General features: G+C 65.2%; 54 protein-coding genes (1 of these 54 cut by a window edge). 29 read left to right on the top strand and 25 right to left on the bottom strand.

Translation table 11 applies throughout. The features are described 5' to 3' along the window. On the top strand, nt 1-112 hold the final stretch of the coding sequence (locus tag E8F06_RS25565; protein ID WP_280372096.1) for a PAS domain-containing hybrid sensor histidine kinase/response regulator. It extends 3,368 nt beyond the left edge of the window; 112 of the gene's 3,480 nt are visible here — the last part of the coding sequence; the start codon falls outside the window, past its left edge; it ends in the stop codon at nt 110-112. A 335-nt stretch (nt 113-447) separates the two neighbouring features. Here E8F06_RS25565 and E8F06_RS25560 read toward each other — a convergent pair whose 3' ends face one another. Beyond that, nucleotides 448-900, bottom strand: a complete 453-nt coding sequence (locus E8F06_RS25560) for a hypothetical protein (protein ID WP_280372095.1) — start codon at nt 898-900, stop codon at nt 448-450. A 124-nt stretch (nt 901-1,024) separates the two neighbouring features. Between E8F06_RS25560 and E8F06_RS25555 the strand changes: the two genes are divergently transcribed. After that, the gene (locus E8F06_RS25555) at nt 1,025-1,615 is read left to right on the top strand and encodes a Crp/Fnr family transcriptional regulator (protein ID WP_280372094.1); all 591 of its coding nucleotides are present in this window, start codon (nt 1,025-1,027) and stop codon (nt 1,613-1,615) included. Here the strand turns inward: E8F06_RS25555 and E8F06_RS25550 are convergent. Then, nucleotides 1,593-3,323: an AMP-binding protein gene (locus E8F06_RS25550; RefSeq protein ID WP_280372093.1), complete on the bottom strand. Its 1,731-nt coding sequence runs from the start codon at nt 3,321-3,323 to the stop codon at nt 1,593-1,595. The genes E8F06_RS25555 and E8F06_RS25550 overlap by 23 nt on opposite strands. 213 nt (nt 3,324-3,536) lie before the next feature. Here E8F06_RS25550 and E8F06_RS25545 point away from each other — a divergent pair, with 213 nt between their 5' ends. Next, on the top strand, nt 3,537-4,022 hold the full coding sequence (locus E8F06_RS25545; RefSeq protein WP_280372092.1) for a heme-binding protein: 486 nt from the start codon (nt 3,537-3,539) through the stop codon (nt 4,020-4,022). Between the two features lie 7 nt (nt 4,023-4,029). On the opposite strand, the gene zapE is transcribed toward E8F06_RS25545, so the two are convergent. Together zapE and lysA are read right to left on the bottom strand one after the other, a co-directional pair. Next, complete coding sequence (zapE, locus tag E8F06_RS25540; protein ID WP_280372091.1) at nt 4,030-5,136, bottom strand: cell division protein ZapE; 1,107 nt, start codon at nt 5,134-5,136, stop codon at nt 4,030-4,032. A 182-nt stretch (nt 5,137-5,318) separates the two neighbouring features. Further along, nucleotides 5,319-6,557 (bottom strand): diaminopimelate decarboxylase, encoded by a 1,239-nt coding sequence (gene lysA / locus E8F06_RS25535; RefSeq protein ID WP_280372090.1) that lies wholly within the window; start codon nt 6,555-6,557, stop codon nt 5,319-5,321. Between the two features lie 120 nt (nt 6,558-6,677). Here lysA and E8F06_RS25530 point away from each other — a divergent pair, with 120 nt between their 5' ends. After that, a complete protein-coding gene (locus E8F06_RS25530) occupies nt 6,678-7,607 on the top strand; it encodes a LysR family transcriptional regulator (RefSeq protein ID WP_280372089.1) in 930 nt (309 codons plus the stop codon). A 138-nt stretch (nt 7,608-7,745) separates the two neighbouring features. On the opposite strand, the gene pbpG is transcribed toward E8F06_RS25530, so the two are convergent. The 3 genes from pbpG to E8F06_RS25515 form a co-directional block, all read right to left on the bottom strand. After that, complete coding sequence (pbpG, locus tag E8F06_RS25525; protein WP_280372088.1) at nt 7,746-8,690, bottom strand: D-alanyl-D-alanine endopeptidase; 945 nt, start codon at nt 8,688-8,690, stop codon at nt 7,746-7,748. A gap of 178 nt (nt 8,691-8,868) precedes the next feature. Beyond that, entirely contained in the window at nt 8,869-9,255 is a 387-nt protein-coding gene (locus tag E8F06_RS25520; RefSeq protein WP_280372087.1) for a DUF488 family protein, read from the bottom strand. 12 nt (nt 9,256-9,267) lie between these two features. Continuing rightward, entirely contained in the window at nt 9,268-9,708 is a 441-nt protein-coding gene (locus tag E8F06_RS25515; protein WP_280372086.1) for a thioesterase family protein, read from the bottom strand. Between the two features lie 97 nt (nt 9,709-9,805). Between E8F06_RS25515 and E8F06_RS25510 the strand changes: the two genes are divergently transcribed. Further along, a complete protein-coding gene (locus tag E8F06_RS25510) occupies nt 9,806-10,765 on the top strand; it encodes a helix-turn-helix domain-containing protein (RefSeq protein ID WP_280372085.1) in 960 nt (319 codons plus the stop codon). Nucleotides 10,766-10,783: 18 nt separating this feature from the next. Here the strand turns inward: E8F06_RS25510 and E8F06_RS25505 are convergent, their stop codons facing one another. Then, on the bottom strand, nt 10,784-11,263 hold the full coding sequence (locus E8F06_RS25505) for a nuclear transport factor 2 family protein (protein ID WP_280372084.1): 480 nt from the start codon (nt 11,261-11,263) through the stop codon (nt 10,784-10,786). A 181-nt stretch (nt 11,264-11,444) separates the two neighbouring features. On the opposite strand from E8F06_RS25505, the gene E8F06_RS25500 reads away from it, so the two are divergent. The 5 genes from E8F06_RS25500 to E8F06_RS25480 are packed head-to-tail and all read left to right on the top strand — an operon-like array spanning nt 11,445 to nt 15,054. Beyond that, entirely contained in the window at nt 11,445-11,870 is a 426-nt protein-coding gene (locus E8F06_RS25500; protein ID WP_280372083.1) for a nuclear transport factor 2 family protein, read from the top strand. Then, nucleotides 11,867-12,724 carry an SDR family oxidoreductase gene (locus E8F06_RS25495; RefSeq protein WP_280372082.1) on the top strand — a complete coding sequence of 286 codons (858 nt, stop codon included), beginning with the start codon at nt 11,867-11,869 and terminating at the stop codon, nt 12,722-12,724. Before E8F06_RS25500 ends, E8F06_RS25495 begins: the two co-directional genes overlap by 4 nt. Continuing rightward, nucleotides 12,721-13,485 carry an SDR family oxidoreductase gene (locus E8F06_RS25490; protein WP_280372081.1) on the top strand — a complete coding sequence of 255 codons (765 nt, stop codon included), beginning with the start codon at nt 12,721-12,723 and terminating at the stop codon, nt 13,483-13,485. The genes E8F06_RS25495 and E8F06_RS25490 overlap by 4 nt, the downstream gene beginning before the upstream one ends. Nucleotides 13,486-13,510: 25 nt before the next feature. Next, nucleotides 13,511-14,266, top strand: coding sequence for an SDR family oxidoreductase (locus E8F06_RS25485; RefSeq protein ID WP_280372080.1), 756 nt, complete (start codon nt 13,511-13,513; stop codon nt 14,264-14,266). 11 nt (nt 14,267-14,277) lie between these two features. Beyond that, on the top strand, nt 14,278-15,054 hold the full coding sequence (locus tag E8F06_RS25480; RefSeq protein ID WP_280372079.1) for a glucose 1-dehydrogenase: 777 nt from the start codon (nt 14,278-14,280) through the stop codon (nt 15,052-15,054). A 155-nt stretch (nt 15,055-15,209) separates the two neighbouring features. Here the strand turns inward: E8F06_RS25480 and E8F06_RS25475 are convergent, their stop codons facing one another. From E8F06_RS25475 to E8F06_RS25460, 4 genes are all read right to left on the bottom strand, one after another. After that, on the bottom strand, nt 15,210-16,115 hold the full coding sequence (locus E8F06_RS25475; protein ID WP_280372119.1) for an NAD(P)-dependent oxidoreductase: 906 nt from the start codon (nt 16,113-16,115) through the stop codon (nt 15,210-15,212). Between the two features lie 75 nt (nt 16,116-16,190). After that, nucleotides 16,191-17,069 (bottom strand): SDR family NAD(P)-dependent oxidoreductase, encoded by an 879-nt coding sequence (locus tag E8F06_RS25470; RefSeq protein WP_280372078.1) that lies wholly within the window; start codon nt 17,067-17,069, stop codon nt 16,191-16,193. A 37-nt stretch (nt 17,070-17,106) separates the two neighbouring features. Beyond that, complete coding sequence (locus E8F06_RS25465) at nt 17,107-17,943, bottom strand: SDR family NAD(P)-dependent oxidoreductase (RefSeq protein WP_280372077.1); 837 nt, start codon at nt 17,941-17,943, stop codon at nt 17,107-17,109. Between the two features lie 70 nt (nt 17,944-18,013). Next, a complete protein-coding gene (locus tag E8F06_RS25460; protein WP_280372076.1) occupies nt 18,014-19,765 on the bottom strand; it encodes an FAD-binding protein in 1,752 nt (583 codons plus the stop codon). A 283-nt stretch (nt 19,766-20,048) separates the two neighbouring features. On the opposite strand from E8F06_RS25460, the gene E8F06_RS25455 reads away from it, so the two are divergent. The 3 genes from E8F06_RS25455 (at nt 20,049) to E8F06_RS25445 (ending at nt 24,192) form a co-directional block, all read left to right on the top strand. Then, a complete protein-coding gene (locus E8F06_RS25455) occupies nt 20,049-21,686 on the top strand; it encodes a DUF1302 domain-containing protein (protein ID WP_280372075.1) in 1,638 nt (545 codons plus the stop codon). 23 nt (nt 21,687-21,709) lie between these two features. Beyond that, nucleotides 21,710-23,086: a DUF1329 domain-containing protein gene (locus tag E8F06_RS25450; protein WP_280372074.1), complete on the top strand. Its 1,377-nt coding sequence runs from the start codon at nt 21,710-21,712 to the stop codon at nt 23,084-23,086. A 113-nt stretch (nt 23,087-23,199) separates the two neighbouring features. Continuing rightward, a complete protein-coding gene (locus E8F06_RS25445; RefSeq protein ID WP_280372073.1) occupies nt 23,200-24,192 on the top strand; it encodes a 5'/3'-nucleotidase SurE in 993 nt (330 codons plus the stop codon). Nucleotides 24,193-24,608: 416 nt separating this feature from the next. On the opposite strand, the gene E8F06_RS25440 is transcribed toward E8F06_RS25445, so the two are convergent. From E8F06_RS25440 to E8F06_RS25405, 8 genes are all read right to left on the bottom strand, one after another. Then, nucleotides 24,609-25,379 carry an SDR family NAD(P)-dependent oxidoreductase gene (locus E8F06_RS25440; RefSeq protein ID WP_280372072.1) on the bottom strand — a complete coding sequence of 257 codons (771 nt, stop codon included), beginning with the start codon at nt 25,377-25,379 and terminating at the stop codon, nt 24,609-24,611. Nucleotides 25,380-25,531: 152 nt separating this feature from the next. Beyond that, a complete protein-coding gene (locus tag E8F06_RS25435) occupies nt 25,532-26,743 on the bottom strand; it encodes an NADH:flavin oxidoreductase (protein ID WP_280372071.1) in 1,212 nt (403 codons plus the stop codon). After that, the gene (ribB, locus tag E8F06_RS25430) at nt 26,740-27,831 is read right to left on the bottom strand and encodes a 3,4-dihydroxy-2-butanone-4-phosphate synthase (RefSeq protein WP_280372070.1); all 1,092 of its coding nucleotides are present in this window, start codon (nt 27,829-27,831) and stop codon (nt 26,740-26,742) included. Before ribB ends, E8F06_RS25435 begins: the two co-directional genes overlap by 4 nt. 10 nt (nt 27,832-27,841) lie before the next feature. Continuing rightward, complete coding sequence (locus tag E8F06_RS25425; protein ID WP_280372069.1) at nt 27,842-28,768, bottom strand: alpha/beta hydrolase; 927 nt, start codon at nt 28,766-28,768, stop codon at nt 27,842-27,844. An 11-nt stretch (nt 28,769-28,779) separates the two neighbouring features. After that, nucleotides 28,780-29,595 carry an SDR family NAD(P)-dependent oxidoreductase gene (locus E8F06_RS25420; protein ID WP_280372068.1) on the bottom strand — a complete coding sequence of 272 codons (816 nt, stop codon included), beginning with the start codon at nt 29,593-29,595 and terminating at the stop codon, nt 28,780-28,782. An 88-nt stretch (nt 29,596-29,683) separates the two neighbouring features. Then, nucleotides 29,684-30,658 carry an NADP-dependent oxidoreductase gene (locus E8F06_RS25415; protein ID WP_280372067.1) on the bottom strand — a complete coding sequence of 325 codons (975 nt, stop codon included), beginning with the start codon at nt 30,656-30,658 and terminating at the stop codon, nt 29,684-29,686. A 13-nt stretch (nt 30,659-30,671) separates the two neighbouring features. Continuing rightward, nucleotides 30,672-31,310 carry a Dabb family protein gene (locus E8F06_RS25410; protein ID WP_280372066.1) on the bottom strand — a complete coding sequence of 213 codons (639 nt, stop codon included), beginning with the start codon at nt 31,308-31,310 and terminating at the stop codon, nt 30,672-30,674. Beyond that, complete coding sequence (locus E8F06_RS25405; protein WP_280372065.1) at nt 31,300-31,632, bottom strand: hypothetical protein; 333 nt, start codon at nt 31,630-31,632, stop codon at nt 31,300-31,302. Before E8F06_RS25405 ends, E8F06_RS25410 begins: the two co-directional genes overlap by 11 nt. Nucleotides 31,633-31,812: 180 nt before the next feature. Between E8F06_RS25405 and E8F06_RS25400 the strand changes: the two genes are divergently transcribed. The 8 genes from E8F06_RS25400 (at nt 31,813) to E8F06_RS25365 (ending at nt 40,609) form a co-directional block, all read left to right on the top strand. Next, nucleotides 31,813-32,859 carry a Rieske 2Fe-2S domain-containing protein gene (locus tag E8F06_RS25400; protein WP_280372064.1) on the top strand — a complete coding sequence of 349 codons (1,047 nt, stop codon included), beginning with the start codon at nt 31,813-31,815 and terminating at the stop codon, nt 32,857-32,859. A gap of 113 nt (nt 32,860-32,972) precedes the next feature. Further along, nucleotides 32,973-34,103 (top strand): helix-turn-helix transcriptional regulator, encoded by a 1,131-nt coding sequence (locus E8F06_RS25395; RefSeq protein ID WP_280372063.1) that lies wholly within the window; start codon nt 32,973-32,975, stop codon nt 34,101-34,103. Between the two features lie 416 nt (nt 34,104-34,519). After that, nucleotides 34,520-35,065 carry an ADP compounds hydrolase NudE gene (gene nudE / locus E8F06_RS25390; protein ID WP_280372062.1) on the top strand — a complete coding sequence of 182 codons (546 nt, stop codon included), beginning with the start codon at nt 34,520-34,522 and terminating at the stop codon, nt 35,063-35,065. An 82-nt stretch (nt 35,066-35,147) separates the two neighbouring features. Continuing rightward, entirely contained in the window at nt 35,148-35,321 is a 174-nt protein-coding gene (locus E8F06_RS25385) for a hypothetical protein (protein ID WP_178119272.1), read from the top strand. A gap of 239 nt (nt 35,322-35,560) precedes the next feature. Continuing rightward, on the top strand, nt 35,561-36,976 hold the full coding sequence (ccoG, locus tag E8F06_RS25380) for a cytochrome c oxidase accessory protein CcoG (RefSeq protein ID WP_280372061.1): 1,416 nt from the start codon (nt 35,561-35,563) through the stop codon (nt 36,974-36,976). 81 nt (nt 36,977-37,057) lie between these two features. After that, nucleotides 37,058-38,479, top strand: a complete 1,422-nt coding sequence (gene mapR / locus E8F06_RS25375) for a GntR family transcriptional regulator MpaR (RefSeq protein WP_280372118.1) — start codon at nt 37,058-37,060, stop codon at nt 38,477-38,479. A gap of 303 nt (nt 38,480-38,782) precedes the next feature. Next, complete coding sequence (locus E8F06_RS25370) at nt 38,783-38,980, top strand: hypothetical protein (RefSeq protein WP_151132120.1); 198 nt, start codon at nt 38,783-38,785, stop codon at nt 38,978-38,980. A gap of 156 nt (nt 38,981-39,136) precedes the next feature. Continuing rightward, a complete protein-coding gene (locus tag E8F06_RS25365; RefSeq protein ID WP_280372060.1) occupies nt 39,137-40,609 on the top strand; it encodes an inorganic phosphate transporter in 1,473 nt (490 codons plus the stop codon). A 296-nt stretch (nt 40,610-40,905) separates the two neighbouring features. On the opposite strand, the gene E8F06_RS25360 is transcribed toward E8F06_RS25365, so the two are convergent. Continuing rightward, nucleotides 40,906-42,399, bottom strand: coding sequence for a helicase HerA-like domain-containing protein (locus E8F06_RS25360; protein ID WP_280372059.1), 1,494 nt, complete (start codon nt 42,397-42,399; stop codon nt 40,906-40,908). A gap of 126 nt (nt 42,400-42,525) precedes the next feature. On the opposite strand from E8F06_RS25360, the gene E8F06_RS25355 reads away from it, so the two are divergent. Next, nucleotides 42,526-44,403, top strand: coding sequence for a methyl-accepting chemotaxis protein (locus E8F06_RS25355; RefSeq protein WP_280372058.1), 1,878 nt, complete (start codon nt 42,526-42,528; stop codon nt 44,401-44,403). Nucleotides 44,404-44,478: 75 nt separating this feature from the next. On the opposite strand, the gene E8F06_RS25350 is transcribed toward E8F06_RS25355, so the two are convergent. From E8F06_RS25350 to purU, 3 genes are read right to left on the bottom strand one after another with little or no spacing between them, the layout of a single operon-like run. Next, nucleotides 44,479-44,652 carry a hypothetical protein gene (locus tag E8F06_RS25350; RefSeq protein ID WP_226283628.1) on the bottom strand — a complete coding sequence of 58 codons (174 nt, stop codon included), beginning with the start codon at nt 44,650-44,652 and terminating at the stop codon, nt 44,479-44,481. 10 nt (nt 44,653-44,662) lie between these two features. After that, on the bottom strand, nt 44,663-45,088 hold the full coding sequence (locus tag E8F06_RS25345) for a CBS domain-containing protein (RefSeq protein WP_190827407.1): 426 nt from the start codon (nt 45,086-45,088) through the stop codon (nt 44,663-44,665). 49 nt (nt 45,089-45,137) lie between these two features. Continuing rightward, the gene (purU, locus tag E8F06_RS25340; RefSeq protein WP_280372057.1) at nt 45,138-45,989 is read right to left on the bottom strand and encodes a formyltetrahydrofolate deformylase; all 852 of its coding nucleotides are present in this window, start codon (nt 45,987-45,989) and stop codon (nt 45,138-45,140) included. Between the two features lie 327 nt (nt 45,990-46,316). Between purU and mvaT the strand changes: the two genes are divergently transcribed. Continuing rightward, nucleotides 46,317-46,697: a histone-like nucleoid-structuring protein MvaT gene (gene mvaT / locus E8F06_RS25335; RefSeq protein ID WP_280372056.1), complete on the top strand. Its 381-nt coding sequence runs from the start codon at nt 46,317-46,319 to the stop codon at nt 46,695-46,697. Nucleotides 46,698-46,777: 80 nt separating this feature from the next. Here mvaT and sbcB read toward each other — a convergent pair whose 3' ends face one another. Beyond that, on the bottom strand, nt 46,778-48,211 hold the full coding sequence (gene sbcB / locus E8F06_RS25330; protein ID WP_280372055.1) for an exodeoxyribonuclease I: 1,434 nt from the start codon (nt 48,209-48,211) through the stop codon (nt 46,778-46,780). Between the two features lie 319 nt (nt 48,212-48,530). Here sbcB and E8F06_RS25325 point away from each other — a divergent pair, with 319 nt between their 5' ends. Genes E8F06_RS25325 through E8F06_RS25300 form a run of 6 tightly spaced genes read left to right on the top strand, consistent with a single transcriptional unit; the run spans nt 48,531 to nt 55,412 of the window. After that, nucleotides 48,531-49,265, top strand: coding sequence for an RDD family protein (locus E8F06_RS25325; RefSeq protein WP_280372054.1), 735 nt, complete (start codon nt 48,531-48,533; stop codon nt 49,263-49,265). Further along, nucleotides 49,262-50,242, top strand: a complete 981-nt coding sequence (locus tag E8F06_RS25320; protein WP_280372053.1) for a stage II sporulation protein M — start codon at nt 49,262-49,264, stop codon at nt 50,240-50,242. Before E8F06_RS25325 ends, E8F06_RS25320 begins: the two co-directional genes overlap by 4 nt. Then, a complete protein-coding gene (locus E8F06_RS25315) occupies nt 50,229-51,812 on the top strand; it encodes a DUF4129 domain-containing protein (RefSeq protein ID WP_280372052.1) in 1,584 nt (527 codons plus the stop codon). The genes E8F06_RS25320 and E8F06_RS25315 overlap by 14 nt, the downstream gene beginning before the upstream one ends. Further along, nucleotides 51,809-53,059, top strand: a complete 1,251-nt coding sequence (locus tag E8F06_RS25310; protein WP_280372051.1) for a DUF4350 domain-containing protein — start codon at nt 51,809-51,811, stop codon at nt 53,057-53,059. Before E8F06_RS25315 ends, E8F06_RS25310 begins: the two co-directional genes overlap by 4 nt. Further along, complete coding sequence (locus E8F06_RS25305; protein ID WP_280372050.1) at nt 53,056-54,084, top strand: MoxR family ATPase; 1,029 nt, start codon at nt 53,056-53,058, stop codon at nt 54,082-54,084. Before E8F06_RS25310 ends, E8F06_RS25305 begins: the two co-directional genes overlap by 4 nt. Next, nucleotides 54,081-55,412 (top strand): DUF58 domain-containing protein, encoded by a 1,332-nt coding sequence (locus E8F06_RS25300; RefSeq protein ID WP_280372049.1) that lies wholly within the window; start codon nt 54,081-54,083, stop codon nt 55,410-55,412. The genes E8F06_RS25305 and E8F06_RS25300 overlap by 4 nt, the downstream gene beginning before the upstream one ends. Nucleotides 55,413-55,766: the final 354 nt, after the last annotated feature.

Raw genomic sequence — 55,766 nt, 5'->3', positions numbered from 1 at the left:
CCGCGCCGAACTGGTAGCCGAAGTCCACGCCGCCGGCCTGGACTACCTGGCCAAGCCGGTGAAGCCGGCCGCGCTGCGGGCGCTGATCAGCCGGCATGTGAACCTGCGCTGAAAGACCCTTGCAAGATGCGCTGTCGTAGGTTGGGCCGGGCGGCGTTCCGCGAGCGCAGCGAAGCCCAACGTAGCGTGGCATCAGGTTTGCCCCGTTGGGCTTCGCGTAGCTCAGCCACAACCTACAGGGGGAGCACGCTTCACCGGTCCACCATTCGTGGTTCACCCAGAATCCACGCTACTCGCCAGGCGCTTTTCCGTAGGTTGGGCCGGGCGGCGTTCCGCGAGCGCAGCGAAGCCCAACATGGCGCCGCATCAAGTCCGCACCGTTGGGCTTCGCGTAGCTCAGCCACAACCTACAGGGTGGACGTCGCTGTTTACGTCCACCAGCGGAACTCAGTCCTCTTCGTCTTCCCGCACCAGCACGCAATGCAGGCCGTCGTCGTCTTCGTTGCAGTCGTAGAGATAGAACATCTGCACTTCGCCGGAGGCGGTGACCACCGCAACGAAGTCGCCTGCATCGGCGAGGAAGAAGTCGCGGGTTTCCGGGTCGGCCTGGCACTCGATCAGCGCCGTGACGAAGGCGGAAGGCTCGATATCGCCGAAGTAGTCGTCGCGTTCCTGTGCACTCCACTCAGCCGGCGCCTCGAAGTGGCCGGTGAAGAGGATGCGCGCATCGCCCAGGTCTTCCTCTTCGGCGTCCAGGTCATTCTCGTCGGGGCGATAGAGGCTGCAGTCCAGGGCATCGGCGTGGCCGAGTACGGTCTGGCGGGCGGCCAGGCGCTTCTGCGGATCGAGACCGGCAGCCAGGCAGATCTGCTCCCAGCTGTCTTGCGGGCGTGGGGACACGGGTGAATTCCTTCTAGGTGGAGATTGATAAAGGAGTCTAGTGTCAGCCACACCGGCGCGGCGGGCAATTCTCCAGTGCCCCGGGCTGTGCTTAGATGAACCCGACAGCCCCAGGCCGAGCCCCATGATCCCCGCCGACATCCAGGCCCAGTTGCAAGACATCTTCCATGCCCACGGCATGACCGATCCCACATTGCAGGAGCACCTGATGCAGGTGCTCAAGCTGCGCGACTACGATCGCGACCAGTTGATCATCCGCGCCGGCGAACGTCCCACGCATTTCTACGTGATCCTCTCCGGCGTGGCGCGCTACTACTACCTGTCCCCGGAAGGCCGCCAGTGGAACAAGACCTTCTTTCGCGAAGGTCAGTTGATCGGCTCCCTCAGCGCCTACCTCAAACAGCAGCCCTGCACCTACAACATCGCCGCCGTGGAAAGGTGCCGGCTGGCGAGCCTGCCCCTGGCGATACAGGACCAGGACGGCGAACGCTTTCCGCAACTGTTGCAGATGCAGAACCTGGTTGTTCGACAGATCATGCTGCGCAACGAGGACCGTGAGGCGCTGCTGCTCACCCGCAACAGCGAGCAACGCTACCAGTGGTTGCTGGAGAACGAGCCGTGGCTGATGGATCGGGTGCCCCAGTACCATCTGGCCAGCTACCTCGGGATGGACCCGGTGTCCTTCTCGCGGGTCAAGCGCAAGCGGGCGGACTGAGCACTTCGCGCACCTGCAGCCCCAGCGCCTCGGCCCGCTCCGCGCAGAACTCACGCAATTCGGCCGGCACATTCGCCAGGCTTATCCACAGGCCGCCATCCGAGCCCTGGGTTATCTCGCAATCCAGCGTCGGGCAGGCGCTGCCAATCCGCTCGCGGTAAGCGCTGGCCGCCGCCAACTCCCGCAGCGTTTGCTTGAAGATCTTCCCCACCACCGTCACCGGCAGGGCATCCACCAGGAACACCCGCTTCGGGCAGGCCGGACGCTCGGCAATGTGCTCGAACGCGTACTGCTGCAACTCGTCGGCGCTGGCCGTCTGGCCCTGGCGCAACTGCACGAAGGCCACCGGCAGCTCGCCGGCGTACTCGTCGGGCATGCCCACGGCGGCTGCCATGGAGACTGCCGGGTGACTCTCCAGGCAGTTCTCGATCAGCGCCGGGTCGACGTTGTGGCCGCTGCGGATGATCAGGTCCTTGGCGCGGCCGGTGATGAACAGGTTGCCGTTTTCGTCCAGATGTCCCAGATCGCCGCTGCGCAGCCAGCCATCTTCCAGTGGCGACCGCTCCTGGCCCAGGTAGCCGGGAAACACCGTGGCCCCCCGCACACAGACTTCCCCACCATCGATCCGCACCTCAATCGGCTCTGCCACATGCCCGGCGCTGCCCGGAATGGCCGGGCGGGCCAGGTTGGGCAAGGCGATAACCCCGGTACATTCGGTCATGCCATAGGCCTGGTACAGCTCCAGGCCGGTCAGCGCCTTCACCTTTTCGCACAGGGCCGCCGGCACCGGCGCACCGCCGGACAGCATGAAGCGCAGGCTGCTTATGTCGTGCCCGTCGATCGGCACTTCCAGCATCGCCGCCACTGAAGTGGGAATGCCGCCGCTCAGGGTGACGCCGTAATGCTCGACCAGACGCCAGTGCTGGCGGATCACCTCCGGATTGCGGAAGCCACCCAACGTCGGCAGCAGCATTCGCAGCCCGCTGGCCAGGCCGCCCAGGCTGTTCACCAGGGCACCGGCCACATGGAAGATCGGCAGGCCGTTCATTGCCACGTCCTCGGGCCCGGCGGCCATGCGCGCCCGATAGGCGCAGGCGGCGGCCACCTGGTTGCCGTGGGTCTGCCGCGCCAACTTGGGCAAGCCGGTGGTGCCTCCCGTATGGAAGTAGGCAGCGATGTCCTCCGACTGCGGCAGCAGCTCCGGTTGCAGTACCTCGCCGCTGTAATCCTGCTGCAGGCGGTCGTAGAACAGCTCGCCGCCCGGTACCAGCACCGACAGGCACCTGGGCCGCTTCGACAGGCGCTGCGCGGCCCCCACCGCCTTCTGCCACAGGTCGGACCCCGGCACCGGCCCGAGGGCGACCACGAGGTCGGTGCCGGCCTTCTCCATCAGGCTGGCGAGGGCTTCTTCATTCAGCAATGGGTTGATCGGGTTGGCGATGCCGACGCTGGCCGCCGCCCAGAGTAGGCACTGGCTCTGCGGAATGTTCGGCAGCAACAAGGTGATGACCGGCCTGCGCCCACCCGCCAGGTCCAGCAGCAGGCGCGCGCTGCGATTGAGCTGGACGAAGAACGCTGCGTAGCTCAGGTCCTGATCGCCGATGTCCGCCCCCAACTCGTGGATGTAGGTCAGCGCCGTGCGATCCGCAAAGGCGGTCGCAGAAGCCTGCAAGAGTTCATAGACGGTGGTGGGAATCGGGCGGGACATGGCGGCCTCCTGGACCTGCGCGTTGTTGTCCGCCGATTCTTGGGGGCCGCTCCGACGGCGGCATTAACAAATGTTAAGCAGGCTGGCTAGGCTTCAAAGTACGGCCAGCGCCTCCTTGGCGACATCGTTCCGCCGTCCCTGTCCCCTGACCGAAGGCACCCGCCTCGATCCCATCGGCCGTTCCGGTCCGATGATTGCGACAGGAGATTCCCCATGAAACCACTCCAGCTCCTTGCCCTGAGCAGCCTTGCCGTCTGCCTCTGCGCCCGGGCCGAGATCCCCAGCGAAAAATACCTGCCCCTGAGCGTCTCCACCGAGATCGCCAGCGCGACGGTCAAGGCCTGCACCGCCAAGGGCTACAACGTCACCGCCGCGGTAGTGGATCGCGCCGGTGGTGTGCGTGTGGTGATGCGCGCCGACAAGGCCGGACCTCACACCCTCGATTCCGCCCGGCGCAAGGCCTACACCTCCGCCTCCACCAAGCGCAGCACCAGCGAGATTCTGGAAAACGTGCAGAAGAACCCCGCCTCCCAGCACCTGCCGATGATCGACGGTTTCCTGATACTGGGCGGCGGCGTGCCGATAAAGGTAGGGGATGAGGTGATCGGCGCGGTGGGCGTGGGTGGCGCGCCCGGGGGCCACCTGGACGAACAATGCGCGAACGCCGGACTGGAGGCGGTCAAGGACCAGCTCAAGTAGCGCGGCGTCAGAAGCGTTCGAGCTGCATCTCGCGCAAGCGGCTCAGGGTGCGGCGGAAGGGAAACTCCAGATAGCCCTCGGTATAGAGGCATTCCATGGCTACGGCCGCTTCCAGGTAGAGCGGTACCCGGCGGTCGTAGCACTCGTCCACCAGGGCGATGAAACGGCGCACACCATCGTCATGCACCGACAGCTGCGGAAGCTCTCGGTCACCGGCGGCCACACGCTCGGCGCCATCCTCGGTGCCACGGGCGATGCGACCTTCGCGGCGAGCGGCGCTGAGGTTGGGGACATCGCCCAGCAGGATCGCTGGAAAGCGGTCGCACAGGGCGATGAAATCCAGCGCTGCCAGCGGCTGCTCGCAGAGGTCGGCGTAGCGGAACCAGGCGGCTGCCGCGCATTGACGCACCACCGGCACCGGACGATGGCCCAGTTCCACGGGTTCGTTCGAAACGCCCTGCCCCGTCGCCAAGCGCTCGAATACCTCGGCCAGGGCGCTGGGCTGTCCGGGTTCGGCCACCCAATAACGCTGGTGGGCCGCGCCGGGATGCAGACGATGGTCCTGCCCACCGTCCACCGCCACCACCTCCATGTGCTGTTCGATGGCCTCGATGGCGGGCAGGAAGCGCTCGCGGTTGAAGCCATCGGCATAGAGCTGCCGGGGCGGCTGGTTGGACGTCGCGACCATGGCGACACCTTCGTCGAACATCGCCCGCAGCAGGCGGCCGAGCAGCATGGCGTCGCCAATGTCGTTGACGAACAGCTCGTCGAAGCAGAGCACCCGCACCTCTTCCGCCAGTTCACGGGCGAGCGCCCGCAGCGGGTCCGGCGTGCCGGTGAGCTGGAACAGCCGCTGGTGCACCCAGCGCATGAAGTGATGGAAATGCAGGCGCCGGGCCGGGACCTTGAGGCTCTGGTGGAAACGGTCCATCAGCCAGGTCTTGCCACGCCCCACCGGGCCCCAGAGATAGACGCCGGTCACTTCGCCAGCGCGGTGCAGCGCCTCATGACAGGCCTGCAGGTAATCCACGGCATGGCGCTGGGCCGGGTCCGGCTGGAACCCACCCTGCTCCAGGGCATGGCGGTAGGCGGCGAGGGGGGATTCGAAGGTCATGGCGCCGCATTGTGCGGGTTGGATCAAGGGAAGCAAGGGGACATGCCTGCCGATCCCGCTGATTGTGGGGGCGATTTCAATCGCTGAGCGGACCGCAGGTCCGCCGTGCCGACTTCCAAGGGGCCACGATGTGGCCCTTAGCGAATGAATTCGCCCCCACAGGTTTTCAGCAAGACTGATCCTTAGAACTGCTCCAACGCCAGCAGGTCCGCCAGGGGCTGGCGACGGCGGATCAGACGGACATCATCGCCATCCACCAGCACTTCCGGCAGCAGCGGACGGCTGTTGTAGTTGGAGGACATCGACGCGCCATAGGCACCGGTGTCGTGGATCAGCAGCAGGTCGCCAACCTGGGCCGCCGGCAGGGCACGCGGTGCCACCAGGCCGCCGTCGTGCTGGGTGAACACGTCACCGGACTCGCACAGCGGGCCGGCCACCACGGTCGGGCGCTGCGGGGCGGCGGACGGGTTGCCGGAGGCGTCCAGCAGGCTCATGCCGTGGAAGCTGCCGTACATGGACGGACGCATCAGGTCGTTGAAGCCGGCATCCACCAGGATGAAGTGGTTGTTACCCACATCCTTCGCCGCGCGCACTTCGCTCAGAAGGCAGCCGGATTCGGCCACCAGGAAGCGGCCCGGCTCCAGTTCCAGGCGCACCGGATGCTTCACGATGCCTTCGATATCGCGACGGGCCTGGTTCCACAGCTCGGCATAGCGCGGGATGTCCACCACCGGGTCGCCATCGCGATAGGGGATCGACAAGCCGCCACCAGCGGAAATCGCTTCCAGGTCGCAGCCCAGGTCGCGCACCGCGCCGACCATGGCGCCACAGACTTCTTCCAGGTGGCTGTAGTCGACGCCCGAACCGATGTGCATGTGCAGCCCCACCAGCACCAGGCCGTATTCGCGGATCACCGCCACCGCATCGTGCAACTGGCTGTGCCAGATGCCGTGTTTGCTGTTCTCGCCGCCGGTGTTGGTCTTCTGGCTGTGGCCGTGGCCGAAGCCGGGGTTGATGCGCAGCCAGACGCGGTGGCCGGGGCTGGCCTGGCCGAGCTGGGTGAGCATGTCGATGGAGCCGACGTTCACCTCGATACCCAGTTCCACGGCGCGCTGGAGGGTGGCGCGGTCGAGCAGGTCGCAGGTCAGTACCACGCCTGCCGGTTCGCCCTTGGGCGAGTAGCCGGCCAGTAGCGCGCGTTCGATTTCGCCGAGGGACACCGCGTCCACCTGCACACCCTCTTCGCGCATCAGCCGCAGGATGCTCAGGTTGGAGCACGCCTTCTGGGCGAAGCGGATCACGTCGAAGCCCTTGAGCTGGGCGATGCGCTCGCGGATCACCGCGGCGTCGTAGCACCACAGCGGGGTGCCGTGTTCACGGGCGAGAGTGGCGAGGGTAGCGGCGGGGATATTCGGGCGCATGGCGGCCTCCGGAATTCAGGATGACGTCATGATGGCGAGACGGGACGATTCAATAAAATACCAATTTATGATCACGCCATTCATTATTGATATGTACTGACACCTGTTTCCGAGCGCCCCATGGACCTTTCCATTCGCCATATCGAAATCTTCCGCGCGGTGATGACCGCTGGCAGCGTCACCGGCGCCGCGCGCCTGCTGTTCACCTCGCAGCCCACCGTGAGCCGCGAGTTGGCGCGCTTCGAGCACCTGCTGGGATTCCGCCTGTTCGATCGCGAGGGCGGCCGCCTGGCCCCCACCGCCCAGGGTTTGGCGTTGTTCGACGAGGTGCAGCGTTCCTACGCCGGACTGGAACGCATCGTCGGCGCGGCCCAGGCCATCCGCCGCTTCGACCAGGGCCAGTTGGCCATCACCGGCCTTCCGGTCTTTGCCCAGACCCTGCTGCCGAGGTTCTGCCAGGCCTTTCTCGAACGCCATCCGGGCGTGCGCCTGTCCATCAGCGCTCAGGAGTCGCCCCTGCTGGAGGAATCCCTGAGCGGCCAGCGGCATGACCTGGGCCTGTCGGAAACCGACCTGCTGCCCCGCGGCACACGAGGCTCGACCCTATTCGCCGCCGATATGGTCTGCGTGCTGCCGGATGGCCACGAACTGTTGAGCAGATCCGAGCTGGAACTGGCGGACTTCCATGGTCGCCCGTTCATCAGCCTGTCTGGCCTGGATATCTACCGGCAGAGCCTGGACGCCCACTTCCAGGCCGCCGGGGTGGAGCGCCGGATGGTGGTGGAAACCAGCACTGCCGCCTCGGTCTGCGCCATGGTCCGCCAGGGGCTGGGCCTGGCCATCGTCAACCCGCTGAGCGCCCTGGACGAGGTCGGGCGCGGGGTACAGATACGCCGGCTACAGACGTCCGTGCCATTCCGCGTGCAGCTGATCCGCCCGGAATACCGACCCTCGTCGGCACTGGTGGATGAAGCGGAGGAAGTATTGAAGGAGGTAGCAGAAGGGTTGCTGGGAAGGCTGGAATCCCGGCTGCGCGGACTCGTTCCGTAGGGTGCGCCGCGCGCAGCCGGATCGCCCGTAGGAGCTGGCTTGCCAGCGAATGGTGCCTTTTCGCTAGCAAGCTAGCTCCTACAAGGCTCTGGCAAGCCAATTCATTCGCCAAGCAGGCGACAGGCCTGCCCCATTTCCTCACTGCGCGCTGTTCTGCACCGTCGCCTGGCGAATCTGGTTGTCCTTGTACTGGCGGTAGTTCTTCGCCGCCGCCGGTACCGGGCCGCTCTTGCCGGTTTCCAGCCAGCGGCGCATGCGCGTGGCGTCGGCCACGTGGGTGTATTTGCCAAAGGCATCCAGCAGCACCATGGCGACCGGGCGGCCGTTCATGTGGGTCAGCATCACCAGGCAGTGTCCCGCCTCGTCGGTGAAGCCGGTCTTGGTCACCTGGATGCTCCAGCCGGGCTTGCGTACCAGGCTGTTGGTGTTGCGGAAGCCCAGGCTGTAGCGCGGCTTGACGAAGGTGATGGTCTTCTCCGGCGTGGTGCTGAGCTGGCTCAGCATCGGGTACTTGCGTGCTTCCTTGAGCAGCAGCACCAGGTCGTGGGCGCTGGACACGTTGTGCAGCGACAGGCCGGTGGGTTCGACATAGCGGGTGCTGGTCATGCCCAGTGCGCGGGCCTTGGTGTTCATCGCCTTGATGAAGGCCGAATAACCGCCGGGATAGGACTCGGCCAGGGTGGTGGCGGCGCGGTTCTCCGACGACATGAGGGTCATCAGCATCATGTCGTGGCGATTGACCTGGCTGCCCACGCGTACCCGCGAATACACGCCTTTCATGTCCGGGTTGTCACGGATGGTCACGGAGATGACCTCGTCCATGGGCTGCTTGGCGTCCAGCACCACCATGGCGGTCATCAGCTTGGTCACCGAGGCGATCGGGGCAACCAGGTCAGGATTTCGGGAGTAGAGGACCTTGTCGGTGTTCAGGTCCAGCAACATCACGCTGCCGGAGGCCAGGTGCAGTTGAGCCGGGTCGCGAACCGGCAGCGGCGCTTCCTGGGCTTGGGCCGGAGAGCCTGCAAAAACGAACAGGCAGGTACCGAGAACGAACAGCTTGGCGATCGAACTGCGAATTTTCACGATGCGTCCAGTAAAGAAAGAAAAAATGAAGGAAGGAAAAGAAGAGTAAGACCCATACCTCAGAAGTATAGGAATGAAGGCGCCTTAATACTCAGCGCCTTCCGTCGACGAGGCGCGATTTTGCGCCATTGGTCGTAGGACTGCCAGAGGGAGGTGGTGGGCGTTTCCGCCGCGGGGATCAGCGAATCGACGCGCCGCGCTCGGCCAGCAACTGACGCAGCAGAGATCGATGGCAGCGTGCCTCGTTCTCGCAATAGCAGCCGACCGCGAAGTGGCTGCCGTGGGACAGAGCGGCCAGCAGGTCCAGCACCCTGGCGCCCTCCCCGCCTTCCATTTCGGCGCGGTAGCGCTTGGCGAAGCGCGCCCAGTCGGCGTCGCTTTCGGCGGCCTTGCCCTCGGCCATCAGGTCCGCGCTGGGCGCCAGCAGGGGTAGCCAGGTGTCGTAGTAGTCGCGGCTGGCGAATTCGGCCTTGGGTACGCCCCGTGGCGGCCGGCGCACGGTGCCGATGCGCAACCCTTCATCGGCGGCTCGCGGCGTGCCCAGTTGGACGATGCTGATGCTCATCTCCCCTCCTCCTCAGCGGCTGCTGCCCGGCAGCACACGGAAATCCTCGCTTTCCTCCAGGGCCTGGAGCGCTTCCAGCAGGGCCGGTGGCGGCACCACCAGCTTGCGCTGCTCCAGGTCGAACCAGCCGGCGGTGGAGGTAACCCGCGCCGCCAACGTGGTGCCCCGGTAGAACTCGTTACGCAGCATCATCCGGCTGCCGTCTTCGGACAGGCCGGCCAGGCGCATGCTGATGTCCATCGCGTCCAGCAGGTGGAATTCCCGGAAGTATTCGATCTCGTCCTTCATCACCACCGGCCCGAGGCGCAGGCGGTGGAACTCGGACATGGGGAAGCCACGGTCGGCGAAGTACATCATGCGCACGTCGGCGGACTTGTCGAGGTAAGCGGTGTTGCGCATATGGGAGTTGAAGTCCATGTCGCCCCAACCGGCAATGAGTGTCTTCTGATACATGACGAGTCTCCGCAGCAAGGGGGTGTGGGGCTCACTTTATGGCCCATTACCCCTTTGCCATACTGGCGCGATTGACAACTTTGGTAGCGATCTCGCCATGAAGCTCACCGTCCTCGCCCTTGAGGGTGTGTTCGACACCGGCCTGGCCACCGTGCTCGACGCCCTTGCCACTGCCAACGAACTTTCCACCCTGCATGGACTGCCCTGCCCGCAGTTCGAGGTGGTCCTGGCCGGGGTAAGGCCGGAAGTGAACAGCTCCCTGGGTTTCGGCGTTCCGGTGCGACCGCTGGCGGATTGCCCGACGCCGGAGTGGGTGATCGTCCCGGCCATGGGCTACAAGATGCCCGACCCATTGCAGCAAGCCCTGGCCCGCCCTGACGTAGCCGATGCGGTTGTCGCCCTGCGTCACTGGGCGGAAGGTGGCGCGCGAATCGCCGCAGCCTGCATCGGCACTTTCGTGCTGGCGGAAACCGGCTTGCTGGACGGGCACGAAGCCACCACCACCTGGTGGCTGACACCGCTGTTCCGGCAACGTTATCCACAGGTGCAGCTCGACGCCGGCCGGATGATCGTCAGCTCCGGGCAATTGGTGACCGCCGGCGCCGCCCTCAGCCACCTGGACCTGACCCTCTGGCTCATCCGCCAGACCAGCCCGGAGCTGGCCGCCCTGGTGGCGCGCTACCTGATCGTCGACTCGCGGCCGTCGCAATCGGCCTATGCCCTCTCCGACCACCTGGCCCATGCCGACCCGCTGGTGCAACGCTTCGACCGCTGGGTACGCGAGCGCCTGGCCGAGGGGTTCAACCTCGATGCAGCAGCCGGAGAACTGGCCACCAGCAAGCGCACCCTCGCCCGGCGCATCCACGAAGTGCTGGGCAAAACACCGCTCGCCTACGTGCAGGACCTGCGCATCGAACGCGCCGTGCACCTGCTGAAAACCAGCGAGCACAGCGTCGACCAGGTGGCCGGGCTGGTGGGCTACGCCGACGGCGTGACCCTGCGCACCCTGCTGCGCAAGCGCCTCGGCAAGGGTATCCGCGAGCTGCGCGCCGGCTGAGCGGCGGGCGCTATTCGTTCACTCGGGCAGTCCGAACCAGCAGGAAATGACCTTGAACTGCTCCGGGATGGGCGCCGTGACCGTTTCGAATACGCGCCGGTATCCAGTGGAGAGAATCTGCCAGGCCCCGTCGCGCTTGACGTATTCGTCCTGGTAGAACGCCGTGCCGTGCACCATCCAGCCGTTCTCCGTGTCGATCACATGATCCTCAAGGTACCAGCTGCCCCGGGCCCGATCAGGCGCGACCAACTCGATCTCCGGGTGGTGCCCCTGATGCTTGGACAGCAGGGTCGGCCGGTCCATCAGCCCACGCAGGCCCTCTACAAAGCCGGCACGACCGGAAAAGGCGTACTTGCCGCTGTCCAGCGCGGTGGTCACGTCCTCGGCCACACAGGTTTCGAACAAGGCCCAGTCATGGCAGTCGATCGCCCTGAAATAGCGGTACTTCAGCTGCTTGATCTGCTCGATTTCCAGAAGTGTTTCAACGGCGTCGGCCATCTCTGCTGCTCCATGTAAGGGGAACGCCCAACCTAGCCGGCGCTACCCGGCCAATCATCGTCCGAGGGGACTAGCGCCCTGCGCGATGACCAATAGTCCGATCGGCCGATGCCCCTCTGCCCCGGCGATGCGAGTTTCCCGGCACCTGCAACCGCGCAGGACAAACAAGGAGGCTCCTGGCATGTCCGAGGCATCGCACAAGCAAGCGCTCTATGAACTCGTCTGTCGTTACGCACAGGCGGTGGATAAACGGGATTGGACGGCACTGGCCCGCCTGTTCGCACCCGACGCAGTACTCAAAGGGCCCGGCTTCAGCTTCGACGGCGTAGACGCCATCGTCGCGGGAATGAACGGTCTGGGTCGCTACAGCGTCACCCAGCACCATGTCCACAACCACCTGGCGGAGGTGGACGACCTCGAGGCGAGTGCCGAAACCTACTGCATCGCCAACCACATCTACGAAGCCGAGGGCGTCACCCGCAAGCTGGATTGGGGCATCCGTTACCGTGATCGCTTCGCCTGCCTTGACGGTCTCTGGCGCATCACCTGTCGCGAGCTGTTGCTGGACTGGTCCCAGGACCAGCCCTTGCAAGGAGCCAATCAGTGATCGGGGCCCTGAGCGGCAAGACTGCGCTGATCACCGGCGGCACCGGCGCCCTGGCCAGGGTTTGTGCCCTCGCGCTGATCAGGGACGGTGCCAGCGTTGTGCTGCTGGGCCGACGAGCCGAGGCGCTGGAGGCAGCCCGCAACGACCTGCTCGGGCAGGTGCCCGGCGCCCAGGTCGAGTGCTGCGTCGGCGACGCCTGTGAGGAAGCCGACTTGCTGCGGGCGCTGGACCAGGCCTACGACCTTCACCAGCGCCTGGACATCCTGATCCCCACAGTGGGCGGTGGTGGTTTTCGCCCCCTGCTGCACCATGACGCCAAGAGCTTCACCGCCGAACTTGACGCAAACCTGATGAGCGCCTTCCTCGCCATCCGACATGGCGCCCCGCTGATGGCGCGCAACGGCGGCGGCTCCATCGTGTGCATCTCGTCCACGGCCGCGCAGATGACCTTCCGCTGGCTGTCGTCCTACTGCACCGCCAAGGCTGCCCTGGAAAGTCTGGTGCGCTGCGCCGCCGAGGAGCTGGCCAGCGCCGGCATCCGCGTCAATTCCGTGCGTCCCGGACTATTCCGCAGCGAGGCCACTGGCGCCCTGTTCGCCAGCCCCGAACTCTGCCGGCCGTTCCTCGACGAGGTACCGCTCGGCCGTCTCGGCACACCCGAGGACATCGCAGGGGCTGTGCGTTACCTGGCCGGCCCGGAATCGGTCTGGACCACCGGCCAGAGCCTGGCCATCGACGGCGGCAACGAACTACGCCGCAATCCCCACCTGGACGACCTTGTGGCGGCCATGTACGGCGCAGACGCCATACAGGACGCCCTGGCCGGTCGGGCCCCCTTGAGGAGAGCTGAATGAAACGTGTCCAAGACAAGGTCGTACTGATCACCGGCGCCGCCAGCGGCGTCGGCAAGGCCGATGCCCTTCTGCTGGCCGCCGAAGGCGCCCGGGTGGTGCTGGCGGACATAGACTGCGAGGCCGGCGCGGCCCTGGCTGCCGAGATCGGTGCCGCAGCCCTGTTCGTCGAACTCGATGTCGCCGAGGAACAGCATTGGCAGCGGGCAATCGAGCAGACCCTGGCGACCTTCGGCCGCCTCGATGTGCTGGTCAATAACGCCGCCATCTGCCCCCTGGGTACGATCGAAGAGGCCAGCCTGCAGCAATGGCGCAACGTGATGCGGGTGAACGCCGATGGCTACTTCCTCGGCTGCAAGTACGGCATCGAGGCAATGAAGCGCAACGCCACCGGCGGCTCGATCATCATGATGTCCTCGGTCGCCGCCCTCGGCGGTCTGCCGCCCATGTGCGCCTACACCGGCTCCAAAGGCGCCGTCACCGCCCTGACCCGCAACGTCGCGATGCACTGCAAGAACAGCGGCTACCGCATCCGCTGCAACTCCATTCACCCCGACGGCATCTGGACACCCATGACCCAGTCCCTGGTGCCCAACCTCGATCCGGTGGCCCTGGGCATCGGCGACAACCCCATGGCACGCATGTGCATGCCGGAAGACGTGGCCAACCTGGTGCTGTTCCTCGCCTCGGACGAATCGCGCTTCGTCAACGGCGCCGAACTGCGCATCGACAACGCACAGACGATCTCCGGCATCGCCGGTTAATCCAATGATTCGGGAGCAAACAAGCATGAGCATGCTGCAAGGCAAGGTCGCCCTGGTGACCGGAGGCGGCCAGGGCGTTGGCCAGGGTATCGCCTACTCGCTGGCCGCCGAGGGCGCCAAGGTCGCCGTGGCCGGTCGCACCCGCGCCACCCTGGAAGAGACTTGTGCCGAAATTCGCCGCCGTGGCGGCACCGCCCTGGCAGTCGAATGCGACGTGATGAGCCCAGCGGATATCGATCGCTGCGTGGCCCAAGTGGTGGAGGCCTTCGGTGGCCTCAACATCCTGGTCAACAACGCCCACATCGTGCCGCTCGGCAGCATCCTCGAGGTGACGGACGAAGCCTTCATGAAGGGCATCGACTCAGGTCCCATGGCCACCCTGCGCCTGATGCGCGCCTGCTACCCGCACCTCAAGGGTGATGGCGCCGTGGTCAACCTGGCCTCCTCCGCCGCCGTGCGCTGGGACGCATCGGGCTACGGCCACTACGCCGCAACCAAGGAAGCCATCCGCTCGCTCAGCCGCGGGGCTGCCTGCGAATGGGGCGTGGACGGCATCCGCGTCAACGTCATCGCCCCCCACGCCCTATCCCCCGGCCTGCGCGGCTGGGTCGAAGCCAACCCGGTGGAGGCGGAAGCCTTCTTCAGCAGCATTCCGCTGCGCCGGGTGGGCGATTGTGAACACGACATCGGCCGCACCGTGGCCTTCCTGGTCAGCGACAACGCCCGCTATCTGACCGGCGCCACCATCCCGCTGGATGGCGGCCAGGCTTATTGGGGTTAAAGGAGAACGTCATGCAACGTCTGGCAAACAAAGTCGCCATCATCACCGGCGGCGCGCGCGGCATGGGCGCGCAAACCTCGCGTCTGTTCGTCAAGGAAGGCGCCACCGTCGTCATCGCCGACCTGCTGGAGGACGAAGGCCGCGCACTGGCGGCGGAACTGGGTGAGGCGGCCAGTTTCCGCCGCCTGGATGTCAGCAAGGAAGAAGGTTGGCAGCAGCTGGTCCGCGAAACCGTGGAGCGCCACGGCCGCATCGACGTGCTGGTGAACAACGCCGCCGTGCTGGTATTCGGCGCCATCGAAGAGTTGACCCAAACACAGTTCGAGCGCGCCCTGTCGATCAACCTCACCGGCACCTTCCTCGGCATCCGTAGCGTGGCGCCGATCATGCGCGAACAGCGCGCCGGCTCCATCGTCAACATCTCGTCCGTGGATGGCCTGCGCGGGGTCAACGCGCTGGCGGCCTACGTGTCGAGCAAGTGGGGCGTACGCGGCCTGACCAAGGTTGCGGCGCTGGAACTGGGGCCCCATGGCGTGCGCGTCAACTCGGTGCATCCGGGTGGCGTCGATACCGTCATGTCCAACCCCACCGGTGCCTCGCGGGAAGAGCTGGCTCCGCAGTACCGCACCGTGCCGCAGCAACGCATTGGCGCACCGGAGGAGATCGCCCGCGCCACGCTCTTCCTCGCCAGCGACGAAGCCAGCTACTGCAATGGCAGCGAACTGTCGGTGGATGGCGGCGTGGCGGCCGGTTCCTATTACCCCGGCCTCCCGGGCTCGCCGATCTGATTGGGGGAATGGATGCAAAAAGGCCCGCGAAAGCGGGCCTTTTTTTGTTCCCTGAGGATTGGCAGGTTTGTGCGGTTGACGGGGTCCGCACCAGCGGGTGCTTTCCTAACCCCCGGGCCCTCTCCCCTCCTTGGGGAGAGGACCGTGTCAGACCATCACCCGCGATACTGCGCCACCACCTCGTTCACCGCCCGCTGGATGTCGTTGCGTACATACCCTAGCAGAGCGGCTTCGGCGGTATCCGGCTCGTAGACAACGGTATTGCCGCGCCCGGTGTAGAGCGCCATGTCCGGCAGCAGCGGATGCTCCTGGTCCAGCGACGGCACCTCGGCGTCGTTGCCAACGGCACGCAGGAAGGTCTCGAAGTATTCGGCGTAGCTGAGATTCTCGTCCCCCACCAGATAGGCCTTGCCCGACTCACCGTGGAGCAGCGCCCCGAGGATCGCCTGGGACAGCGAGCGGGTGGAGATGAAGTTGCTGCCACCGGCCGGACCGAAGAACGGCAGCGGCGCGAACTTGCCCTCGGCGTAACGGGTATAGGCCTCGAACATGTCGACCTTCAGCCCCGGCACCGCACCAACCACGAAGGGCGCATTGACGCTGCACACGCGGAAGTCCGGCGTGGACAGTGCACGTACGCCTTGATCCGACAGATGGCGCGACCGCACGTAGGGAATGCTCTCGATCAGTTCCGGCGCCACCTGGGGATAGAAGCTGCCCACCAGCACCGCCTGACGGACACCCGCGCTGCGGGCCAGCTCGAAGAAACGCGGAATGGCCTCGACGTTGGCCCGCTGCCAGTGGGCGTCGATGTCGCCACCCTGGGGCGCGTGGCGGATATCACTGCCGGCGGCAAACACCAGGGCGTCGAAACCGACCAGGTCATCACGGCTGAAGCTACCCGCGACGTAGTCGCCCTGCAGCTGCTTCAGGTCAGCGAGTGCGCTGCCCTCTGCAGCTGGTTTGCGCCCGGCAATGGTCACGTCATGGCCGTGGTCCTTGAGGTAAAGCGCGGCATGGCCGCCGATCAGGCCGGTCCCGCCAATCACCAGAATCTTCATCACTTCCTCACTCCTGCATGGAACCCTTCCAGTCCCGTGGTTGAAGCGCCCGGAGCATCCCGGGCGATGGTCGGTTCAGATCACCCGCGCGGGGTGCTGCACACGCGGTGCGCCGAGCATGTCGCGGTAGGACGGCGGCTGCCGCCCGGCGTCTTCAGTGATGCCGTAGCCGGCGGCGAGCTCGGCGGTGATAAGCGTCTGTCCGGAACGTGCGGCCAGCTCCGGGTCGTTCAGCAGCGCGTTGATCACACGGCCGTTGAACTCCGGGGTCTCCGCCATGGCGAGGAACTCCTCGTACTGGTCGGCACGCTCGGCGCCCGCGATCGCGGTGCGTTCGGTGCGCTGCGGACCCAGCCACAGCGAGACCGCAGCGACTCCGGTGTCTTCCAGGTCGATGGCCATATCAGCGGCGAACTTGTCGACGCCGGCCTTCTGCGCACCGTAGGCCGGTCCGTGCATGTAGCAGCCGGCACCGAAGGAGGAGACGAAAGCGATCAGGCCGTGGCCGTTCTTCACCAGCAGCGGCGCGGCGAAGTAGCTGGCGACATAGGACGAGCGCAGGCCGATATCGAGGATGTCCACCATCTCCAGGGGCTTCTGCCAGAAGGGGCCCGGATCGATCAGGTTTTCGTGGATGTAGGTGGCGTTGTTCACCAGCAGATCCAGGCGGCCCTGCTCGCGCTCGACGCGGGCGAAAAGTTCGCGCACCTGCTCGTCGTCACGATGGTCGCAGGCCACGACAATGCCACGGCCGCCAGCGCGGGTTACCGCTTCGGCGGTTTCCGCCAGGCTGCCGGGCAGGGTCTGGCCACGCAGCTGGCTGCTGCTCTGGGTGGCAGAACGGCCGCTGAGGTAAACGGTCATGCCAGCTGCGCCCAGGGCGATGGCGATGCCCTTGCCGACGCCACGACTGGCGCCAGTGACCACGGCGACTCTGGAGTTCTTCGCGTTCATTCGGAGTTCCTTGTTGCAGTCAGCGAAAGCTGGGGTTCTAGAAGTTGAAACCGTTGCCCGTGATTACCGGAACATTGGTCCAGGTGCCTTTCGGGTCGCGGTACCAGCCCGCAGCAGCCAGGGCGCCGCCGTCCACGTGCAACGTGGTGCCGGTCACCCAGCCGGAAAGCGGACTGGCCAGGAAAAGTGCCGCGCCGGCCATGTCTTCCGGCTGGCCGAACCGGCCCAGGGGAATCCAGTTCGGCAGTTGCGCACAGTGTTCCGGCGCGATCATCAGGGACATCGGCAGCTGCGGGGTTTCGGTGGATTCGGGGGCGATCTGGTTGACGCGGATGCCCACTGGGCCCAGTTCCAGGGCCAGACTCTTGGTGAAACCACCGATGGCAGCCTTGAAGGCGGCGTAGACGCTGCAATTGGGAATGCCGCGGAAGGCCTCGATAGACGACAGGCTGATGATGCTGCCGCCCGCACCCTGACGGCGCAGCAGCGGCAGCATGGTGCGGGTCACGCGGAACACGTGCCCCAGGTTGACGGCGTAAAGCCGGTCGATGTCGTCATCGCTGTAGGCGTCGAACGGTTTGGCGATCATCAGCGAGTCGCCGACGTTGTTGATCAGCACGTCGAGACCACCGAAACGTGCCTCGATCTGTTCAGCCAGGGCGGCCACCTGCTCCTTGCAGGTCACGTCCGCTTCCACCACCAGCGCCTCACCGCCGCAACTGGCCAACCAGTCACGCACCTGGGCGGCGCGCTCGGCGTCCCGTTCCGCCACTGCCAGCCGGGCGCCTGCGCGGGCGAAGGCTTCGACCATGGCGCGGCCGATGCCCACGCCGCCGCCGGTGACCAGCACCGTCTTGCCGGTGAAATCGATCATCGCGTCTTCCTCTTTTTTGTTTCTGTTGGGGGGAATGCGTGCACCAGGGGCCGCACGGCGGCCCCGTCCGTCAGTCGACCGGCTGCGCCACGTTGCGGCTGCCTTCCGTCGCAGCGGCGGCGCGCTGGGCATGCAGGTCTTCCGCTGCGCGGAAGCCGAACACCATGGCCGGGCCGATAGTGGAGCCAGCCCCCGGGTAGGTGCGGCCCATCATGGAAGCGGCGCTGTTGCCGATGGCGTAGAGACCGGTGATGGGCGCGCCGTCCTCGCGCAGCACGCGGGCATGCACGTCGGTGAGCAGACCGCCCTTGGTGCCGATGTCGCCGGCATCCACCTTCACCGCATAGAACGGCGCCTTCACCAGCGGTGCCAGACAGGGGTTGGGGGTTACGCTGGGGTCGCCGTAATAGCGGTCGAATAGCGAATCGCCCTTGTGGAAATCCAGGTCGCTGCCGGCTTCGGCCATCGGGTTGAAGCGCTCCACGGTACGCATCAGTCCGGCCTCATCGACGCCAATGGCGCGCGCCAGCTCCACCAGGCTGTCGGCCTTGTGGAAGTAACTCTTGAGGTGCGCCGGCACGCGGCTGTCGGGCATGGCATAGCCCGGCAGCAGCGCACCGCAGGGGTATTTGTGACGATAGTCGGCATCGAAGATCAGCCAGCAGGGCACGCTGGTGGCGCCCTCACGGTTGCTGCCGTACATCGCGTAAACGATGTCGGTGTAGGGCGCGCCCTCGTTGACGAAGCGCTCGCCCGCCGAGTTCACCATGATGCAGCCCGGCAGGTTGCGCTCGACGAACAGCGCGCGCTGTTTTTCCTCGCCCTCCACATGGGTGGTGGGTGCCCACCAGCTGTGGTCCATCAGCGCAGTACGCGCGCCCAGGGCCTGGCCGGCGCGGATGGCATCACCGGTGTTGAACGGCGGCGTGGCGCTCCAGTCGCTGCGTGACGGTTCCGGGTGGTACTGGGCGCGCATGGCCTGATTGCGCTCGAAGCCACCCGCGCCGAGGATCACGCCGCAACGGGTCTCCACGCGCAGGGAACGGCCATGGTGGACCAGCTCGGCGCCCACAATGCGGCCGCCCTCTTCCACCAGTTTTTCCAGCCGGCATTCAAGCTGCAGCGCTACGTCGCGATCCTTCAACGAAGCCCGCAGCGCCGCCACCAGGGCGTTGCCCAGGGTGAGGAAGCGGTCGCGCCGCGAGCGCAGGCGCCAGCCCAGGTCGCGCCAGTAGCGCCACATCACCTTCATGGTCAGGCCGATCCAGCCCGGCCCACGGCAGAGCAGCACGCGGGCTTCCTTCATGGTCATGGTCATGCGCCCCAGCATCAGGGTGCCCGGCGAGGGTTCGCGCAGGCGCATGAAGTCTTCGCCCAGTTCGCGGGCATCGAAGGGCCCCGGGTCCATGGAGCGATAGCCGGGCTTTCCGCCAGGCACCTCCGGGTAGTAGTCGGCGTAAGCGGCCTGGGCCTCGAAGCGCACCCGCGAGTGCTTTTCCAGGTACTGGATGGCGCGGTGACCGTGCTCGACATAGGCCTCGATGCGGCCATCGTCGATCTCACCGTTGGTCACGGCGCGGATGTAGGCGATGGCTTCTTCGGCCGTGTCTTGGCCGCCCAGCGCGGCAATGCGGTGGTTGCAGGGGATCCAGATTCCGCCGCCGGAGATAGCCGAGGTGCCGCCGAAACGGTCGCTCTTCTCCACCACCAGTACCTTCAATCCCAGGTCGTGTGCCCTGAGCGCGGCGGTCATGGCACCGGCCCCGGATCCGACCACCAGTACGTCGCAGCTTTGGTCCCATTTCGGGCTGTTCGCGCTCATCGGGCATGCTCCCTTTTTGTTGTTTGTGGTGCGCAATTGCCCGGATTCTCAGTGCGCCCCCAAGCGCCAACATCGTCCGATGGGACTAAGAAAATTCCACAGGAACCGGGAAACGACATCCCGGCAACAGGTTCCGACCACCCCCTCCGAATTCGTACAAACCTCGTAGTCTTTTCGGACGATGTTGCGCCCCCTCGGTGACCACATAGTCAGCCCCGCCACACTCAACTCAATTTTGGGCCTGGCGGACCGAGCTGTGCCCAGACACGCCGAGAGCGACATCATGATAAGAACAAGAAAGGGTCATCCCCTTGCGCCGCTTCACTCCGCGATCCGCATTGCCTGCATGGGGCTAGCCCTTGGCCAGGCCGGGCAGAGCTACGCGCTGGCTTTCCAGCCTAACGACGACCTGAAGATTTCCTGGGACACCACCCTCACCTACGCCGTCGCCTGGCGTACCGAGTCGCGTGACCATGCGCTGTCCAATGGCTTCCCGAACCCGGCCATCGCCAACATCGACGATGGCAACAACGCCTTCGACAAGGGCAGCCTGATCACCAACCGCTCCAGCTTCCTCACCGAGGCCAACTTCAACTGGAAGGAGGACTTCGGCCTGTTCGTGCGTGCCAGCGGGTTCTACGACGACGTCTACAACCGCAGCAACGACAATGGCACCGGCACTTCCAACTGCGTCGCCGGCGGCCAGTGTTCGCAAGCCAACCACTTCCCTCACGGCACCATCGACCAGCACGGTCATGATCTGCGCCTGCTGGACCACTACGTCTACGGCACCTGGGACCTGGGCGGCCACAACCTCAACCTGCGCGTTGGCGACCAGGTGGTGAGCTGGGGCGAGAGCCTGTTCATCGGCAACGGCATTTCCGGTGCCATGGCCCCGGTGGATGCCACCAAGGCCAACACCCCGGGTGTGGAACTCAAGGAACTCTTCCTGCCGGTGGGCCAGGTGTTCGGCCAGATCGACCTGACCGACGCGCTGAGCCTCCAGGCGTACTACCAGTACGAGTGGAAGAAAACCGAGATCGACGGCGTCGGCAGCTTCTTCTCCGTTTCCGACCAGATCGATGAAGGCGGCTTCACCGATGCCTTCGGCATCACCCGCCGCCTGCACGACGACAACCCCAGTGACAGCGGCCAGTACGGCGTGGCGCTGAACTACGTGGCGGAATCGCTGAACAACACCGAGTTCGGTCTCTACTACGTGCGCTTCCATGACAAGGCGCCGCAGATCGACTTCCTCACCGACTGGAACACCGCCAACTACCGGGTGAACTACTTCGAGGACATCGACCTCTACGGCGCGAGCTTCTCCACCGTGGTCGGCGACACCAACATCAGCGGCGAGGTGAGCTATCGCGACGGTCAGCCGGTGCTGGTGGATACCGGCCTGGTACCGCACCCGGTACGCGCCGAAACCATGCAGGCGCAGATGTCGTTCATCCACTCCATCGGCACCACGCCCTTCGCCGACAACGCCACCCTGACTGGCGAGGTGGGCTACAACGAGGTGCTCGACAACGACAAGGCACCCAGCTTCACCGCCTTCGTTCCGGATGGTCTCGGCGGTGCCTTCCCGCTGGTCACGCCGAACACCGACAAGCTGTATTTCGACAAGAGCTCCTGGGGCTACACCCTCAACCTGTCCCTTGAGTACCTGAACATCTTCAACGGCTGGGACCTGACCGTGCCCCTGATCTTCAGCCAGAACCTGGGAGGCGACTCTTCCATTCCGGGCACCTTCGGCATGGGTGAAGGTGACCATCGCCTGGGCGTCGGCACCACCTGGCGCTACCTCAACAACTTCACGGTGGAGGCTCGCTACAACGCCTTCCTCGGCGATGCCGGCGACACCCCCTTCGCGGACCGCGACAACTTCGGCATCAACGTCAAGTACAGCTTCTGATCCACTGCCGCAGGAGACTCAAGATGCAACTGAACAACAAGACCCCGCTCCTGGCCGGCGTTCTCGCCGCCGCTCTCGTCAGCACTCCGGTCCTGGCCAAGGTCACTACGGAAGAGGCCAAACGCCTGGGCGACGACCTCACCCCCATGGGGGCAGAAAAGGCCGGCAACGCCGATGGCAGCATTCCTGCCTGGAGCGGCAAGTGGCTGGGGGCACCGCCCCAGGTCAACTACGCAGGTACAGGCACCGGCTATGGCGACCCCTATGCCGGTGAGAAGCCGCTGTTCGTGATCACCGCCGATAACATGGCGCAGTACGCCGACAAGCTCACCGAAGGTCAGAAGGCACTGTTCCAGCGCTACAAGAGCACCTTCAAGATCCCGGTTTATCCGAGCCATCGCGACTTCCGCTACTCCGACCGGGTCCTGCAGCGCACCCTCGCCAACGCCACCAGCGCCGAGCTGGTCAGCGACGGCAACGGCGTGATCAACGCCATCGGCGCCTCGCCCTTCCCGATCCCGAAGAACGGCTACGAGCTGATGTGGAACCTCAACCTGCCGGCCCGTGCCTGGAAGGAAGACGCCATCTACACCATGGCGCTGACCCTCTCCAATGGCACCCGCTCGCTGGAGTCCATGGACTACAAGATCCTCTCGGTATGGGACTCGCCCAAGGAATCCGTGGAAACCTTCGGTGGCCAGCAGGCATTCGCCCTGGTCCAGACCCTGGAGCCGACCCGCAAGAAAGGCGAGATCATTCTCGCCCACACCTTCACCGACCCGATCGCCTCGCCGTCGCAATCCTGGCAGTACCTGCCGGGTAATCGCCGGGTGCGGCGCGCACCGACCGTTGCCTATGACACCCCGTTCGGCGCCGGTGGCTTCCGCGTAATGGACGAGGACCGCCTGTTCAACGGCGCCCCGGACCGCTACGAGTGGAAACTGGTAGGCAAGAAGGAAATCTACATCCCGTACAACAACTACAAGCTGGACGACCCGAGCCTGAAGCTCGACAACCTGCTTTCCACCAACGGCCACGTCAACCCCGAGTACATGCGTTATGAGCCGCACCGTGTCTGGGTCCTGGAGGCCACGCTCAAGCCCGGCAAGCGTCACATCTACGGTAAGCGCGTGCTCTACATCGACGAGGACTCCTGGATCGCCGTACTGGCCGACAACTACGACGGCAAGGGCCAGCTCTGGCGCAGCAACATGCAGACCACGGCCTACGCCTACGACCTGCAAGGCTTCCAGGCCCGGGTGGCGATCTTCCACGACCTGATCGCCGGCTCCTACCTGACCGACCGCCTGCTCAACGGCAAGCCGCCGGCGAAACTGAACAACAGCGATTACGAAGCTGACTACTTCTCCGTCGCCAACCTGCGAAAACTGGGCAAATAAGCGCCCTGATCGAGCGAGGCCCCCGGGCCTCGCTTTTTTGTGTCCCGCTGCAAACCGCCTTAGTTCAGCCAGCAGTCGACCCAAGGTTCCCTTCTTCCGATAGAGGAAACGAGATGACGCACACGCTGTTGAAATCCGCCATCAGCCTGGCCGCCCTGTCCCTTTCGCTCCAGGCCAGTGCCCTGAACATTCTTCTGACCAACGACGACGGCTGCCGCGCTCCCGGCATCGACGCCGTGTACCAGGCGCTGGTCGCCGCCGGCCACCAGGTCACCCTGGTCGGCCCGCAGAACGACAGCAGCGGCATCGGCGCGGCCAGCGTCGTGGTGCCCGGCCAGGCCGTCGCCATTACCCAGCTCGCCCAGGACAAGTACTGCGTCGGCGCTCCCGCCGGCTACACCCCGCCGGCTGGCAAGACATCCGCCATCGGCACTCCAGTGGACGCGGTGAACGTCGGCCTCGACCTGCTGCTCAAGGACAACCGCCCGGACCTGGTGGTCTCCGGCACCAACTTCGGCGACAACGTCGGCCCGCTGACGCAGATGTCCGGCACCGTCAACGCAGCCGTCCGCGCCATGTTCAAGGGCGTGCCGGCAGTGGCCGTGTCCACCGCCATCGACCTGCAACTGATCGCCCAGAACCCGCAGGCCGGCTACCAGAAAACCCTCAACGCCATGGATGACAGCGCACGCTTCGCCGTCCGCGTGATCAACCGCGCCGCCGCCATCGGCGCCGAAGCCAAGCGCATCTGCGACAAGAGCCATGGCAAGGCCAAGCCCTACTGCGAAACCAACGTGATCGGCCTGCCGGGCAACACCGGGCTGAACATCAACTACCCGGCGCTGGAATCGGGCGAAGTCACCGGCGTGGCCTTCGCGCCGATCAGCGACTGGGGCAACGTAGTCTTCCAGCCGCAGCAAGGCGCTGACGGCGTGGTACGGGTGAACCTCGTCCCTCCGCCCGCCCCCACCGCCGAACAGAAGCAGGGTGACTCCTACCAGCTGTCTCTCGGCAAGGCGGTGATCACCCCCATCGACGGCAACTACACCGCCTCCGCGCTGGTCCAGGCGCAGGCGAAGCTGATGCTGGGCGGCGTGCAACCCTAAGCTTTCGGTGACGAAAAAAGCCCCGCATTCGCGGGGCTTTTTTTGTGCGACCGTAGGTTGTGGCTGAGCTACGCGAAGCCCAACGGTGCCAACCCGATACCACGCCATGTTGGGCTTCGCTGCGCTCTGCCCAACCTACGAAGAGCCGCACCTGGCCTGTAGGGTGGATGTCGCCTTTTACATCCACCAGCGGAGTCGAGGTGAACCACGAATGGTGGACCGGTGAAGCGTGGTCCACCCTACGACTGTAGGTTGTGGCTGAGCTACGCGAAGCCCAACGGTGCCGACCTGATACCACGCCATGTTGGGCTTCGCTGCGCTCTGCCCAACCTACGAAGAGCCGCGCCTGGCCTGTAGGGTGGATGTCGCCTTTTACATCCACCAGCGGAGTTCGGGTGAACCCCACGCGTTGTGCGTCAGACGCCATAACCTCCATCCACCGCCAGTATCTGCCCGGTCGTGTAACCGGCGCGGCGGGATGCCAGGAAGGCCACCGCTTCGGCCACTTCCTCCGCCATGCCCCAGCGCTTGATGCATAGCTTGGCCTGCACCGCATCCTTCCACCGCTCGTCGAAGGTGCCGTCGGCCCAGAGGCGGTGGAAGATGCCAGCGTCTATCACGCCGATGGCCACGCTGTTGGCGCGGATGCCATGGCGGCCCTCTTCCTTGGCGATGCCCTGGATCAGCGACTCGATGGCGGCCTTGGGCGCCACCGACAGCACGTCGCCCTCCGGCCAGCGGAACAGCCCGGCGGAGCTGATATGCACGATCGAACCACCGCCCTGCTCGCGCATGTGCGGCAACAGGCACAGCACCAGATTGAGGAAACCGTTGAGGTCGGCGTCGATCACTCGCTTCCATTGCGCGAGGTCGAGATCACCGATGCGCGGCTGGCTGATGTCGGAGCCGGAGGCGATCACCAGGGTGTGAATGCGCCGGCCAGCGGTGAGCTTTTGCAGCGTCGCGGCAACGCCCGCTTCATCGCCGAGGGTCAGTTGCACCGCCTCGGCGCGGCGCCCCTGTTCCATCACGGCACCGACCACGGACTGCGCGCGTTCAGCGTTGCGGTGGTAGGTGAGCACGACATCGCTGCCAGCTTCGGCCAGGCGCTCGCAGATTGCCTGGCCCATGCCACCACTGCCGCCCACTACCAGGGCGACGCCTTCGGGGAATGCTTCACGAGTCATGGGTGTTCCTTTTTGTTGTGAATAACTCGGAGTCAAAGCTTCTAGGTGTGGGGGCGAATTCATTCGCTATGGACTGCGAAGCAGTCCCCCTGGCAGACCTGCGGCCTGCTTAGCGAATGAATTCACCCCCACAAGGGAAAAGCAGCGTCGAGTCAGGCAAACACCGCCGGCTGATTCAGCACGCAGCGAATCCCGCCGGGCAGCCCCATGCTGGCCACGCACTGGTTGCAGTGGGTGCAGGCGCTGCGCCAGGTGGCGCCTTCGTGCTGAAGGCGTTGCGGCAGTTGCGGGTCATTGAGCAGGGCGCGTCCGAGGGCGAGGAAGTCAAAGCCTTCGTTCACCGCTCGCGCCATACCCTCGGCGCTGGCCACGCCGCCCAGGTACACCAGGGGCATGGACACTGCCTTGCGCATCTGTCGGGCCAGTTCGAGGAAGTAGAGTTCTTCGAACGGCAGGTCCGGGAAGCTCGCGCCGCCGAACCATTTCATCGCCGTGCGCTGCAACGGGTTCTTCTCCAGCGGCACCATCTGCTGCAATGGGCTGTCACCACGGAAGAGGAACATCGGCGTGCGGCTGACCAGCCCGCCGCTCATGACGATGGCGTCCAGCCCTGCCTGCTCCAACAATCGCGCTGCCTGGCAGGCGTCCTCTATGTCCAGACCGCCCTTGAACCCATCGCTCAGGTTGAGCTTGGCCAGGATCGGGAAATCCCGCCCCACGGCGCCGCGCACCGCAGCCAGCACCTGCAGCGGCAGACGCATGCGGTTTTCCAGCGAGCCGCCATAGGCGTCGCGACGCTTGTTCAGCGCCGGGGAGATGAACTGGCTGAGCAGGTAGCCATGTCCCATGTGGATTTCGACGGCGTCGAATCCCGCGTCACGTACCAGGCTGGCTGCCGCAGCGTACTCGGCGACAGTGCGGCCGATGTCGGCGATGCCCATGGCGCCGCCGAAGGGAATGCCGGAGAACAGCCCGTATTGGTTGATGCAGGCGCTGGGGCCGCGTGGTCGTGGGATGTTGCGCGGGCGATTGCGGCTGAAGTAGCCGCAGTGGGCGAGCTGGGCGGAGATGGCGCCACCCTCGGCATGCACCGCTGCGGTCAGGCGCTGCAACTGCGGGAAGATGCCAGCATGCATCCACATCTGGTCAGGGAAGGTCAGGCCATCCGGAGAGACACCGCAATAGGCCACCGTGGTCAGGCCTACACCGCCGCGAGCCATGGTCGCGTGATGGTTGATCAGGTCGTCACCGGGTATCCCGCCGGGGCACATACCTTCGAAGGTGGCCGTCTTGATCAGGCGGTTGCGCAGGTGAAGGCCGGCCAGACGCGCCGGTTGCAGCAAGCTATCCAATTGCGGGCTCATGCCGGCTCCTGCACGTCAAAGGGAACAAATTCGGCGACTTCCAGCTCGAAGCCGGACACCGCCTTGTAGCTCACCGGGAAACTCAGCAGGCGCATCTTGCGCACGCCCACGTCGCGCAGGATCTGCGCGCCGATCCCCAGTGTGCGCTGCGGAAAGGCGGGCGGGCGTTGCTTGTGCGCCCCCTGCTGGAGCTGTTCGATCAGCGCAGCTGGCGTTTCCTGATGCGCCAGCAATACCACGACGCCAGCGCCCTCTTCCGCCACCTTTGCCAGGGAGCGGTCAAGATTCCATTGATTGGGATGACTGTCGAGCAGGTCGCGCAAGGTCTCCGCCGCCTGTACCCGCACCAGCGTGGGCCGGTCGCGGCGGACCTCACCGCGAACCAGGGCCAGGTGCAGTTGCCCCTGGTAGTCGTCCAGGTAGGTGATGACGCGGAACTCGCCGTGACGGGTGTGAATGGGGTATTCGCCGGAGCGGCGGATGGTGCCTTCATGCAGGATGCGGTAGTGGATCAGGTCGGCCACGCTACCCACAGGCAGGCCGTGGCGCTGGGCGAAATCACGCAGCGCCTGGCCACGAGCCGGTTCACCCTGCTCGTCGAGAATACTGACCAGCACGGCGGCCGGCATCAGGCCGGCGAGTCGAGCGAGATCGCAAGCCGCCTCCACATGGCCGGCCCTCTGCATCACGCCACCAGGCTGGGCACGCAGGGGGAAGATGTGGCCGGGCTGGACGAGGTCGGCGGCGCTGCTGGCCGGGTCCACGGCGACCGCAACGGTACGGGCGCGGTCAGCAGCGGAAATGCCGGTGGACACCCCGCTTCGCGCTTCGATGGACAGGGTGAAGCCCATCCCGTGGCGGGCACGCGAGTTGGGCACCATGAGCTCCAGGCCGAGGGCCGTGCAGCGCTCCTCGGTCAGGGCAAGGCAGATCAGCCCGCGAGCCTCGCGGGCCATGAAGTTGATGGCGGCGGCATCGGCCTGGCCGGCGGCAATCACCAGCGAGCCTTCGCCTTCCCCTTCATCGTCGGTCACCACCAGCATGGCGCCACTGGCCATGGCTTCGATCAGTCGCTGCGGGCTGTCCATGTCCATTTCCTCAGTTCAATGCCTGGCGCAGGTCGGCAGCCGCCGCTTCCAGCGCGGACTGGGCCTTGCCGACGAATGCGGACATGCTGATGAAGCCGTGGATCATGCCCTCGCAGCGTTCCAGGCGGACCTTGACGCCAGCTTGTTGCAGACGCTTGGCGAAGGCTTCGCCTTCGTCGCGCAACGGATCGTATTCGGCACTGATCAGGGTGGTTGGCGGCAAGCCGGCCAGGTCTTCGGCACGCACGGGCGAGGCCAGGGCGTCGTCGAACAGCTCGGCACGGGGCAGATACTGGCTCCAGAACCAGCGCATCTGCTCGCGGGTCAGGAAGTAACCTTCGGCAAAGGCTTCGTGAGACGCGCTGTCACAGCGGGCATCGGTGGCCGGATAGAACAGGCACTGGTAGGCGATACGCGGGGCCTTGCGGATCTGCGCCAGGCGGCTCACGGCGATGGCCAGGTTGCCTCCGGCGCTGTCCCCGGCCACGGCCAGGCGGCTGGCGTCAAAGCCCAGTTCGCGGGCGCGCTCCACCAGGTCGCAGGTGGCGCGATAGCAGTCGTGGGGCGCCGCCGGGAAGCGGCTCTCCGGCGCCAGGCGGTAGGCCACCGAAACCACCACGGCGTTGCACAGGCGCGCGAGGCTGCGGCAGAGGTTGTCGTGGGTGTCGATATTGCCGATGACGAAACCGCCGCCGTGGAAGAACACCAGCAACGGCAGGTCGTTGCGGTCTTCCGGGCGGTACAGGCGCGCATCCAGTTCACCCTCGGCGCCGGCCAGCTTGAGGTTACGCACCTCGAACAGGCGCTCGCCGGGAATCGGCGGCATCAGGTTGTCGCAGAACTGCCGGTACTGCACGGGGTCGAGCTGACTGTAGTCCGGTTGCGGCATGCCGCTGAATTGCTGGAGCACAGCGGCGATCTGGGGGTCGAGTGACATGCTGGCGCTCCTTATGCGTCGGCCATCTGGAAGACCGGGTTGGTCTCGTCGAGGATGCTGGTGAGGCGCCGTTCCAGCGCCGGCTTGAAGTTCTTGTGGGGCAGCAACCAGAAGCGCTCTGCCTCGATGCCGGCGAAGACTTCGCGGGCCAGTTCGCGCGGGTCCATGCCCTGGCGGATGCTGCTGTCGAGCAATGCGTCGAGCTGGCCGGTGGCGCCACCGGCGGCCTGGTTGGAATTCATGATGTCGCTGGCCACCGGGCCCGGGCAGAGCACGGCCACACGGACCTGGGACTGCAGCACGGCCAGTTCGTAATGGAGGGTTTCCGACAGGGCCACCACCGCCTGCTTGCTGACGGTGTAAGGGCCGAGCATGGGGCTGCACACCAGCCCGGCGAGGGAGGCGGTGTTGACCACCTGAGCCGGACGCTGCTGGCCGAGCAGCAGGGGGACGAAGCTGCGGATACCGTTGATCACGCCGCCAAGGTTGATGTCCAGCAGGCGCTGCCAGCGGTCGGCGCCGATCTCCCAACTGAAGCCGGTCTGCAGGACGCCGGCGTTGTTGAACAGCAAGTCGACACCGCCGAAACGTTCCACCGCCAGGTCACGCAGGGCATCCACCTGGGCCGCATCGCCCACGTCGGCCACCCGGCTCACCACCTCCACGCCCTGCCCTTGCAGTTGTTCAGTGAGGGCCGACAGGCGCTGCCCGTGGACGTCGCTCAATACCAGGCGCAATCCCCTCGCGCCCCCTTCTTCCGCCAGGCCGCGGCCTATGCCGCCGGCCGCACCGGTGATCACCGCCACCTGGCCCTGTTCGATACGCATGGCTGACGCTCCTGCCTCTTGTTGTAGTGGTCGCCAGTAGAGCGGCTCCGGCCCGTCTATCCATCGTCCGAGCGGACGAGGCTTCAGGTCAGTCAGCGACTTGCAGCACCTGCTTGCGTCGCGCGTGCCCATGCTGGAGCCGATCGTGGGCGCTGGCCACGTCGCTCAGGGGCAGCAGGTCCAGCGCAGGCGGCCGCACTCGGCCAGCGGCCAGCAGGCTGGCGATGCGCCCCAACAATTCGCCGCTGGGCATGCGGCTATAGGCCACCGCCGTGCGCAGGCCGCGTCGGGCCGCTTCGGCGTGATCGGGGCCGGCGTCGCCCGGCGCCAGGGTGAGGATGGCGACCAGCGCACCGCCCGGCCGCAACAGGTCGAGCCCGTTCGGCAGGCTGCCGCCGCCGATGCAGTCGAGCACCAGGTCGACGCCCTCCGGCGCCCATCGGCGCAGGGCTCCGTGGATGTCGTCGGCGCGGTAGTCGATGGCGAGTTCGGCGCCCAAAGCCTGGGCCTGGCTGGCGTTGTCGGCGCTGCAGGTGGTGGCGATGCGCGCACCGGCACAGCGGGCGAACTGAATGGCGAATCCGCCCACCGCACTGCCGCCGCCATGCACCAGCACGGTCTGGCCGGGACGCAGGGCGCCCTCTTCGAGCAGTCCGGTCCAGGCCGCCAGTGCTGGCGTCGGCACAGCGGCGGCAGCGGCGAAGTCGAGGTTCTCCGGCATCGACACCAGGGAGGCACGGGAGACGCAGGCGTACTCGGCGTAGGAGCCCCACTTGCCGGCACCGACATCACTCTGGGCGAACACCCGGCTGCCCAGCGGCAGGTCGTCCACGCCCTCGCCCAACGCGGCTACGGTTCCAGCCAGGTCGAAGCCGAGGACGAAGGGAAAGCGATAGTCGAGGAAGCCGCCCAGGTAGCCCTCGCGGCATTTCCAGTCCGCCGGGTTCACCCCGGCACACACCACTTGCACCAGCACTTCGCCGGGGCCGGGTTGTGGACGTTCAAGTTCCTTGAGTTGCAGGACTTCGGCTCCGCCGAGGCGTTCGATCACCACTGCACGCATGCGTGTCTCCAGGTCAGTTTTCTGAGAATTCGGCGGCCCATCCCAGCAGGCTCTGCTGGAAGGGACAGAAGGCATGGGCGATGGCGTCCACCGTCCAGTCCGGGCAGTCAGGGTCGAACCAGCGGTCCACCCAGGCCCAGTGATAGGGATGGCTGAGGTACTCGCCTAGCAGGTCTTCTACCTGGGCGAACTCCTGCTGCCAGACGTGAGTCCAGGGCGACGGGGACGTCACCCGCGACAATTGCCAGTTGCGGATGCCCGGCATGTACGCGGGCATCCGCAGAAGGTCCTGCTCCAGCGCAGCGCGCTGCTCCGCGCTGGCGTCCGGGCGAACCCGCAGCAGCAGGGTGCGCCAGGTACCGCCGGTCATGGCCGGCTCTCTGAGCCCGCCACCGATGCGCTGGTACGGGACGCGCTGGAATCCGGCGATGCCCGGCAGGCTGCCGAGGATGTCGTCCAGGGCGGCAGGGGGGATCTCCGCAAACAGCAGGTCGAGGGTGCAATCTGCCGCGCCCCAACTGCCCGGCAGGTTCTGGCCGAACCCCAGGTGCAACAGGCCGGGCAATGCCGGGAGGTGCTCACGCAGCAGAGATTCCAGGACGGAAGGATCGGTATCGGCAGACAGCGTCAGCTGCAGGGTTTCACTCCACATGGGGCGCCTCCAGTGGCAGTCGGGCCGGACCGAGCACGTGACGGCGGCGACCTTCACAGTCCGATTCCACCAGGTCCCAGAAGGCGCGGACTTCTTCACCCGCGCTACTGCGCATGGCGTAGTAGGCCCAGACGTCGGCCACCTGCCAGAGCAGCCAGAGGGTGTTCGATTGCCCGGGAATCTCCACGGGTGGCGAAACCCAGCGCTGCTCCAGGGTCAGGCCACGGGCGGCGCAGGCCGGCAGGTAAACCCGCTCCAGGGCCTCCAGCACGGGCGCAAGGCGCGCGGGTGCGAGCGGAATCTCATCGAGTATGTGGATCACCCTCGGGCGCTCCCTTTTGTTGTTCTTCCGCGCAGTAAAACCGTGGTGCCAACCGGGGCCATCGTCCGATCAGACGATGCCGGGAAATGCTGGCACCGCAGAATCCGGTCCGTGCACGCGCTGCAACGGTCTGCCTGAGTCGGATGCAGCCCTCCAGAACCCCGATGGGAGAACAAGAAGATGAGTACCCTGCACCGCATCGAAGCCAAGCAGCTGGAGCCCCGTTACGCGCGTGGCTGGCACTGCCTGGGCCTGGCCAGCCAGTACCGTGACGGCAAGGCCCACCGCCTGGATGTATTCGGCACCCGCCTGGTGGCCTTCGCCGGAGAGGACGGGCAGATCCGCATCCTCGACGGCTACTGCCCGCACATGGGGGCCGACCTGAGCCAGGGTTGCGTCGAAGGCGACGCGATCCGCTGCCCCTTCCATGAATGGCGCTGGCGCGCCGACGGCATCTGTGACGACATCCCCTACGCCAAGCGCATTCCGCCGCGGGCGAAGATCAAGTCCTGGCCGGTTTCCGAGCAGAACAATCTGCTGTTCGTCTGGAACGACTCGGAAGGCAACCCGCCGATCGAGGAGCAGGCCATTCCACGTATCGATGCCTGCTTCAGCGACGAATGGGCCGAGTGGGAAGTGGCCGAGCTGAAGATCGACACCAACTGCCGCGAGCTGATCGACAACGTCGCCGACATGGCGCACTTCGACTCGGTGCACGGCACCGAGCTGACCCACTTCAGCAACAAATTCGACAAGCACCTGGCAATCCAGTACATGCGCGGCGGCAGTGCGCGCCTGTCCGGTGACAGCCAGCTGGCCACGGTGGCCACCTACTACGGCCCGGCCTACCAGATCACCGAAATGACCGGCGCCATGGGCGGCGTGGAAATCCACTCGATCCTACTCAACTGCCATGTGCCCATCGACCTCGACAGCTTCACTTTGCGCTACGGCGTGCTGGTCAAGAAGGTACCGGGGCTGACTGACGAGCAGAACCGCGAGATGGCGAAGGCCTACGTGAAGCAGGCGCAGGATGCGTTCTACGAGGACGTGGCCATCTGGCACACCAAGACCCGCGTGGACAACCCGCTGCTCTGCGATGGCGACGGCCCCGTCTACCAGCTGCGCAAGTGGTACGACCAGTTCTACACCGACATCGCTGAACTGAGCGCCGCCGCGAGCGAGCCCCGCACTTTTGTTGTCCTGGATGTGAAAGAGCCGGCGTAAGCCGGCTCCTTGCCAATCGTCAACCGATCGACGGAAGACGATTGGCCTTGTAAATAAGGCTGAAGAGTCTGTAAGAATCTTCCCAAGTCATAAAAATAAGAAAGCTTTCAGACATGGCACACGTACTCACGCTCGACGAGTTCAGCGGGATGCTCCGCGACCTCTACAAGGGGCCGCTGGAAAACATTCCGTGGACTACGTTCCTCGATCAGCTCAAACACTGCCTTGCGTCCCGCTATGCCACCTTCATCCTGCGGCCACCGAGCCAGCACGTTGAAGGCCTGACCATCAATACCGATGGTGCCTCGGCCGAAGTCACGCACTCCTACAACCAACATTTCTACAACCTGGACCCCTTCGTTGGCCTGCCCAACCGACAGGTGATCACCCTGGCGGAGTTCGTCACCGACTGCGACTGGCAGAACTCGGAGTTCTACAAGAACTTCATGGAGCCGGTGGACGTGTTCCACATCCTCGGCGCCGACATCAACACCAGCGATGGCGCCCAGTGTCGTATCCGCATTTCCCGGGGCAAGCAGGACCCGGCCTTCACCCAGTCTGATAAAGACCTGCTGACCCTGTTCCTGCCGCACCTGGAGCAGGCGGTGCAGTTGCACATGCACCTGAACCGGGTGGAAAGCGAGCGCAACCTCTATGCCGGTGCCGTGGACCAGCTGGCGGTGGGCACCATCATCCTCGACCAGGACGGCAAGTTGCTGCAGAAGAACCGTCTGGCCGAACGCCTGCTAGAGGAAAAGGACGGCATCAAGGTAGTCAACGACACCCTGCAGGTGGGCACGCCGCGCGACAGCCAGCTGTTCCGCCAATTGGTGAAGCAGGCCCTGCTGTCGCAAAAAAGCAACCACCCGTCGGTGGTGGAGGCCATGCGCGTACAGCGTCCGTCCGGCCGTGCCGACCTCGGTATCATCGTGCGCTCCATTCCGCCCGCCACCTGGAACGAGGGCAAGCAGTGCCCCTCGGTAGCCATCTTCATCAGCGACCCGGAACAGGAATCCAGCGCGCCCCAGGAAATCGTCAAGGCGCTGTTCGACCTGACGCCGGCCGAGGCCCAGTTGGCGATGCTGCTGGCCAACGGCCTGACCCTGGACGAGGCCTCCGACGCCCTCGGCATCAGCCGCAACACCGCACGGGCCCACCTGCGCTCCACCTTCTCCAAGACCGGCGTGACTCGGCAGACCATGCTGGTGCGGTTGATCCTGCGAAGCGTGGCGACGCTGGGGTAAGGGGTCTGTCCCACCTCCTTCCGTAGGAGCTCGCTCGCGCCCCCGCGCGGGGCCATTCGCCAGCAAGCTGGCTCCTACAGCATATGTAGGGTGGATGTCGCTTTTTACATCCACCAACGGAGTCCGGATCAGCCGCGAATGGCGGGTCGGTGAAGCGTGACCCACCCTACGAAAGCCCACCCCGACACAGCCCTTGGCGTAGGGTGGATGTCGCTTTTTACATCCACCAGCGGAGTCCGGATCAGCCGCGAACGGTGGGTCGATGAAGCGTGACCCACCCTACGAATACCCCTCAGGCGCGTCCGTTCGCCAGCAAGCTGGCTCCTACAGCGTCCACCGGTGACGTAGTCCATCCAGACGATGCCCCACATCCCTATGCGCGCGACCCTCTTGCGGAACCGCCACGGGAGCCCGCCATGCGCAGCCTGCCCACCATCCTCAAGACCGAACTACGCGCCAGGAGCGACTGGTTCCAGATCGAAGCCCTGCACCTGGAGTTCGCCAACGGCCAGCAGCGGGTTTACGAGCGTCTGCGCGGCTCCGGCTATGAATCGGTGCTGGTCGTGGCCCTGGTCGATCCACAGCACGTACTACTAGTACGCGAGTACGCCGTCGGCGTGGAGCAGCGGGTGCTGGGCCTGCCCAAGGGCGGGGTCGAGCCCGGGGAAACCACGCTGCAGGCGGCCAATCGCGAACTGATGGAGGAAGTCGGCCTGCGCGCCGGGCACCTCCGTGAACTGGGCGTGCTGACCCTGGCGCCCGGACACCTGTGCCATAGCTGCCGCGTGGTGCTGGCCGAAGACCTGCAGCCCTGCACCGCCACGGGCGATGAGCCGGAACCTCTGGAGGTCATGCAGGTACCCCTGTCACAGCTGCCGGCCCTGGTGGCCTCGGGAGAGTTGCAGGAAGCGCGCGCCATTGCCGCGCTGTTCATGGCACTCAGCAGGTCGTCCCGAATCTAGTCCATTCGGACGAGGCGGCTTGTCGCAGCAGTTCCTAGTCTTGCTTCACAACAAGATGTCCCTCCATTGCAGAGGAATGACCATGACAATAAGAGAAAAGCTGTGCCTCGCCGTTGCCGTCTGCGCCTTCGGTGCTGCCTACACCGCAGCGCTGATGCGTCCCCTGCCGCAGCCCCTGGCCGCGACCCAGTACTGTCCGCCCGCATACCCCACCTGCATCATGCCGGTTGCCACCATAGGCTCGATGTTGCGCTGATCGCTGTGCTGCGGCACGTCTGACCGGATCAGAGCCGGCTGCCTCGCCCAACGACCCGCGACCAGATGCCGCACAGCTGTCATGGATTCCACCGCCAGGTGCCCACGCCATGCGTGTTGCGGCCTGGCGGCCCATCACGGCTCATCTGATATGGTTTTTGGTGTCTGATCTGAATCTGTTTTGCCGATCAGTGCCTTCCTATAGTCCGTCTCGCCGTAACAGCCTGATGGGCACTGATCATGAGCGAGAGAATTCCGGCGCAGGTCATCGAGGTCACACCCAACCTGCCCCCCATTGCCAACAAACCCCTTTCCGCCTCCAGCGGACCTATCCACACGCGCCGCTTCACCGGCCTCTTCCGCGACCTGCGACGCATCGGTGCGGGCCTTCTGTGCCTGCTCTTCTTCGGCACCGTCTGGCTCGACTGGGACGGTCGCCAGGCGGTGCTCTGGAGCCTGGAACAGAGCAAGTTCTACATTTTCGGCGCCACCTTCTGGCCCCAGGATTTCATTCTGCTGTCGGGGCTGCTGATCATCTGCGCCTTCGGCCTGTTCTTCATCACCGTGTTCGCCGGCCGCGTCTGGTGCGGCTACACCTGCCCGCAGAGCGTCTGGACCTGGATGTTCATGTGGTGCGAGCAAGTCACCGAGGGTGATCGCAACCAGCGCATCAAGCTGGCGGCCGCGCCCTGGAGCGCCAACAAGCTGCTGCGCCGTTCCGCCAAGCACGTTCTCTGGCTGGCCATCAGCCTGGCCACCGCCATCACCTTCGTCGGCTACTTCACCCCGGTACGTGATCTGACGGCGAACCTGGCCACCTGGGAAATCGGCGGCACCGCGCTGTTCTGGGTGATCTTCTTTGCCGGGGCCACCTATATAAATGCAGGCTGGATGCGCGAGCAGGTATGCATCCACATGTGCCCCTACGCCCGCTTCCAGAGCGTGATGTTCGACAAGGACACCCTGATCGTCTCCTACGACGCACCCCGCGGCGAATCCCGTGGCCCGCGCAAGAAGGGCAGCGACCCGAAGGCCCAGGGCCTGGGCGACTGCATCGATTGCCAGATGTGCGTGCAGGTCTGCCCCACCGGTATCGACATCCGCGATGGCCTGCAGATCGCCTGCATCGGCTGCGCCGCCTGCATCGACGCCTGTGACTCGATCATGGACCGCATGGGTTACGCCCGAGGCCTGGTGGGCTACAGCTCCGAGCGCGCACTGGAAGGCGGCAAGACTAATCTGCTGCGCCCACGACTGATCGGCTATGCCATCGCCCTGGTGCTGATGATCCTCGCCCTGGCCTGGCTGGGTGCCACCCGTCCGCAGCTGTCGGTCGACGTGATCAAGGACCGTGGCATGTTCCGCGAGAACGCCGCTGGCGAGATCGAGAACATCTACAACCTCAAGCTGATCAACAAGACCCAGCGCGACCAGCGTTACGTGGTGGAGCTGGAGGAAGCCCCCGGCTTCCGCCTGCAAGGCGACCATGAGGTCAGCATCGGCGCCGGCGAGATCCTCTCCCTGCCGGTATCGGTGGCGCTCACCGATGACGAAGGCCCCGCCGGTTCCCGTCCGCTGCGCTTCGTGGTGCGCAGCCTGGATGAACCGGATACCGAGGTCAGCGCCGGCAGCACCTTCGTCAGCCCGAGGCGCTGAAGCATGGGCCGGGATCATGGCGGCGTACGCGCCGAGCGCTTAGAGTTGGGCACCGCCTTGCCGCTGCCCAACCAGGAAAAGATGAAGCGCTACGAGAAATTCGCCGACGAGATCGCCGAACTGATCCGCACCGGGGTACTTGCTCCGGGTCAAAAAGTACCCTCGGTGCGGCACGCCAGCCGCACCTACGGCGTCAGCGCTTCCACCGTGTTCCAGGCTTATTACCTGCTGGAAAGCCGCGGGCTGATCATCGCCCGCGCCCGCTCCGGCTACTTCGTCTGCGAACACGTGCGCCGGCCCTTGCCCGAACCCCAGCCGGGGCCACGGGAAGCGGCCACCACCGAGGTGGATGTCAGCGAACTGGTGTTCTCGGTACTGAGTTCCATCAAGGACCCGGACACCGTGCCCTTCGGCTCGGCCTTCCCCAGCCCGGAACTCTTCCCCCTGCAGCGCCTGGCCCGCTCCATGGCCCACGCGGTGCGGGAAATGGACCCACGCTCCACGGTGGCCGACATGACGCCGGGCAACCACGCCCTGCGCCGGCAAATCGCCCTGCGCTACATGGTCGGCGGCCTGCCGCTGCCCATCGAGGAACTGGTGATCTGCAATGGCGCACTGGAGGCCCTCAACCTCTGCCTGCAGGTGGTTGCCCGTCCCGGTGATCTGGTGGCCATCGAAGCGCCTGCCTTCTATGCCAGCCTCCAGGTACTCGAACGCCTGAAGCTGAAGGCGGTGGAAATTCCGGTGCACCCCCGCGACGGCATCGACCTGCAGGTGCTGGAAGACAGCCTGGAACGACTGCCGATCAAGGCCTGCTGGTTCATGAGCAACTTCCAGAATCCTCTGGGGGCAAGTCTTTCGGAGGACAAGAAACGCCAACTGGCCGCACTGCTGGCCAAACACCAGGTGCCGATGATCGAGGACGACGTCTACGCCGAGCTGTACTTCGGCCAGCACGCCCCCAAGCCGGTGAAGGCCTACGACAGCGAAGGCCTGGTGATGCATTGCAGTTCCTTCTCCAAGAGCCTGGCACCTGGATACCGGGTTGGCTGGGTCTCTGGTGGGCGCTTCGCCGGGCAGATCGAGCGGCTGAAGCTGATGACCAGCATCTCGGCTTCGGTGCCGGCCCAGGCCGCCATCGCCGACTACCTGCAACACGGCGGCTACGACCGCCACCTGCGCAAACTGCGCTACGCCCTGGAGAGCCAGCGCAACGCCATGCTCGCCGCCGTGGCGCGCCACTTCCCCGAAGAAACTCGCGTCAGCCGCCCGGAAGGGGGCTACTTCCTCTGGCTGGAATTCCCCGAGCAGGTGGACTCCCTGCGCCTGTTCCAACTCGCTCTGGCGCAGGGCATCAGCATCGCTCCGGGGCCGATTTTTTCCGCCACACGACGTTTCGGCCATTGCGCCCGTCTCAACTTTGGTCATCCCTGGAGCAACTCCAGCGAACAGGCGATGGAAACTCTTGGCAGGATTATCCGGTCTCTTATGGGTAACTCCTGACATTCGAAGAGTAGATATCGTTCGGTCCCTCGGGAATTCTCTGTAATGGAGCTTTCCCGATTCCTTGTTATACTTCGCAACGTTCTTTCGGGGTTTTCAGGGAAATCGACTTCCAATCCCGGATATTTCGCAGGGACTTTCTGCAGTGCGTAGGAAAGTCCAATTTAGTTGCGATAACTGAACTTTGTCCTACAAGAAGGCCGGACCAACGGCCTCGATCGGGCGACCGACGCCAAAGAGGCAAACGCCTCTAGATCGCCCGTTTCAGTTGATGACCATTGATCAAAAAAACGGAATAACCACGTGACGAAAGACGAACTGCGCGCCGAACTCGAGCGCCAGGCGCAACGTTACAAGGACGTATACGGCGGCGAAATCACTACCTATGCCGCGCAAAGGGACCCAGAACGCAAGCCCTGGCGCAAAAAACCCAGCCTGCTCGACAAAAGCTTCGAAAGAGAGCTGGAAAAGATCGAGAAAGAGTTGCGAGAGGAACCCTGACAGATTGTCGCACCCCGCCCGCTGGGAGAATCGATCGTATTGATTTGCGACAACTTCAGTAGGGAATGTCGGAAACCGCTCGGCGTCAGGGTCTGGGCGACGACCGGTTTTCTGGCATAATCGCGGCCCCTTCATGACCTCAGTCACAAAACCTTCATGTTCGATCTCTTCAGCGGGCTAGATGCCTGGCTGGTGCTGAGCCTCTGTCTCGCCCTGGCATTCGTCCTGACCTTCGAGTTCATCAACGGCTTCCATGACACCGCCAACGCGGTAGCCACCGTCATCTACACCAAGGCCATGTCGCCCTACCGGGCGGTGATCCTTTCGGGGATCTTCAACTTCCTTGGCGTGCTGCTGGGCGGTGTCGGTGTGGCCTACGCCATCGTCCACCTGCTGCCGGTGGAGCTGCTGATCAACGTCAATACCGGCCATGGCCTGGCCATGGTGTTCAGCCTGCTGACCGCGGCCATCGCCTGGAACCTGGGCACCTGGTACTTCGGTATCCCGGCCTCCAGCTCCCATACCCTGATCGGCTCCATCCTCGGCGTCGGCCTGGCCAACGCCCTGCTCACCGACGTGCCGCTGGCCGAAGGCGTGAACTGGGGCAAGGCCATCGACATCGGCCTGTCGCTGATCTTCTCCCCGGCCGCCGGCTTCATGGTCGCAGCCCTGCTGCTGCTCGGCCTGAAGTGGATGTATCCGCTGTCGAAGATGCACAAAACCCCGGAAACCCGTAAGGAGCTGGACGAGAAGAAGCATCCGCCCTTCTGGAACCGCCTCGTGCTGGTGATTTCCGCCATGGCCGTGAGCTTCGTGCACGGTTCCAACGACGGTCAGAAAGGCATCGGCCTGATCATGCTGGTACTGATCGGTATCGTTCCGGCCAAGTTCGTGCTGGACCTCAACAGCACCACCTACCAGATCGAGCGTACCCGCGACGCCGCGGTCCACCTGAGCCAGTTCTACCAGCGCCACACCGATACCCTTGGCGAGATGCTGGCCCTAGGCAAGAGCAATGGCAGCGACATGCCGGAACTCTACCGCTGCGATCCGAAGCAGACCGAGCCGACCATCGCCGCCCTGCTGAAGACCCTCGACGGCGTCTCCAACTACAAGGACCTGAGCGAAGAGCGCCGCGTCGAAGCCCGCCGCTACCTGCTCTGCCTGGACGACACCGCGAAGAAGGTGGGCAAGCTCTCCGAACTGCCGGCCCGCGAGAAGGCCGACCTGGAGAAACTGCGCAAGGACCTGACCGCCACCACCGAATACGCCCCGTTCTGGGTGATCCTGGCTGTAGCCCTGGCGCTCGGCATCGGCACCATGGTCGGCTGGAAGCGCGTGGTACGTACCGTCGGCGAGAAGATCGGCAAGCACGGCATGACCTACGCACAGGGCATGAGCGCGCAGATCACCGCCGCTTGCGCCATCGGCATGGCCAACATCTACAGCCTGCCGGTATCCACCACCCACGTACTGTCCTCCGGCGTCGCCGGCACCATGGTCGCCAACAAGAGCGGCCTGCAGGGCGGCACCGTGCGCAATATCCTGATGGCGTGGATTCTCACCCTGCCCACCACCATCGTGCTGTCCGCCGCCCTCTTCTGGCTGGCCATCACCATCATCGTCTGATTCGGACGAGCATGAAAAAGGGCGCCTTCGGGCGCCCTTTTTCGTTCCTGATTTTCTGTAGGGGCGAATTCATTGGCGATGTCTGCGTTAGCTGTTGCCAGAGATCGCCCATCGGTCCAGGAGCCTTGTAGGAGCTAGCTTGCTAGCGAAAAGGGGGCCATTCGCTGGCAAGCCAGCTCCTACGGAAAATGCAGCTACTGGCAACACTTGATGCTGACACAGCGAATTCGTCCGCAAAGGGCGGCGAAGCCGCCCCGGATAAATCCCAAGGCAGACCATACAGAGGTAGCCGCGCCTCAACGACGCTTGCTGCCTCCCAACAGAGATCCCATCAATCCACGCACCAGTTGCCGGCCAAGCTGGTTGGCGGCCTGACGTACCGCCGTCTTCATCGCCTGGCTGGCAAAAGTGCCCAGCAGTTCACCAGCCAAATCGCCCATGCCGGGTTGGCTGGCCTCGGCATTGCCGCTCTTCTGCTCGGGCTCTTCGACCGGTGCCTGGGCCTTTCGAGCCGTGAGCATTTCATAGGCGGACTCACGGTCGATGGGTTTGTCGTAACGCCCGGCCTGGGGTGAGCTGCGTACCAGCGCGGCGCGCTCGCTGTCGTTCAGCGGACCAATGCGCGACTGCGGTGGAGCGATGGCCACGCGCTGGACCATGGCCGGTGTGCCCTTCTCTTCCAGGGTGCCCACCAGGGCTTCGCCAATCCCCAGTTCGGTGAGCACGGTCAGGGTGTCGAAAGCCGGGTTGGGACGGAAGCCATCGGCCACTGCGCGCAGGGACTTCTGCTCCTTCGCAGTGAAGGCGCGCAGACCGTGCTGGATGCGCAGGCCGAGCTGGGCCAGCACGTCATCGGGCAGGTCGCTGGGGGACTGGGTGACGAAGTAGACTCCAACGCCCTTGGAGCGGATCAACCGCACCACCTGTTCCAGACGTTCCTGCAATGCCTTCGGGGTACCGCTGAAGAGCAGGTGCGCCTCGTCGAAGAAGAGTGCCAGCACTGGCTTGTCGGCATCGCCGCGTTCGGGCAGTTGCTCGAAGAGCTCCGCCAGCAGCCAGAGCAGGAAGGTGGCGTAGACCTTGGGCGCTTCATGAACCAGGCGGCTGGCATCCAGCAGGTGGATGCGGCCACGGCCGTCCCGGTCGGGCTGGAGGATATCTTCCAGTTGCAGGGCCGGTTCACCGAACAGCGAATCGGCCCCCTGCTGTTCCAGGGTAGCCAGGCGCCGCAGCAGGGCCTGGGCGGAGGCGCCGGCGAACAGGGCGCGGTCTTCTCCAAGCAGCTCCGGATGATCCTTGAGGTGATTGAGCAGCACCTTGAGATCCTTCAGGTCGAGCAGCAGCAGGCCTTCGCGATCGGCTACCTGGAAGGCGGCATAGAGCGCGGCCTGCTGGCTGTCAGTCAGCTCCAGCAGGTTACCCAGCAGCAGCGGCCCCATTTCACTGAGGGTGGTGCGCAGTGGATGGCCGGTCTGTCCGGCAACGTCCCAGAGGGTGACCGGGTAGGCCTGGGGCCGGTGGCCCAGCCAGGGCATGGATGCGATGCGTTCGGCCACCTTGCCCTGGGGATTTCCCGGCGCACCAAGGCCGCAAAGATCACCCTTGATATCCGCCGCGAACACCGCCACGCCGGCATCGCTGAAGACCTCCGCAAGATGCTGCAGAGTCACCGTCTTGCCGGTGCCGGTAGCACCGGCGATCAGGCCATGGCGGTTGGCCAGTTTCATGGCCTGGGCGACGGCGTTGCCCTGCGGATCAGCGCCAAGCGTCAAGGACCGGGGTTCGGGCATTTTGCACTCCTCGAATTAAAGCTTTGATCGAATCCCGCCGATATATAAACCGACGTTTCTACTCAGTTTTTTCAGTACTCGCGTGCCGTAAAGACTGGTGCCTGACCCAACCGGACGCAAGCAAACATGATCAAAAACCTGCGGTTCAGCCACAAGATTCTGCTCGCCGCCTCCCTGGTGGTGATTGCAGCTTTCTCGCTGTTCACCCTGTACAACGATTACTTGCAAAGGAATGCGCTCCGTGACGACCTGGAAAACTATCTGCAGGAAATGGGCGATGTAACCGCCAGCAATATCCAGAACTGGCTTTCTGGCCGGATTCTGCTGGTGGAAAGCGTTGCCGAATCCCTTGCCGCCAACCCATCTGGCGACGCCGTACCCACCCTGCTGCAACAGCGGGCCCTGAGTTCCACCTTCGCTTTCACCTACTTCGGCACCCAGGACGGGCAATTCACCATGCGCCCGGACAGCGCCATGCCCGAAGGCTACGACCCACGTACCCGTCCCTGGTATCAAGGCGCCAAGAGTGCCGGCGGCACCACCCTCACCGAGCCCTACGTGGACGCGGCGACCGGCGAACTGATCATGACCATCGCCACGCCGGTGCAGTCCCTCGGCGTCGCCGGCGGTGACCTGAGCCTGCAGACCCTGGTGCAGATCATCAACGCCCTGGACTTCGACGGCATGGGCTACGCCTTCCTGGTCAGCGCCGACGGCAAGATCCTGGTGCACCCGAACAAGGACATGGTCATGAAGAGCCTGCGGGACATCTACCCGCAGAACACCCCGGCCATCAGCACCGGCTTCAGCGAAGTCGAAGTGGACGGCACCACCCGCATCCTCACTTTCGCTCCGGTGAAGGGCCTGCCGTCGGTGAACTGGTACATCGGCGTATCGGTGGACAAGGGCAAGGCCTACAGCATGCTCAGCGAGTTCCGCGCCTCGGCCATCGTTGCCACCGTGATTGCGGTGGTGATCATCATGATCCTGCTGGGCATGCTGATCCGCGTGCTGATGCAGCCCCTGCACACCATGGGGCGCGCCATGCAGGACATCGCCCAGGGTGAAGGCGACCTGACTCGCCGCCTGGCGATCCATACCCAGGATGAGTTCGGCGAACTGGCCAGCGCCTTCAACCGTTTCGTCGAGCGTATCCACGGCTCCATCAGCGAAGTGTCCTCGGCCACCAATCACGTGAACCAGGTGGCCAAGCTGGTGCTGAATGCCTCCAACTCGTCCATGAGCAACTCCGACGAGCAGGCCAATCGCACCAACAGCGTCGCCGCCGCGATCAACGAACTGGGCGCCGCCGCCCAGGAAATCGCCCGCAACGCCGCCGACGCCTCGCACCAGGCCTCCTCCGCGCGCACCCTGGCCGAGGATGGCCGTCAGGTGGTGGAGCGCACCATTGCCGCGATGAACGAACTGTCCGGGAAGATCCGCGCCTCCTGCGGCAACATCGAGACGCTGAACAGCAAGACGGTGAACATCGGCCAGATCCTCGAAGTCATCAAAGGCATCTCCGAACAAACCAACCTGCTGGCACTCAACGCCGCCATCGAAGCCGCCCGCGCCGGGGAAGCCGGCCGGGGCTTCGCCGTGGTGGCCGACGAAGTGCGCAACCTGGCCCACCGCACCCAGGAGTCGGCGCAGGAAATCCAGCAGATGATCGAGGAGCTGCAGGTCGGCGCGCGCGAGGCGGTCACCACCATGACCGAGAGCCAGCGCTACAGCGAGCAGAGCGTGGAGATCGCCAACCAGGCCGGCCAGCGCCTGGGCAGCGTGACCCAGCGCATCGGCGAGATCGACGGCATGAACCAGTCGGTGGCCACTGCCACCGAGGAACAGACCGCCGTGGTCGACTCGCTGAACATGGACATCACCGAGATCAACACCCTCAACCAGGAAGGCGTGGAGAACCTCCAGGCCACCCTGCGCGCCTGCGCCGACCTGGACCAGCAGGCCGCACGGCTGCAGCAACTGGTGGGGAGTTTCCGGATCTGACGGTGGGTGGTTGCTCATGTGGGGGCGAATTCATTCGCGAATGAATCAGCCCACAGCGGAAACAAGAAAGGCGCCCTAGGGCGCCTTTTTCTTTTCTTCCTCTTCCTGCACCTTGCGCCACAACTCGGCGGCCCCGGGAAACTCGGTGCCGTTCTCCTCGCTCAACTCATCCGGGTCGTAGCGCCGGACGCAGCCTTCGCCGAGGGTGGGAGGCGGGGTTGAGGTGGCGCGGTCACGCGGGTCGGCCATGGCAGGGTCCTCAGACTTCCGGAGGTTGTTCGGGGTCGTGCTGGGCGAACGCCTTCACCGCACGCAAGACATCGCGGCGACTGATCTGGCCGACCAGCACGCCCTCCTCCACCACAGGGAAACGCCGACGCTTGTCACGCAGGAAGCGTTGGCAGACTTCGATGATGTCGGTTTCAGGGGAAACGCTCTCGACCTGGGTGGCCATGTAGCTGCTGACGCTGCCGCCGACGGCGTCGAAATATGCGCCGGAGAGAATGCCACGCAAGCAGTCGCCGTCGGAGATCATGCCGATCAGGTGGCCCTGGGAGTCCACCACGGGAGCGCCGGATATCCGGTGCTCCAGCAGGCGGTCGATGGCCAGGAAAAGGTCGGTGTCGGACCTGAAGGTCACCAGGTGGCGAGTCATGTAGTCGCGCACCTTGATGGACTTGAGCATGGGGCGGGCTCCTCTGCCGGGTGACCGGAGCGGATGCCCGCCGAAGGCATCAGTTGAACACGACGGTCTTGTTGTCGTGCACCAGCACCCGGTCTTCAAGGTGATAGCGTAGCCCACGGGACAACACCATCTTTTCCACATCCTTGCCGAAGCGAACCATGTCTTCGACGCTGTCGCGATGGGTCACACGCACCACGTCCTGCTCGATGATCGGGCCGGCATCCAGCTCCTCGGTGACGTAGTGGCAAGTGGCGCCGATCAGTTTCACGCCGCGCAGCGAAGCCTGGTGGTACGGCTTGGCGCCGACGAAGGACGGCAGGAAGCTGTGGTGGATGTTGATCACCTGGTGGGCGTAACGCTGGCACAGCTCGGGCGGGAGGATCTGCATGTAGCGGGCGAGCACCACGGTATCGGCGTTGTGCGCTTCCACCAGACGGGAAACCTCGTCGAAGGCCGGCTGCTTGTTCTTCGGGTCCACCGGAACATGGAAGTACGGAATGCCGTGCCACTCCACCATGCTGCGCAGGTCGTCGTGGTTGGCGATCACGCAGGGAATCTCGCAATCCAGTTCGCCGCTGTGCCAGCGGTGCAGCAGGTCGGCCAGGCAGTGGGAGTCGCGGCTGGCCATCAGCACCACGCGCTTCTTCACTTCGGAGTCGGTAATGCGCCATTCCATCGAGAACTCGCGGGCGATGGGCGCAAAGGCTTGGCGGAAACCGTCCAGATCGAAGGGCAAGGAGTCAGCACGGATTTCATGGCGCATGAAGAACCAGCCGCTCTGATTATCCGAGTGATGACTGGCCTCGGTAATCCAGCCGTTGTAGGTAGCCAGGAAGTTACTGACCTTGGCTACGATGCCGACGCCGTCCGGACAGGCAATCACCAGACGAAATGTGCGCATTTGGGAACACTCCAGAGACTTCGCAAAGGCGGCCATTCTAGCCAGTACGCGCAAAAACTTCAGTAACCTCGTGGCCTCCAGCGGATTGCCGCTGATCGCGGAACAACACAAGACAGGCAAACTAAGGGCTGAAGCTGGAGCTCGATATAGCGAGTATTCCTGGCGCAATTACGCATTAGAGGGGCCATGGGACTAGTATGAAAGTAGAAGTCGCCAACAATGCGTACAAAACTTTTCCTGCTTATTTACTTGCAGATAATCGCTGTCTATTATTGCTGACACTTCGCAATCGCAAGTCAACGCACGATTCCAACAAGGGACGCCGACATGTCGCTGATCAACGAATACCGGGCAACGGAAGAAGCCATCAAGGAGCTCCAAGAGCGCCTGAAGAACCTGTCCCAGGACGACAAGCTGAAGAAAGAACTGGAGTTCGAAGGCAAACTGCGCACTCTGATGGGTGAATATCAGAAGTCCCTGCGCGACATCATTGCCCTGCTCGATCCGGATGCCCGCTCCGCCAAGGCTCCGCGTGCCGCCAAGGCCGCTGCAGGCGGCAGCAAGCGCGCCCGCAAGGTCAAGCAGTACAAGAACCCGAATACCGGTGAAGTCATCGAAACCAAGGGTGGCAACCACAAGACTCTGAAAGAGTGGAAAGCCAAGTGGGGCGCCGACGCCGTTGAAGGTTGGGCCACCATCCTGGGCTAAGCCTTCGGTAATAAAGAACGCCAGCATCTGCTGGCGTTTTTTATTGGCCGGGGAAAAGCCCCGAAAAGTTTCCGGGGCGTTTATCGCAACTGATAGCGCTGTCCCAGTTCCGTGGCATATCGGCGCCACTCCAGCAAGATCGCCTGTTGTGCCGGCTCTGCTTTGGCCTGGAATTCATCCAGCGCCAGGAAAAAACTCTCCAGGGTATTAGGCGCCCCGAATTCCGGGCTTTTCAGCCGATTTCTACAAAACTCTTCCCAACGCGACCGGTCAGTCTCCGACAAAGTTTCAGGAAAGTTTCTTGCGCGGTAACGGAACAGCAATTCCGGCAGACGCGGGTCGTCGAACGGCCAGTTCTCCCGGGACAGCCGTTGCGGATCGGCGCGTCGCACTTGTTCGCAGAGTCGACGATCGCGATCACCGAGAAATCCGTCATACAACTGCTGCTCCGGATCATCCGGCGAAGCGAACTCTTCTTCCGCATAAATAACCGGCAACTTCTCTTGCCACACGGCAGATTGCGCAGTGAGTAGCGCGGCGCGGCGCTGGCAGAGTTCCAGATCCACGCCAAGCCGCTGGCGATCGTCCTCACGCAGCACGCCGAGGGGCGCCACCACCGGACAGCGGTTGATGTGCAACAGCTTCAGCGGCACCGGCAGCTCGCCTTCGGCCAGTTCGTCACGACGGGTGTAGAGACGCCGGCGCAGGGTTTCCCCGTCCTGCTCCAGCAGGGGGGCCGGGTCCGACTGCAGGTCGAGCACGATCAGCGCATTGCGATTGCGCGGATGCCAGGCCAGCGGCAGCACCACTGCCAGGTAATGACGTTCGCCGGAGAAGCGTCCGGAAATGTGCACCAGCGGCTGCAGCAGGCGAACCTGTTCCTGCACTTTGTGCTTGCTGCGCAACTGATAGAGGTAATCAAAGAGCTTCGGCTGACGCTCACGCAGCAGGCGCGCCAGGGCGATGGTCGCGCGAACGTCGGAGAGTGCATCGTGGGCCTGGCCATGGTCGATGCCGTTGGCCGCCGTGAGCAACTCCAGGCGCAGGCTGACGCGTCCGTCCTGCTGCGGCCATTCGATGCCTTCCGGGCGCAGGGCATAGGCGGTACGCACCAGGTCGATCAGGTCCCAGCGGCTGTTGCCGCCTTGCCACTCGCGGGCGTATGGATCGTAGAAGTTGCGATAGAAGCTGTAGCGGGTGACCTCGTCGTCGAAACGCAGGGTGTTGTAACCAGCGCCGCAGGTGCCCGGCAGTGACAGCTCGGCATGCACCCGGTGCATGAACTCCGCCTCGCCCAGCCCCTTCTCCGCCAAGGTGCCGGGCAGGATGCCGGTAACGAGGCAGGCCGCCGGATGGGGCAGGATGTCGTCGCTGGGCTTGCAGTAGAGATTGATCGGTTCGCCGATCTCGTTGAGCGACTCGTCGGTGCGAATGCCGGCCACCTGCAGCGGTCGGTCGCAGCGCGGATTGATGCCGGTGGTTTCGTAGTCGTGCCAGAAGATGCTGGAAGTCACGGCGTCCCCCTTGTTCGTGAGCGGGCCAGTCTAACACCGGGCCGAACGCGGCAACGGCGCCGAACTGGGCCGGAAACTTCGCCATTCGCCGTCTTGCTGGCCGGTTTGCCGCAAGCCTAGAATCGCCGCCACTGGATGATCGACCCCGACAAGGACTGCCCCATGCCCGCGCCTACCGCCCCCCGCGCCGACGCCCGCGCGCCATTCGCCTTGTCGAATTCCCCAATCCCTTCACAGCATGCGGGCTGAGTCCTCCCTGCCCGGTTGCCTGGATACCAGCCGCTCGCTAGCATCTGGCTTTCCCCTTGGCGCCCAGCCGATGCCCGCACCCCGATCCGGTTCCCATCCCGCCGATTCCCAGGCCCAGCCGCTGGACACCCGCTACCAGGTCGAAACACCGGAAGGCATCGACCTGGTCCTGCGTCCGGCCGGCCTGCTGCCACGCGCCCTGGCCTATGCCATCGACCTGGCGATTCGCGGTGCGATCATGCTGGTCCTGTTCATCGCCCTGGCCCTGCTCGGGCAGCTCGGTATGGGCCTGGGGCTGATCCTCATGTTCCTGCTCAACTGGTGGTACATGGTGCTGTTCGAAGTGCTCAACCAGGGCCGCTCGCCGGGCAAGCAGGTGATGGGCCTGCGTGTGGTGCATGACGACGGCACGCCCGTGGGCTGGTCCTCCTCCCTGGTGCGCAACCTGCTGCGCTTCGTCGACCTGCTGCCCTTCGCCTACACCCTGGGCGCCCTCAGCTGCCTGCTGCACCCGACGTTCAAGCGCCTGGGGGACATTGCCGCCGGCAGCCTGGTGGTCTACCGCGACGAGAAGAGCCAGCGCCCGACATTGCCGGATGCCGAGCCGGAGCGCGCGCCCTTCTCCCTGACCCTTGCCGACCAGCGCGCCCTGCTCAGCTTCGCCGAGCGCCAGGCCAGCCTGTCCCCAGCCCGCCGCGCCGAGCTCGCCGGCATCCTTGCCGAACCGCTTTCCGTACCGGCGGAACAGGCGCAGGCGCGCATCAATGGCATCGCACGCGGCCTGCTGGGGTCGGAGTCGCCATGAAACAGAATCTCTTCGAACGCCAGCACCGGGCCAACTGGAAGGCCTTCGCCGAGCAACTCGAACGTCTTGAACGCGGCAAGGCCGACGCCCGTACCTGCGAAACCTTCTCCGCCGACTACCGGCAGGTGTGCCAGCAGTTGGCCCTGGCCCAGGAGCGCGGCTACAGCAGCCATCTGGTGGAACACCTGCAGCAATTGGCCATGCGCGGCCACCAGCAGTTCTATCGCCATCGCAGCCATCTCGGCGCGCGCTTGCTGGGCTTCCTGCTCGGAGGCTTCCCGCGCCTGGTACGCAGCCAGTGGCGCAGCATCGCCGCCGCCAGCCTGCTGTTCTACGGCAGCCTTCTGCTGATGGGCCTGCTGGTGCACAACTGGCCGGAGCTGGTCTACAGCGTGCTGGACCCGGAACAGGTGTCGTCGATGGAATCCATGTACGACCCGGACGCCCGGCGCATCGGCCCCATGAGCGAGCGTGACTCGGGGGACGACTGGATGATGTTCGGCCACTACATCATGAACAACATCGGTATCGCCTTTCAGACCTATGCCGGCGGCCTGCTCTTCGGGGTCGGCAGCCTGTTCTTCCTGCTATTCAACGGCCTGCATATCGGCGCCGTCGCCGGCCACCTGACCCAGATCGGCTTCGGCGAAACCTTCTGGTCCTTCGTCGTCGGCCACGGCGCCTTCGAGCTCACCGCCATCGCCTTTGCCGGCGCCGCCGGCCTGCAGTTGGGCTGGGCCCTGCTCGCTCCCGGCCGCCTGCCCCGTGGCGAGGCCCTGCGCCTGGCTGCCGGGCGCAGCGTGCAGTTGGTGGCCGGGGTGATCCTGCTGTTGGTGATCGCCGCATTCGTCGAGGCCTACTGGTCGTCCATGACGCTGGTGACGCCGCAGATGAAATACCTGGTGGGCGCGGGCCTGTGGCTGCTGGTCGCGCTCTATTTCGGCCTGGTGGGACGGAGGACGCATGCGCCTGACTGACGCCAGCGTCGCCATCCGCCCACGCAGCGCCTGGGAGGCCATGGACCTCGGCGTGCTGCTGGCGCGCCGCCACGCCGGCCTGCTGATGGCCAGCTGGGCCATCGCCACCTTCCCGGTATTCGCCCTGCTCACCCTCGTCTGCTGGAACTACCCAGGACTCGCGGTATTCCTTTTCTGGCTGCTCAAGCCCGCCTACGAGCGGCTGCCGCTGTACATCCTGTCCCGCGCCCTGTTCGGCGACACGCCAAGCCTCAAGGAAGCCCTGCGCGCCTACCCACGCCTGCTCAAGCCGCAATTGCTCGCCAGCCTCACCTGGCGCCGCCTGAGCACCACCCGCAGCTTCGACCTGCCGGTGCTGCAACTCGAAGGACTTTCCGGGCAAGCGCGCAGCCAACGTCTGGTGGTGCTGGGCCAGCGTGATGCGGGCGGCGCCACCTGGCTGACGGTCATCGGCGTACACCTGGAGTCGGCCCTCTGGTTCGGACTGCTCACCTTGCTCTACCTGATGCTGCCCCAGCAGGTGGCCATCGACTGGGACTGGCAGAAGCTGCTGGAAATGGCCTCAGGCGAATGGCTCTGGCTGGAACACCTGTCCAACAGTCTCTACGTCCTGGTGCTGATGATCTGGGGACCGGTCTATGTCGCCTGCGGCTTCACCCTCTACCTGAACCGCCGCACGTCCCTGGAAGGCTGGGACATCGAACTGCAATTCCGTCGCTTGCGCCAGCGCCTGACCGGCACCGCGTACGCCCTGCTGCTGGGCCTTGGCCTGCTGCTCAGCCAACTGCCGCAACCGGCCATGGCCGAAGATGCGCCCGCCCTCTGCCTCGCACCCCTGGCCTACCTCGACGGCCCGGACGCCGAGCGCCTCACCCACCAGGCACTCACCAGCCAGGCCGCGAAGGACAACATCACCACGCTGCTCGACGCTGCGCCCTTCCAGAACCGCGAAACCGTCACCCGCTGGCGCCTGGGCGATGAAAACGCCGACAAGGAAGTGAAACCCGAAGACGTAGAAGGCTGGGCCGAGTTCATCCGCAACCTGTTCAAGCTGGCCGAGTACGCCAAGAGCCTGGACAGCGTCGCCCTGGTGATCAAAGTGCTGCTCTGGGGCGTGCTGATCAGCCTCGTCGCCCTGCTGGTCTGGCGTTATCGCGACTGGCTCAGCGCCTTTGCCGGCCGCCTGGGCCTGCCCCAGCGCCGCCCGCGTGAAGCCCCTGCCGTGCTGTTCGGCCTCGAACTCGCACCGGAAAGCCTGCCCGACGACGTGGCAGGCGAAGCCGAACGCCTCTGGGCCAGCCAGCCCCGCGAGGCCCTCGGCCTGCTCTATCGCGCCCTGCTCAGCCGCCTGCTGCACGACTTCCGCCTGCCCCTCAGGCAATCCCACACCGAAGGCGAAGTGCTGCAACTGGTGCTTCGTCTGGAGAACAGCGAACTGGAAGGCTTCAGCCGGACCCTCACCGGCCACTGGCAGAACCTCGCCTATGGCCACCGTCTGCCCGCCACCGAACTGCGCCAGGGACTCTGCGATGGCTGGCGGCGCCTGTTCGCCAGCGGAGCCGCGCAATGAACCTGCGTCCGCGTTTCCTCATTGGCGCCGGACTGTTCCTGCTGCTGGGACTGATCGCAATCTACGTCGCCGGCCGCCTGCAGCCTTACCAGGACACCGTCGAACACGGCCCGTCACCCGAGGTGCAGGGCAACCCCTATCTGGCGGCCGAATACTTCCTGCGCAAGCAAGGCCTGCAGGTGAACCGCGCCGACGGCCTGGAAGTGCTCGACACCCTGCCCAGCGCCGGCAACACCCTGTTGCTGCTCGGCAGCCGTTCGCGCATGACCCCGCGCCAGGCCAATCGCTTGCTGGAATGGGCGAGCAAGGGCGGCCACCTGCTATTCATCGTCGAGCGCCTCTACGACGAGAAGGAAGGCAAGAGCGGTGACCTGCTGGCCGACCGTCTTGGCATCCAGCAGTACGAAGCCCGCGATCTCGAAGAAGACGAAAGCACGGAACCGGAGGAGCCCGAAGAGCCGGAAGGCCTGCGCGCCGAGGAACGGCCGGAGGATGCCGCACCCTCCCAGGACGAAGAGACCGATGCCGAGAACGATCCCTTCCCCGAACTGACCAAGCTCTACCTGGAAAACGAGCAGGCACCGGCCTACGCCAGCTTCGACACGGATTTCCACCTCTACGACAGCCAGAACCGCGCCCACGCCTGGGCCAACAGCGCCAAGGCCACCCACATGCTGCAGCTGAACCACGGCGACGGACTGGTCACCGTGGTCACCGATGGCTGGATCTGGCAGAACCGCGATATCGACCAGTACGACAACGCCTGGCTGCTCTGGTACCTCACCCAGGACAGCGCCGTCACCCTGCTCTACCGCGCCGAACGCGATGGCCTGGCCACCCTGCTCGGGCAGAACTTCCCCGAGGCCCTGCTGGCCCTTGCCTTGCTCATCGCCCTGGTCCTCTGGCACGTCGGCCAGCGCCAGGGGCCTTTGCAGGCACCGGCCAGCCGCGCTCGCCGGCAATTGGAAGAACACTTGCGCGGCAGCGCCGACTTCCTGCTCCGCCGCAGCGGCCAGGTCAGTCTGCTGCAAGGCCTGCAGCGGGATATCCAGCGCCGCGCACGGCATCGCCATCCCGGATTCGAACGGCTCCCCGTGGCCGAGCAGTGGCAGGTGCTGGGCCGCCTGACCCGCCTGCCGCCCAGCGCCATCAGCCAGGCCATGCGGCCGTTGCCCAAGCAACGTCTCACCGCCGCCGATTTCACCCGCCAGGTCGCCCACCTGCAAACCCTCAGGAATGCCCTATGACGAGCGAACAGATTTCCGATCCGTCGCAAGCCGAAGCCGCCAGCTCCGCGGCGACCTCCACCGCCACCCAGCGCCAGCGCGCCAGCCAGCTTGCCCAGGCACTGCGCCTTGAACTGCAGAAGGCCGTGGTCGGCCAGATCGCTGTGATCGACGACGTGCTCACCGCCCTGCTGGCCGGCGGCCACGTACTGGTGGAAGGCGTGCCGGGCCTTGGCAAGACCCTGCTGGTGCGGGCTCTCGCGCGCTGCTTCGGCGGTGAGTTCTCGCGCATCCAGTTCACCCCCGACCTGATGCCCAGCGATGTCACTGGCCACGCCGTGTACGACATGCAGAGCGAGCAGTTCAAGCTGCGCAAGGGGCCGGTGTTCACCAACCTGCTGCTGGCGGACGAGATCAACCGCGCCCCGGCCAAGACCCAGGCCGCCCTGCTGGAAGTGATGCAGGAGCGCCAGGTCACCCTGGAAGGCCGCGCCCTACCGGTTCCCCAGCCGTTCCTGGTGCTGGCGACCCAGAACCCAATCGAGCAGGAAGGCACCTATCCCCTGCCGGAAGCCGAGCTCGACCGTTTCATGCTCAAGCTGCGCATGGACTACCCGGCCGCCGACGAAGAAATCAGCCTGGTGCGTCAGGTCACCCGTTCGGCCCGCGCGGACATGCTCGACGTGGCGCCGCTGCGCACCCTGATCCAGGCTCGCGACGTGATTGCCCTGCAGAAGATCGCCAGCGAATTGCCGGTGGATGACCAGGTGCTCGACTACGCCGTGCGCCTGGCCCGCGCTACCCGCAGCTGGCCGGGCCTGGCCATGGGTGCCGGACCACGCGCCTCCATCGCCCTGGTCCGTGGCGGTCGCGCCCGCGCGCTGCTGCGCGGCGGCGACTTCGTGCTGCCGGATGACGTCAAGGGCTGCGCCCTGGCCGTCCTGCGCCACCGCGTACGTCTGTCGCCGGAGCTGGATATCGAAGGCCTGTCGGTAGACCAGGTGCTCCAGCAGATCCTCGACCAGGTGCCGGCGCCGCGCCTATGAAGCCGTCCCGCGCACTGCTCGCGCTGGTAGCCGGACTCTTCGGTCTGGCCCTGTTGCTCGGTGCCCTGCCGGCGCTGGGTGTCGACCTGCCGGCGCAGTTGCAGCCGCTCTGGTGGGGCCTGCTCTGCGCCCTGCTTCTACTCGGCCTGCTCGACGCCATCTGGCTACGCCGGCTGCCTTCGCCACGCCTGGAACGTGCGCTGCCGGGTAACCTCGCGCTGGGCCGCTGGAGCGACGTGCGCCTCACCCTGCATCACGGCTACGGGCGCTCCCTGAACGTCGGCGTGTTCGACCAGGTGCCCGCCGCCATGGACTTCGAACCCCTGCCCCAGCAGGTGGCCCTGCATCCCGGCGAACACACCGAATTCGGCTATCGGGTGCGACCGCTCAAGCGTGGTCATTTCCACTTCCCCGCCTGCGAATTGCAGCTGCCCAGCCCACTGGGCCTGTGGCGGCACAAACGGGTGCTCGACCTCCCAGGAGAGGCACGCGTCTATCCGGACTTCGCCCGTCTTTACGGCGCCCAGTTGAAGGCGGTGGACGACTGGCTCAGCCAGCTCGGCGTGCGCCAACGCCCGCGCCGCGGTCTCGGTCTGGAATTCCATCAGCTGCGGGAATTCCGCGATGGCGACACGCTGCGCCAGATCGACTGGAAAGCCACCGCCCGCAAGCGCACACCCATCGCCCGCGAATACCAGGACGAACGCGACCAGCAGATCGTTTTCCTCCTCGACTGCGGCCGCCGCATGCGCAGCCAGGACGGCGACCTTTCGCACTTCGACCACGCCCTCAATGCCAGCCTGCTGCTCAGCTACGTGGCCCTGCGACAGGGCGATGCGGTGGGTCTGTCCACCTTCGCCGCCGAACGCGACCGCTTCGTGCCGCCCGTGAAGGGCCCGGCCCAGCTGAACGTACTGCTTAATGGCGTCTACGACCTGGACAGCACCTTGCGCCCGGCCGACTTCAGTGCCGCCGCCGAAGCCCTGCTCGCCCGCCAGCGGCGCCGCGCCCTGGTGGTACTGGTCAGCAACCTGCGCGACGAAGACGATGCCGAGCTGTTCAGCGCCGTGAAGCGCCTCGGCCGCCAGCATCGCCTGCTGGTGGTCAGCCTGCGCGAGGAAATCCTCGACAGCCTGCGCCATACCCCAGTGCAAGGCTTCGATGACGCCCTCGCCTACTGCGGCACGGTGAACTATCTCAACGCCCGCAACAGCCTCCACGAACGCCTCGCCGCCCACGGTGTGCCGGTGCTGGACGCCCGCCCCAGCGAGCTGGGCCCGCAGCTGGTGAGCCGTTATCTGGCGTGGAAGAAGGCTGGGGCGCTGTAGTCCACGGGGCAGCGCATTCGGCCCGTAGGTTGTGGCAGAGCTACGCGAAGCCCAACATGCGGAGTCACGGTCAACCTCGTTGGGCTTCGCTGCGCTCTGCCCAACCTACAAGAGCCCCTCCCCCAACCCTCTCCCGCGAGTGGGAGAGGGGCAGTTCGAGCGTGGGCCCAGCGCCGCGCATCCGGCCCGTAGGTTGTGGCAGAGCTACGCGAAGCCCAGCATGCGGAGTCACGGTCAACCTCGTTGGGCTTCGCTGCGCTCTGCCCAACCTACAAGAGCTCCTCCCCCAACCCTCTCCCGCAAGTGGGAGAGGGGCAGTTCGAGCGTGGGCCCAGCGCCGCGCATCCGACCGTA

This window comes from Pseudomonas sp. BN411, from assembly GCF_029871235.1.
Classification (GTDB): Bacteria; Pseudomonadota; Gammaproteobacteria; order Pseudomonadales; family Pseudomonadaceae; genus Metapseudomonas.
This window is presented reverse-complemented; position numbering and strand designations above follow the sequence as displayed.

Excerpts from the sequence above, each read along its gene's own strand:
- E8F06_RS25555 (WP_280372094.1), top strand. The coding sequence starts at position 1,025 with ATGATCCCCGCCGACATCCAGGCCCAGTTGCAAGACATCTTCCATGCC.
- E8F06_RS25550 (WP_280372093.1), bottom strand. The coding sequence starts at position 3,323 with ATGTCCCGCCCGATTCCCACCACCGTCTATGAACTCTTGCAGGCTTCT.
- E8F06_RS25545 (WP_280372092.1), top strand. The coding sequence starts at position 3,537 with ATGAAACCACTCCAGCTCCTTGCCCTGAGCAGCCTTGCCGTCTGCCTC.
- zapE (WP_280372091.1), bottom strand. The coding sequence starts at position 5,136 with ATGACCTTCGAATCCCCCCTCGCCGCCTACCGCCATGCCCTGGAGCAG.
- lysA (WP_280372090.1), bottom strand. The coding sequence starts at position 6,557 with ATGCGCCCGAATATCCCCGCCGCTACCCTCGCCACTCTCGCCCGTGAA.
- E8F06_RS25530 (WP_280372089.1), top strand. The coding sequence starts at position 6,678 with ATGGACCTTTCCATTCGCCATATCGAAATCTTCCGCGCGGTGATGACC.
- E8F06_RS25520 (WP_280372087.1), bottom strand. The coding sequence starts at position 9,255 with ATGAGCATCAGCATCGTCCAACTGGGCACGCCGCGAGCCGCCGATGAA.
- E8F06_RS25515 (WP_280372086.1), bottom strand. The coding sequence starts at position 9,708 with ATGTATCAGAAGACACTCATTGCCGGTTGGGGCGACATGGACTTCAAC.
- E8F06_RS25510 (WP_280372085.1), top strand. The coding sequence starts at position 9,806 with ATGAAGCTCACCGTCCTCGCCCTTGAGGGTGTGTTCGACACCGGCCTG.
- E8F06_RS25505 (WP_280372084.1), bottom strand. The coding sequence starts at position 11,263 with ATGGCCGACGCCGTTGAAACACTTCTGGAAATCGAGCAGATCAAGCAG.
- E8F06_RS25500 (WP_280372083.1), top strand. The coding sequence starts at position 11,445 with ATGTCCGAGGCATCGCACAAGCAAGCGCTCTATGAACTCGTCTGTCGT.
- E8F06_RS25490 (WP_280372081.1), top strand. The coding sequence starts at position 12,721 with ATGAAACGTGTCCAAGACAAGGTCGTACTGATCACCGGCGCCGCCAGC.
- E8F06_RS25485 (WP_280372080.1), top strand. The coding sequence starts at position 13,511 with ATGAGCATGCTGCAAGGCAAGGTCGCCCTGGTGACCGGAGGCGGCCAG.
- E8F06_RS25480 (WP_280372079.1), top strand. The coding sequence starts at position 14,278 with ATGCAACGTCTGGCAAACAAAGTCGCCATCATCACCGGCGGCGCGCGC.
- E8F06_RS25475 (WP_280372119.1), bottom strand. The coding sequence starts at position 16,115 with ATGAAGATTCTGGTGATTGGCGGGACCGGCCTGATCGGCGGCCATGCC.
- E8F06_RS25470 (WP_280372078.1), bottom strand. The coding sequence starts at position 17,069 with ATGAACGCGAAGAACTCCAGAGTCGCCGTGGTCACTGGCGCCAGTCGT.
- E8F06_RS25465 (WP_280372077.1), bottom strand. The coding sequence starts at position 17,943 with ATGATCGATTTCACCGGCAAGACGGTGCTGGTCACCGGCGGCGGCGTG.
- E8F06_RS25460 (WP_280372076.1), bottom strand. The coding sequence starts at position 19,765 with ATGAGCGCGAACAGCCCGAAATGGGACCAAAGCTGCGACGTACTGGTG.
- E8F06_RS25455 (WP_280372075.1), top strand. The coding sequence starts at position 20,049 with ATGATAAGAACAAGAAAGGGTCATCCCCTTGCGCCGCTTCACTCCGCG.
- E8F06_RS25450 (WP_280372074.1), top strand. The coding sequence starts at position 21,710 with ATGCAACTGAACAACAAGACCCCGCTCCTGGCCGGCGTTCTCGCCGCC.
- E8F06_RS25445 (WP_280372073.1), top strand. The coding sequence starts at position 23,200 with ATGACGCACACGCTGTTGAAATCCGCCATCAGCCTGGCCGCCCTGTCC.
- E8F06_RS25440 (WP_280372072.1), bottom strand. The coding sequence starts at position 25,379 with ATGACTCGTGAAGCATTCCCCGAAGGCGTCGCCCTGGTAGTGGGCGGC.
- E8F06_RS25435 (WP_280372071.1), bottom strand. The coding sequence starts at position 26,743 with ATGAGCCCGCAATTGGATAGCTTGCTGCAACCGGCGCGTCTGGCCGGC.
- ribB (WP_280372070.1), bottom strand. The coding sequence starts at position 27,831 with ATGGACAGCCCGCAGCGACTGATCGAAGCCATGGCCAGTGGCGCCATG.
- E8F06_RS25425 (WP_280372069.1), bottom strand. The coding sequence starts at position 28,768 with ATGTCACTCGACCCCCAGATCGCCGCTGTGCTCCAGCAATTCAGCGGC.
- E8F06_RS25420 (WP_280372068.1), bottom strand. The coding sequence starts at position 29,595 with ATGCGTATCGAACAGGGCCAGGTGGCGGTGATCACCGGTGCGGCCGGC.
- E8F06_RS25415 (WP_280372067.1), bottom strand. The coding sequence starts at position 30,658 with ATGCGTGCAGTGGTGATCGAACGCCTCGGCGGAGCCGAAGTCCTGCAA.
- E8F06_RS25410 (WP_280372066.1), bottom strand. The coding sequence starts at position 31,310 with ATGTGGAGTGAAACCCTGCAGCTGACGCTGTCTGCCGATACCGATCCT.
- E8F06_RS25400 (WP_280372064.1), top strand. The coding sequence starts at position 31,813 with ATGAGTACCCTGCACCGCATCGAAGCCAAGCAGCTGGAGCCCCGTTAC.
- E8F06_RS25395 (WP_280372063.1), top strand. The coding sequence starts at position 32,973 with ATGGCACACGTACTCACGCTCGACGAGTTCAGCGGGATGCTCCGCGAC.
- nudE (WP_280372062.1), top strand. The coding sequence starts at position 34,520 with ATGCGCAGCCTGCCCACCATCCTCAAGACCGAACTACGCGCCAGGAGC.
- E8F06_RS25385 (WP_178119272.1), top strand. The coding sequence starts at position 35,148 with ATGACAATAAGAGAAAAGCTGTGCCTCGCCGTTGCCGTCTGCGCCTTC.
- ccoG (WP_280372061.1), top strand. The coding sequence starts at position 35,561 with ATGAGCGAGAGAATTCCGGCGCAGGTCATCGAGGTCACACCCAACCTG.
- mapR (WP_280372118.1), top strand. The coding sequence starts at position 37,058 with ATGAAGCGCTACGAGAAATTCGCCGACGAGATCGCCGAACTGATCCGC.
- E8F06_RS25365 (WP_280372060.1), top strand. The coding sequence starts at position 39,137 with ATGTTCGATCTCTTCAGCGGGCTAGATGCCTGGCTGGTGCTGAGCCTC.
- E8F06_RS25360 (WP_280372059.1), bottom strand. The coding sequence starts at position 42,399 with ATGCCCGAACCCCGGTCCTTGACGCTTGGCGCTGATCCGCAGGGCAAC.
- E8F06_RS25355 (WP_280372058.1), top strand. The coding sequence starts at position 42,526 with ATGATCAAAAACCTGCGGTTCAGCCACAAGATTCTGCTCGCCGCCTCC.
- E8F06_RS25350 (WP_226283628.1), bottom strand. The coding sequence starts at position 44,652 with ATGGCCGACCCGCGTGACCGCGCCACCTCAACCCCGCCTCCCACCCTC.
- E8F06_RS25345 (WP_190827407.1), bottom strand. The coding sequence starts at position 45,088 with ATGCTCAAGTCCATCAAGGTGCGCGACTACATGACTCGCCACCTGGTG.
- purU (WP_280372057.1), bottom strand. The coding sequence starts at position 45,989 with ATGCGCACATTTCGTCTGGTGATTGCCTGTCCGGACGGCGTCGGCATC.
- mvaT (WP_280372056.1), top strand. The coding sequence starts at position 46,317 with ATGTCGCTGATCAACGAATACCGGGCAACGGAAGAAGCCATCAAGGAG.
- E8F06_RS25325 (WP_280372054.1), top strand. The coding sequence starts at position 48,531 with ATGCCCGCACCCCGATCCGGTTCCCATCCCGCCGATTCCCAGGCCCAG.
- E8F06_RS25320 (WP_280372053.1), top strand. The coding sequence starts at position 49,262 with ATGAAACAGAATCTCTTCGAACGCCAGCACCGGGCCAACTGGAAGGCC.
- E8F06_RS25315 (WP_280372052.1), top strand. The coding sequence starts at position 50,229 with ATGCGCCTGACTGACGCCAGCGTCGCCATCCGCCCACGCAGCGCCTGG.
- E8F06_RS25310 (WP_280372051.1), top strand. The coding sequence starts at position 51,809 with ATGAACCTGCGTCCGCGTTTCCTCATTGGCGCCGGACTGTTCCTGCTG.
- E8F06_RS25305 (WP_280372050.1), top strand. The coding sequence starts at position 53,056 with ATGACGAGCGAACAGATTTCCGATCCGTCGCAAGCCGAAGCCGCCAGC.
- E8F06_RS25300 (WP_280372049.1), top strand. The coding sequence starts at position 54,081 with ATGAAGCCGTCCCGCGCACTGCTCGCGCTGGTAGCCGGACTCTTCGGT.